This is a genomic window from Anaerobacillus sp. 63XJN7_4_ISO-PGPR-S23-413, from assembly GCF_056173725.1.
The window spans coordinates 689,339-747,009 of sequence record NZ_CM149688.1; the positions used below are offsets into that span (position 1 = coordinate 689,339).

Consider the following 57,671-nt stretch of genomic DNA (forward strand, 5'->3'; position numbering starts at 1 on the left):
GAAGTTCTTGCCGATACCAGACTAAGGCAGATGCGCTCGCAACAGTAGCGAGACTAACGGTTGAGCCAACAGATAAGTCAAAACCTCCAACAATTAATGTAAAGGTAACACCGAGTGCAACGAGTGTCACAATTGAAATGGAGCGAAGGATATCCGCAAAGTTACTGTAAGTAAGAAAGCGATCGTTAAGAATAGTGAAGATGAGAATAAGTCCAACGATGACGAGTAACGTACCATATTTGACGAAAAAGCTGATCACTTTATCCTTGAATGGTGAGGCGATCCCTCTTTGATTTTGTGTTTGTACGAGTTCAGCTGCTGATTTCAATCTTCCTACCTCCTGTAGCTGCTTGCATAATGGCTTCCTCTGTCATCTCTTCACCTGTGAGCGTGGCGGTAATTTCGCCATCGTACATGACAAGGATTCTATCTGATAGATCAAGAAGCTCTTCGATTTCGCTGGAAAAATATATAACCCCTTTCCCTTGATCGGCAAGCTCTTTTATTAGAGCTATCACTTCGGCTTTGGCTTTCACATCAATGCCTTTTGTTGGTTCATCAAAGAGAAATACTTTCTGATCATCGTATAACCATTTTCCGATAGCTGCTTTCTGTTGATTTCCCCCACTGAGATGATGGATCGGTTCTTTAGGTGAAGCTGCTTTAATGCCGAGCTGAGTTATTTGCCTGGATGAATAATTTTCCTCTTTTTTTCGATTAAGGAATCCTCTGAGTGAATGACGCCGTAGAGAAGGGAGCGTTAGGTTTTCTGATAATGAGAAATCGAGTAGAATACCCGATTTTCTTCGCTCTTCTGGTACAAGACAAATCCCGGCTTTAATCGCGTCAGCTGGAGAGCGAAAGCGGTATGTTTGGTTGTTAATGTGAACACATCCTCTTGTATGCTTTGTTGCTCCAAAGAGGGTTAATGCAGTTTCCGATTTTCCTGCACCTACAAGTCCTGCGACACCAATGATTTCTCCATGATTCAATAAGAAATTCACTGTTTTTCCAGTTTCGGGTATAAAGAGATTCTCAGCCCGCATTAAAGCATGACTCGTGCTCTTTGTTTGACGGGGTTCTTTTTTTCTAAGGGTTGATCCAACCATACTGGAAATGATCTCATCCGCTGAAACAGTTTTTGTTTCAGCGGAAAGATGAACTTTGCCGTCTCGTAAAATCGTAAAACGGTCGCTTATTTCTTCTATTTCTGGCATGCGGTGAGAAATGTAAATCATCCCCACGCCTTTCTTCTTCAGTTTGTTAATAAGATGAAATAATAGCTTTGTTTCCTCTACACTAAGTGGAGCAGTTGGTTCATCCAGGATCAAATATTGCGTCTCCTGTGCCATTGCTCGAGCAATTAAGATCATTTGTTTCTCTGACAGCGAGCATTCGCAAGCCAGTTTATCAGGTGTTAAAGTAATACCGAGAGAGTTAAGTAAATCTCTTGTTCGTTGCCGTTCTTTGTTAGAAGAATAGCGTTTGAAAGGAGATTTATTCATTGAGTCAGCCCAAATATTTTCAGAAACGGATAGGGTAGGAAACAAAGCCGTATCGACTTCTTGTACAACCATTCCGATGCCAGCTTTTTTTGCATCGGAAGGTGTATGAATCGGTAGAGGTTCTCCGTTAAGTAAAATAGAACCGCTGTCTCGTTCATAGTCTCCACAAACCATTTTCATAAGCGTGCTTTTACCAGCTCCATTCGTACCGAGCAGGGCGTGCACTTCGCCTGAACGAATCGTTAGGGAGACGTTTTTTAATACAGGGATATTTCCGAATGATTTAGAAATGTTTTGAATGTATAACTCACTCATTTGCTATCATCCTGTTGCGTTAATTTCTCCATCCACGGAGAAATAGCTGCGTCAGAAGAGCCCCAGTCATCGACGTAATTGCCTAATTCACTCATTGAAATGGTTTCGTCTGGTAAATCAGATTGTTTTACTAGATGCGGATCAAGTGAGAAAATCTCAGGCGTTTCTTTTCCAGCAATTTTCTGATAAGCAAAACGTACTTGAACACGTCCTACTTCCGCCGGATCAGTAGCGGCAGATGAAAGCCATGGGCTATTATCCTTTTGCATCATTTGGAGATCTTCGTCACTCATGTCGATGCCATAAACTTTGATTTCTTCTCGACCAGCTTGCTCAATGGCACGAGTAGCGCCTTTCGCAAATTCATCCCATGGGGCAAATACAGCATCAATATCTCCTTTGTTTGGATATTGCTTTAGAATAGTTTCCATTTGGGTTTGGGTATCAAGAGCTGTATTAGCACTCGCGGTCCCGAACTTAGCGATTTCATTGATTTCTGGATAGCGCTCCTGGAAGGCCTCATAAATCGCATTTCGTCGCTCCATGGGCGCAAATCCTCCTACCCACACATAGACAATATTTCCTTCACCATTTAAATCTTGAGCAAGCGTTTTTAATGTATTCCATGCAAGACTATAATCATCTTGATCAATAACTGTTACACCTGGCACGTTAATATCGCTATCAAACACAACGACAGGTATGCCTTTATCAACGGCTTTTTTCACTCCAGCTTCGAGTGCATCTGCTCGGCCATGATCAATTAAGATCGCATCGACTTTTTGGTTGATGGCTGTATCAAGGTGTGTAGCCATTTTGGAAAGGTCATTATCAGCATTATAAACTTGAACGCTTCCGCCAAATTTTTCAACCTGATCTTCAACTCCTTTTACGTACTGGGAAGAAAATGTACCGAGGGATGCTTGCATAATCGCTGCTATTTTGATAGGTTTTTGAACTTCTTTTGGAATGTCTGAAGAAACTTTAGACGTTTCTTCACCCGTGTTCGCAGTTGCCTCACTTGATTCCGTATTGCTTGCTTCTGGTGCACTTACGGCATCTTGCTCACTCGTACAAGCTGCAAGCACGACGAGAAGAAGAATGGATAAAATAAGTCCTAAGCGTTTCATGAATGTACCTCCGTGTTTTTAGCGTGTGGGAAAGCAAGATGAGCAAGGTTTTCAGCATACGGTGTTCGAACGATACCGTGCTCCGTAATGATTCCGTTAAGTAATTCATTTGGCGTCACATCAAAAGCAGGATTAAATACACCAATGTTTTCAGCTGCAACACGTTCACCTTTATAGTGCGTGACTTCTTTCGGGTCTCGCTCCTCAATCGGAATCGCTTCTCCGTCAGGGATCGAGTAGTCAATTGTTGAGATGGGTGCAGCAACATAAAAAGGAACGTTGTATGCTTTTGCGATATGGGCAAGGCCGAGCGTACCAATCTTATTAGCTGTATCACCATTTGCAGCAATCCGATCAGCACCAACAATTACTGCAGCGATTTTCTTTGTTTTTAATACGTGAGCTACCATACTGTCTGTAATAAGCGTAACGTCAATACCAGCACGCTCAAGCTCCCATGCGGTTAATCGAGCACCCTGTAGAACTGGTCTGGTTTCCGTCGCAATTGCAGAGATGGAGAGACCGTTTTCCTTTGCCAGATGGAGAGGCGCAAGAGCAGTCCCGTATTTTGCTGTTGCGATCCCACCTGCATTGCAGTGTGTGAGGATGGTATCCCCATCATTTAATAGCTTCAGACCATGTTCTCCAATACGCTGACAGACAAGTTCATCCTCTTTATGGATAGTAAGTGCTTCGTGCAGAATCGCTTCTTTCATTTTTTGAACTGTTGGTAAGGAAAAGCTAGCTCGGATGATGCGATCGATCGCCCAAGAGAGATTAACTGCAGTGGGACGAGAGGAGGCAAGATATTTTCCTTGGTTGACTAGCGCTGTCTTGAACGCTGTTGCTTCGTTTGTTTGAACATGCTGACTCCAAAGAACAAGACCATACGCTGCGGCGATTCCAATGGCTGGTGCTCCGCGGACGACAAGGGCAGAAATGCTATTCCAGACATCCTCGATTGCCGTTTGCTTAAGGTAGATCTCTTGTTGTGGAAGATGCCGTTGATCGAGGAGCAAGAGATGATCACCTTTCCACTGGAGTGATGAGATAACAGTCATTTAAATGACCTCCTTGATTGCTTTAATGTATTGTTCAATCGAAGTGATGCTTTTTCGGTCTAAAATAAGTTTTTTTCCAAGGGTAAGCGCCTTTTTTTCCACAGCGAGTTTTACTCTTGGATCACTGATCGTCTCGATCTCTTCTACATGAGCAAGTCCAATCGTTCTTCGGATGATTTTACAGCCGGAAAATCCAATGCTATCGACAAAAATAGATTGTAGAAGAGCGTCTAGGTATCCTCTCGAATAACGATTATCTTCTGAGAGATGGTCGTCCCATAATGATCGGAAAGTAGATTCAAATACGTTCCAAACCTCGGTAGTGACGCCAAATAAATAAGCGAGGTATCCTTCTTTCTCTTCTTCTGATCTATGGGCCTCCTGCGACAGGATACTAAGCGCAATATTGGCGATAAAAGCACCGACATCAAAACCAGCTGGCCCATAGAAAGCAAATTCTGGATCGATTATTTTGGTTGAGCTTTCCGTAACAAACAGGCTACCTGTATGTAAGTCCCCATGTATCAAAGCTTCTCCTTTTGTTAAAAAAGAGTGTTTGAGGGAGGCCACTTCAGTGAGGAAATCGTCATCTTCCCACAGCGATTCAACATCTGCTCGAAGCTCTTCTGTAAAGGCATTGCTTTCGGCATTGTAGAAAGGATCTGAAAATACGAGGGTTTCTGTTATGCCACATAAGTCTGGATTACTAAACCGTTTGGCAAGCTCTTTCTTATTTGCCGAACCAAGACCGTAGTCAGAAGTGAAAAAGAGCGTATGAGCGAGGTAGGTACCGACGTTTCTTGCAAGTTCAGGATATATACGTCCTTCAATAAGTCCTTTGCGTAAAATAGTGTGCGTTGATAAATCTTCCATAACCGTTGCGGCTTTTTCAGAGTCATGCAAATAAACGATTGGAGAAAAGTCAGGAACGAGCGAGTGAGCTTGCTTGAGCGCCTCGCTTTCAATTCTGGACCGATCAAGTGTAAGCGGCCAGGATTCGCCAACTACTTTGGCATAAGGCAAGGCTTGTTTGACGATCCAGGATTGTCCTGTTTTCTTGTGTTGAACATGAAAGACATAATTTAAATTGCCATCGCCAATTTCCTTTACATGAACAGGAGCGGTGCGATCCAAAAGCTCGTGATGCTCTAAAAATTGCACAACTGTTTCGCTTGTAAACGGTGTGTACCCTGAAGTGATCTGAATACCCATGTAAAATTCCCCTTTCAACTATTTATGGTTGTTGTATTGCATGAAGATCGGAATTTCGGCATAAAAAAAGCCTCTTTCCGAAGAAAGAGGCTTGAAGACAGAGATACTTCACACCTCTTATCTTCCAGAATGAATATCATCCTGTTGGAAGTAGCACCGTGCCATTTAAGTCATCGATTCATCTGGACTTTAAAATAGGTCGGTTGCTGGGCGTCATAGGGCCAAATCCCTCAGCCTGCTCTTGATAAGAGAAAGTTTATGAAATTATTTTACAATTTTTTCGCTTGAAATGTATGTTACATAGAAAGGAACATGTTTGTCAATAATATTTTGAATATTATTTATAAATATCTGGACGTCGATCTTCAAAGATAGGAATGCGACTCCGGATTGATGACATTTCCTCTTCGTCAATAGAACCTGTTAAAATAACTTCTTCTTCTCCTGCTTCTGCGATAATTGTTCCCCACGGATCAATTATCAATGAGTGTCCTCCAAACGTATTATCAGGATCTGCCCCGACACGATTACAAGCAATCACGTAGCACTGATTTTCAATCGCGCGACTGATAAGTAATGCTCGCCAATGATCGGTGCGTTGCTTTGGCCATTCTGCTGGTACGAACAATACTTGGGCACCTTCAACTGCATGAAGGCGAAGCCACTCAGGAAAGCGAATATCATAACAAATGAACCCGGCACATGGGAGTTCTTCAAGTGTAAAATGACTTTTTTCATTTCCAGAAACGAGGAATTTCTCTTCATTCATTAAACGAAACAGGTGCGCTTTGCTATACTCATGAACGAGCTGCCCATCTCGATTGAACACAAGCATGGTGTTCGTTACTTCGCCGTTATGATGCTTAGCGATGGAGCCCCCGACAATATTTACGTCGTTTTTTTTGGCGAGGCGAGATAGAAAAGCAATCGACTTTTCTGCATCAGTATCTCCAATTTCATCAAGACGAGATAAATCATAACCTGTGGACCACAATTCTGGTAAAACGATAATATCTAGTTTGTCACTCACCGCCTTAGAAACAAGCTCTTCAACTTTAGAGAAATTCTTTTCTGGATTGCCAAAAGCAATATCAAATTGCAACAGGGCAAGGTTTTTCATTGATTTGTCCTCCTTACATGTTTAGAAATTGACCTTTACATGGTTGTGTATCCAAGATAACATAACTTATTAGAATTTCTCGAAAATTTTAACAGGATGTGATTCCATTTGAAACAATTTCAAACTTCAGATGCACTTAAACGTTTACCAGAACAATTTTTTGCGAAGCTTGCTGGAAAAGTGAACCGTTATGTAGAGGCGGGATATGACATTATTAACCTTGGCCAAGGAAATCCTGACCAGCCGACGCCTGCACATATTATCGAGTCTTTGCAGCAGGCAGCTGAAAACCCTGCATACCACAAGTATCCGCCATTTAGGGGGCAGCCTTTTCTGAAACAAGCCGCGGCTGAATTCTATAAGCGAGAGTTTGGTGTTGAGCTTGATCCGGAGAAAGAGGTAGCCGTCCTCTTTGGTGGAAAAGCTGGCCTTGTAGAAGTCAGTCAATGTTTGTTAAATAAAAGTGACGTGGCGCTCGTGCCAGATCCTGGCTATCCTGATTATTGGTCTGGAGTTGCAATGGCTGAAGCGGATATGCAGATGATGCCGTTACTTGAACAAAATGATTTTCTGCCTGATTATAGCGCGATCCCAGAGAGTGCTCTTGCAAAAGCAAAGCTCATGTTTTTAAATTATCCAAACAATCCTACCGCTGCTGTAGCAACGAAAAGCTTTTTTGATGAAACGGTTAGGTTTGCGGATGCCAATGACATCTGTGTCGTTCATGATTTTGCTTATGGAGCGATCGGATTCGATGGAGAACGTCCTAAAAGCTTTTTGGAAACAGAAGGTGCTAAAGATGTGGGAATTGAGATTTATACTCTTTCCAAAACGTATAATATGGCAGGATGGCGTGTTGGGTTCGCTGTCGGAAACCCATCTGTAGTGGAAAGCATCAACCTGCTTCAGGATCATTTCTACGTTAGTTTGTTTAGTGCAGTGCAAGAAGCAGCTGCAGAAGCCTTACTAGGTTCACAGGAATGTGTTGAGAACCTTCGCCAAACGTACGAATCTAGACGGAATGTATTGATACAGGGGCTTCACGATATTGGCTGGGATGTAACTTCTCCTGCGGGGTCATTTTTTTCCTGGTTAAAAGTACCTGAATCATTTACTTCAGAGGGATTTGCGGACTACTTGCTTGAGAATGTTCAAATTGTAGTTGCGCCTGGGAACGGCTTTGGAGAGTATGGGGAAGGCTATGTGAGAGTAGGCTTATTAACTTCCGAAGAGAAACTCAGGGAGGCAGTTGAACGAATTAATTCTCTTAATCTCTTTTGATTCAGAAAAGTAAAAAAATAGATTGACAGGATTTCCTACGTCTGGCATAATTCGAATCAATTACTTAAACGAATAGTTGCATACTCTTATCCAGAGAGGTGGAGGGACGAGCCCTTTGAAGCCCGGCAACCGATTTTCAAGGTTACTTGAAGACACGGTGCTAATTCTCGCAGCAAAAGCTGGAAGATAAGAGGAAGAGCATGGTGATAACGACCTCTTCCTCGTGAAGGGGTCTTTTTTGTATGATCAAAGATTGAGGACTAGCGCGATGGAAAGGAATGAGCATGATGAGTCATCTTGTGGCAACTTACCTTGTTAAGAATGACCAACAATTATCTAAGCGCGCTGAAGCGATCGCCCTTGGATTAACGATTGGGACTTGGACCAATCTACCGTTATTAGAAAAAAAGCAGTTAAAGAAGCATAAGGGTGAAGTCGTTCACGTAGAGGAAAAAGGGGAAAAGGGCATCATCGCGATTGCTTACCCCACCATCAATTTCAGTGCGGATCTACCTGCGATTTTAACAACAGTCATCGGTAAGCTTTCACTTGATGGTGAAATTAAGCTGGTTGATTTAGAGTTCTCTGCAGGGTTACTAAATCAATTCCCAGGTCCAGCATATGGAATAGACGGTATTCGAAATCTTACAGAAGTATACGATCGACCGCTCGTTATGAGTATTTTCAAAGGAGTTATTGGAAAACCGTTAGGCGAATTGCAGGAACAAATGAAACAGCAGGCGCTTGGTCGAGTCGATTTTGTGAAGGACGATGAAATCCTTTTTGAAAATGAGTTAACCCCTCTTGAAAAGCGAGTACCCGCCTTACGAAAAATGCTGGATGAAACGGCTGAATTGACAGGAAAGCGAACGCGTTACGCAGTGAATTTAACAGGAAGAACGGCAAACCTCAGTAATCGAGCAAAGCTTGCTGTGGAATTAGGAGCAGATGCGCTTCTGTTTAATGTTTTTACATATGGACTAGATGCATTGCAATCACTTTCAGAGGACCCGGATATTCCGGTTCCAATCATGGCACACCCTGCATTCTCTGGTGCAATGGCTGCCTCAAGCACACATGGGGTAAGTTACTCCCTATTACTTGGAAAGTTGCTTCGAACTGCTGGGGCAGACTTTTCCCTTTTCCCTTCGCCTTATGGGAGTGTAGCGCTTGATCGAAGAGAGGCGCTCGCAACAGCAGAAGCCTTAACGAGAAATAATAAGCTGAAAAGAACATTCCCTGTTCCTTCAGCGGGCATTCATCCTGGACTAGTACCGTACCTTATAAAAGATTTCGGTATAGACAGTGTTATTAATGCGGGAGGCGGGGTGCACGGGCATCCCGGTGGAGCAGCTGCAGGCGGAAAAGCTTTCCGAGATGCCATTCAAGCTGTTTTAACAGAGCAACCTCTTGAACAGGCCTCTCAAAATAGTGAGGAACTTCATCAGGCTCTTACAAAGTGGGGGAGCGGGGAGGTAGTGCGATGAAGCAGCCGATTATTTTTTGCGATTTTGATGGCACCATTACGAAAAGTGATAATATCGTTTCCCTGATGAAACGATTTGCTCCGAAAGAGTGGGAGCAAATAAAAGATGATGTGCTCGCTCAAAATATTTCCATTCGTGAAGGGGTCGGAAGGATGTTTCACTTAATCCCTTCCAAATTGAAACAGGAATTACTCGATTATTTAGTAGCTACAACTGAAATCAGACAGGGTTTTAGCGAATTCGTAGACTACACGAGGCAAGAAGGGATCGAGCTCTATATCGTCAGTGGAGGGATCGATTTCTTTATTTACCCTCTTCTTAAGCCATACGGTATTCCAGAAGAAAATATCTTCTGTAATGGCAGTGATTTTACTACTGATACCATCTCAATAACTTGGCCGTATGCCTGTGGAGACGATTGTACGAAAGATTGCGGTTGTTGCAAGCCAGGTATATTAAATCGTTTTGATAAAAAGGCTAACCGAAAAATTGTGATTGGAGATTCTATTACCGATTTAGAAGCTTCAAAGCAAGCAGATTTTGTGTTTGCTAGAGACTTTTTAGCGGAGAAGTGTCAAGAACTTGGCATTCCAGCCGTTTTATTTGAAACGTTTGATGATATCGTCGAAAAGTTAACTGAAGAAAGGGGGAAGAATCATGTGCCAAGTGGAGAATCGATGGAACGAACTTGCTGATATTAAAGATGAATTAGCAGCAAGAGATTGGTTCCGTGGAACAAGTGGAAATCTTTCAATTAAGGTAAGTGATTCGCCGCTTCAATTTTTAGTAACGGCTAGTGGAAAGGATAAAAGAAAACGAACAAAAGAAGATTTCATTCTAGTGGATAGACAAGGGAAGCCGATTGAAGAGACTCTATTGAAACCATCAGCAGAGACCATTATTCATCAGGCGATCTATTCAAAGACAGATGCAGGCTGTTGCTTACACGTGCATACAGTTGAAAATAATGTTATATCTGAACTTTTTGCGGGAGAAGGAGAAGTTACGTTTCAAGGACTTGAGTTAGTTAAAGCTTTTGGTTTATGGGGACAGAATGACAAAGTGACAGTACCGATTATCGATAATTCAGCTGATCTTTCTCTACTAGCTCATGATGTGGTGCACGTGCTTAAGAATGACACGAAAGCCATTTTGATGCGAAACCATGGGATTACGGTATGGGGACGTAATGGTTTTGAAGCAAAAAAATATCTGGAAGCATTTGAATTCCTTTTTGAATATCATCTTAAGTTACGAAGCTTTCAAGCAATTGTAAGTTAATCAACAAAGTTTCATTAGCTTAACAAAAAAGGAGGAAGCATTAATGGCAGTAATTAAAATACGAAATACAAATGAAGTTATTGATGGTCAAGATCGAGTAGAGGCATTTCTTCAGAATGAAGGAGTGTTATATGAACACTGGGATGTTGAGAAGCTACCGACGTCTCTTAAGGGAAATTGTCATGTTACAGAGGAACAGAAAAATGAAATTCTGAGTGTATTTGATGATGACATTCGTTCTCTAGCTAAGCGAAATGGATATGGAAGCTGGGATGTGGTGGCACTTTCTGAACAAACGCCTGATCTTGATAAGATTCTGAAAAAGTTTGAACAGGTTCATGTGCATACTGAGGACGAAGTAAGAGCGATAACGGCGGGACATGGGATTTTTATCATTAAAGGTAGCGTGGGGTATTTTGATGTTGAGCTCGATCCGGGTGACGTGATTTCTGTACCGGTTGATACACCACACTTCTTTACATTAATGGATGATCGGCAAGTTGTAGCCGTTCGCCTTTTCATCGATCCATCAGGATGGGTAGCCCATCCATATGAAGAAAAAGAAAGTGTGAAGTGAAAAAGGGCCGTGAGCAATCACGGCCATCATTTTTGATGTTTCTTCAATACCTTTAGCTACAAAATCCAATTAATTCATTCAGGTCTTTCCAACCAAATCCGGTTTCTTTAAATGTCTTACCTGCAATTTCTGTTTCTTCCACGGCAATTTGAAGTGGATGAAAACTTTCGTAGAATTGAGAAGCTGGGTTTCCGTTCAGTACCCAAACAAGCATAGACTGATAAGATTCGCTTCTAAGATGTTTAGCTACCGAGCACAGGAGTTGTTTGCCAACTCCCTTTCCCTGTGCTTCTTCAAGAAGGTATATCGCATAAAGTTCTCCATCGAATTTGTAAGCAGCTGATCTGTTTTTTCCGCCATTCGCAAATCCTATTATTTCCCCTTCTTCGACTGCCACAAGGATAATACTTCCATTTTCAATTCCTTTCCGCCAACGAGCCTCGCGTATTTGAACGTCTAATGAATTCAAATAGTCTTCTGAGATAAGCGTACGGTAAGTCGTTCTCCAGCTGTTTACATGAACATTTGCTATCGCTAAAGCATCATCTACGACCGCTTTTCTGATTTCCATTGATTACCTCCATCTCAATTTGATTTTCCTATCAGACTCATTTCGAGAGAGAGGGAATGAATCCTGCTAGTCGAATATATGAAGTAAGTCATAGTTTAAAGGAAAAGTGAAATGAAAAAAATCATAATAGAAATAGATGGCAGTTATGTTCATGGTTTTGAATGGGGAGATAGGAGTCAGCCAACTGTCATTCTTCTTCACGGTTTAACGAACAATGCACTTGGTTTTAGTGAGATGGCAGAAGGTCTTAAGGATTACTTTCATTTAATCTCGATTGATCTACCAGGCCATGGTGAGACGCCTCCATTTAATGAAGATAAGAGTTATTCTTTTGAATTTCTAACAGAGTGGCTTCATAAGGTTGGTACATCATTAAGTGACGTACCAGTCTGGCTCATTGGGCATTCGTGGGGAGCTGCCCTGGCACTTCATTATAGTAGTCAATTCTCTAAAATGGTAAAAGGTATCGTGATGATTGATGGTGGTTATCTTCATTCTTCTGATGATCCGTCACTAACGCTTGAAGAACTTCTTGAACAAATGTCTCAATGGGTGGTAGAAAATCATTACATAAAATTGGAAGAATATGAACAAAAGAAGAAAATGGAAATCGGAAGGTGGAGCAAGTATTTAGAGCAAATGGTACATAGGGATATGGAGGAAAGGAAAAATGGCGTAGCCTTAAGGGCTAGTGGTAGTACAGTAAGAGCGATTATGAAGTCCCTCTATCAAGAACCATGCAAAGAAATTTTTCATATGGTAAATGTTCCTATCTATCTCCTAAGGGCAACACTTCCTGTAGCAGATGAAACTAATAGAAAGCATGCAGCAAACGTGATGCGGAATGAAGTGAAAGGGGAATGTAGGATTGATGCTATTCCACAGACAGGTCATGTTCTACATTGGCAAAAACCTAAAGAAGCTTTATATATGGTAGAGAGATGGTTAAAGGAGCATACAAAGCAAAAGGGCCATACGCAAGGCCCTGAATAACAGGGGGGTTAATTGCCAACCCCCTTTGGAAAAGTGAGCGTAATGATCGTGCCCTTCCCCTTATTACTTTCGATAGTTAAGTTCCCTTTATGTTTTTTTACTATACGTTTGCATATCGTAAGCCCAAGTCCTGTCCCGTTCTTTTTGGTAGTGAAAAACGGAGAGCCGAGTTTCTCAAGCTCTTCATCTGTGATTCCGCTACCATTATCAATGATTCTAATTTGTAATTTATCGTTACATTCTCGGGCTGAGATTGTAATTTCTCCTTCTTCACCGATAGCATCCATCGCATTTTTTATCAAATTAATAAAAACTTGTTTTAATTGATTACTTTCACAATAAATCTCTGGGAGAGAAGAGTGGTACTCTTTTGTTAGAATGATTGCTTTCATATTAGCCTGGCCACTTAGCAATTCAATGACTTCATCTAATATGAGATCGATTCGATTATAGTTAAAATTAATTTTTGTTGGTTTTGCAAGAATAAGAAATTCATCGATAATCTGTTCGATCCGATGAAATTCTGAATCCATCACCTGGGCATAGCGATCAATGTCTTGATCAGAGTTTTTGAACTGTATTAATTTTAAGAAACCCTTTAAAGAAGTGAGCGGGTTTCGAAGCTCGTGTGCGATCCCAGCTGCAAGTTGTCCAACAATCGATAGCTTTTCGGATTGAGCGAGGTGCTCTTCATTCATTCTTTTCTCGGTAATATCTTTCGCAATTCCAATGATCCTCGAAACATTCCCCTCTTCTACAAGTGGCACTAGTGTAATATCAAATAGCTTGTATCCCTGTTTTGGGAAAGAATAACCTTCTTCAAATTGAATGGTTTTCTTACGAATCATGGCTTCTTGGAATCTTTTAATCGCTTGTATTCCTTGGTCAACCCCTAGAAAGTCTTCGATTCTCCGCCCAGATATGGCTTCTTTGGAAGTCTCATAACTTGCTAGATAAGCTTCATTTACAGCTTCGATTTCATAATGGTGAACATCGATCACACGAATTTGGAAAATAAGATCTGAAATATGGTGAAAAATAATATCTAAATTCGGCTCTTGTAGCTCGCTTCCATTTTTCATAGAAATCCCCCATAATCAGCATTTTAACTTAGTACTAATTGGATATTTCTACAAGATATGCGTATCCCCTTCAAATTATGATCGATATTTGTAATAGATTGGAAATTTTTGGCGTTCGAAGTGGTTGATAAGGTAGGAGAATATAGTAATAATAATGGAACCAATCCTAATGAAAGCGCATTGCAATTCAATTGTACTTACTATAGAGTTAGAAGAAGTATTTTGAGCGCATCACATTTAGCAAGGGAGGACGGCTTAAAAGATGACCAAAAGAGACTCTGTCTTTTTCCTTAGTCTGTTCTTGTTCTTTTTTCATGGAGCAAATACAATCATCATTAGTTATATGCCAGTATATTTTCAACAAAGTGGTATGTCTGAGAGTAAAATTGGATCTATCCTAGCGATCGGACCACTTGCAGCCATAATGGCTCAACCGTTTTGGGGTTACATAAGCGATAAATTCGGAACAATTAAAAAGGTTCTACTCGTAACGTTAGTTGGCGTTGCCATCATTAGCATTTTTCTTCTAACGAACCATAACTATGTGTTTATTCTCATCTCCGCTGCGGCGTTCTATGTTTTTATGTCCCCAACAGGGGCTCTTGGTGATAGTCTGGCTGTTAAAACAGCAGCTAGCGTGAATAGAAACTTTGGAAGTATTCGAACCTGGGGTTCAATTGGTTTTGCAGTTTCAACTTTAGTAGTTGGTCAGTTTTTTGCTTTTTTTGGTATAGCTTTTATTTTGGTTCCTTTTATGCTCATGATTTTGCTTGCTTTTTTTACAGCTATGAGAGTATCAGATGTCAAAACACATAATAAACCTGTGACTGTATGGGATGCCATACGGATTGGAAAGAATCCTCGCTTCCTACTCTTTTTGATTACAATCATGTTTTTAACCATTCCGCATCGAGCAAATGACAGTTTCATAGGGATTTATATCACGGATCTTGGTGGAAATGAATCTCAAATAGGACTAGCCTGGTTCGTTGCAGTTGCTAGTGAAGCTCTCATATTTGCGACAAGTCATTTTTGGTTTAGGCGTTTTAATGAAGTGGTCTTTATCTTAATAGCAGGTTTGATCTATGCTGTCAGATGGATAGGGTTAGCTTACGTTGGAGGACCTCAAGCAGCGATACTTCTTCAAGTTTTTCACGGCGTAACGTTTGGTGTATTTTACGTTGCGGCCTTTCAATACGTGACCAAATTAGTTCCAGAGCATTTACAGGCGACAGGCCATTTGTTATTTATTTCGGTGTTTTTTGGTTTGTCTGGCATACTAGGTTCATTGCTTGGAGGAATGATTTTTGAAGAAACTTCTGGTGCTACTTTGTACAGTGTGATGGGGTACGTGACCTTAATTGGTTGTCTTGCATTACTTTTCTATCGTGTAATCGATAAGAGAAAATTCAAAAGAGACGAAAGTTATGCATAGAATAGAAGAGATTCTGTCCTATTTGAATTATCCAGTTATTTCATACCCGAATCGTAACTATATAAAACAGTTAGATTAATAGTGATGTAATTCACATAATGTTTTTAGAAGCTCCCTTACAATAAAGGTGTGTTAAGAATAAATAGTGGGGAGTGAGAGAGATGTTTGTTCATTTTCTAAGAGAAAATAAAGCAGCTGCTGGTATACTTTTTTTTATTCGAATATATCTTGGTTATCAATGGGTGACATCTGGTTGGACAAAAATCACTAATGGTTTTGATGCAAATGGCTTCTTACAGGGGGCGGTAGCCAACGCTAGTGGTGAGCATCCTGCAGTTCAAGGGTGGTGGGCTACATTCTTAGAAACGACAGCAATTCCAAATGTCGATTTCTTTAATGTTTTAATTCCTTGGGGCGAATTCTTTGTTGGGCTAGGATTACTACTTGGAACATTTACAATACTTGCCGCTCTTATGGGAGTGATCATGAATTTTGCCTTCCTGTTTAGTGGCACAACAAGTACAAATCCAATGATGGTCATTCTTGGAATATTATTGCTCATTGCTGGTTACAATGCAGCTAAGTTCGGGCTTGATCGTTGGATTGTTCCTTATTTAAAGAAGAATATTAAAACACACCAAAGTAAGCCCATATTCCATCACTAAAGCGAAAGGTTCCGCATAAGAGCGGAGCCTTTTAAATTTCTATAAGTACGAATCAAACTATTATAAGAAGGTTAGATGAAAAATTGATACTCATCTCACTCTTTGCATGTCGAATATTACAATCTTTATTTGTTACCCGATTAGTAAAAAGCCTTCTTCGGAAAATAAATTACATTTAGTTAAAAAAAGACTGACATCTGTAATAAATTGTAAAGAGGGGGGAGCGAGTGTAACGACGAAAATGGTCTAGTGATAAATAAGTGGGAGGCTAGACTATGATCGGTATTTTCAAAGAAAATGAAGAACGTTATTTAAACTGGTATCGTGCTAATCCAGAAGGATATGTATTTAATCATTTTAAAGGGAGCGATCCTGATTATAATAAAATTCATATCGCCACATGTCGAACGTTATGGCGACAAAAAGACGCGGGTGTGCGAACGAAAGTTGAAAAGATTTGTTCAGGTAATCTTGATGAACTTATACAAATGACTGCGAATGTCAGAGACAAAAAAGGTTTTTCTTTTTGCAAAATTTGCATGACCGACCATGTGATTAAAAATGATCTATCAGTTAATTAATCATTTTTCTAGACAATGGAAGATAATGATAGAATGATACGTAATAGAAGATGGAATTAGAGAGGGATATAAAATGGGATCTGAAGAGATTGTTATAAAAGGTAAAGTTGTAGATGATGAAACTAGATGCCAACATTACTATAGTAAACGGGATATTATTGCGATTAAATTCAAATGTTGTGGTACATATTATCCATGTATCTATTGTCATGAAGAAACAACGGATCATTCTGTTATAAAGTGGCCCAAACACGAAGTTGATGAAAAAGCTGTACTTTGTGGGAATTGCAAGTCAGAACTAACGATACAACAGTACATTTCTTCAAACTCAATTTGTCCATACTGTCAGTCTCTCTTTAATGATGGATGTAAGCTTCACCAACATCTTTACTTTGAGCAGATCGACGCTAAATGATTTTCTTTACTTGTGGGTAATCTGGATGTATTATTATTTCAATCATATTGAGAAATCCTTTATTGTGTCGATAGCATAGGGATTAAGAATAACATCAGGCTGTGGTAAAAAAAGAATTTTAATGAGCTATATCTTCGTGTCAAACACAGTTGTCCTGTGTTTTTTCTTTTTGTTTACTTCTATATAAATGAATCGTTTTAACGCTTTTGATGTGGAAAGTATATTTCGAGGGGTTTGCGAGGCTGTTCTTAAAGAAGAAAGAGGGGTATGTCTTGAAATACAAAAAGGTTTTACTGCATCCGCCTAGAGCTTTGTTGCTTCTATTTCTATTTGTTAGTACGATCGGAACGTTTCTTCTAAAGCTACCACAGGCAACCACTACTTCAGTTAGCTGGCTTGATGCCTGGTTTACGGCTATATCTGCTATCACTGTTACTGGTCTAGTAGTAGTGGATACGGGCAGTGTGTATACTATTTTTGGTCAGCTTGTTATCATGTTACTCATTCAAATTGGCGGGCTTGGCATTATGTCATTTGCAGTTGTGATCTTTCTATTAATAGGGAAAAAAATAGGGGTTTCTCAAAGGCTCTTAATTACTCAGGCATTAAATCAAAAAGGAATGGGAGGCATTGTTAAGCTCGTTCGAAGTCTACTTTTATTTTCGATCATAATAGAAATGATTGGAGCCATTATTCTTTCGGCGAGGTGGATACCTGAATACGGAGTAGGAAGCGGAATTTACGCAGCAATTTTCCATTCTATTTCAGCTTATAATAATGCTGGCTTCTCGATTTGGTCAGACAGTCTTTCTTCATATGTTGGAGATCCGGTTATCAATATTGTTATTACTCTCTTGTTTATCTTAGGTGGAATTGGCTTCACGGTTTTAATCGATCTTAAGAATAAGAAGCATTTTCGTGAATGGGCCCTTCATACGAAATTGATGGTAATAGGGAGTATCATCATAAATGCACTTGCTTTTATCGTGATTATCACGCTCGAGTGGAATAACACTTCTACAATTGGGCAACTAAATGGTCCAGGAAAAGGATGGGCTGCATTATTTCAGGCTGTAACTCCTCGAACAGCAGGTTTTAATACGGTAGATATCGGTAGTATGGAAGAAGCTTCTCTCTTTTTTATTATATGTCTTATGTTCATAGGGGCTGGAAGTGCTTCTACTGGAGGTGGAATTAAGCTTACTACCTTCATCGCTATGCTCCTTTCAGTTAATACCTTTTTAAAAGGTAAAAACGAAGTAACCATTTTTCATAAAACGCTCGCTTTCTCTATCATTATTAAAGCTCTTGCAATAACTGTGATTTCAACAGGGGTTGTTATACTCGGAGTTTTTATTCTTGAACTAACGCAGGAATCTCCTTTTTTAGTTAATTTATTTGAAGTTGTATCCGCATTTGGAACAGTAGGACTTTCAATGGGATTAACAGGCAGCCTAGATGGAATAGGAAAAGTAACAATTATTGTCATCATGATGGTTGGTAAACTTGGTCCCCTGACGCTTGCCTTCATCTTTGCTTCTAAGAAGACTTCTAAAATAAGATACCCTGAAGAAGAAGTACTTACAGGATAAAACTGCCCCCTTCCATTGATGAGGAAGGGGGGATGAAAATTAATTCCCATAAATGGTTGACGCCATTGTTATCACATGGTAAGATGTTTCTTGTCACTTCGAAAAACAAACAACATCTTACATACAAATTACATACAAAAATGTTTTAAAAAAAGACATTGACTTATATGAATGTTGCTGGTAAGATAGAAGTTGTCACTCGGGAGAATAACACCGAGATTAATAGAATTAAATCGATCTTTGAAAACTGAACGAAACGCCATGTAAGTAGTTGTTTCTACGGAAACAAAACATTGTTTTAAAGCTAGATTAAGCTTTCTATCGGAGAGTTTGATCCTGGCTCAGGACGAACGCTGGCGGCGTGCCTAATACATGCAAGTCGAGCGAAGAGATGGGAGCTTGCTCCCTGATCTTAGCGGCGGACGGGTGAGTAACACGTGGGCAACCTGCCCTGCAGACTGGGATAACTCCGGGAAACCGGAGCTAATACCGGGTAATACATCGCACCGCATGATGCAATGTTGAAAGTTGGCTTTCGAGCTAACACTGTAGGATGGGCCCGCGGCGCATTAGCTAGTTGGTAAGGTAATGGCTTACCAAGGCGACGATGCGTAGCCGACCTGAGAGGGTGATCGGCCACACTGGGACTGAGACACGGCCCAGACTCCTACGGGAGGCAGCAGTAGGGAATCTTCCGCAATGGACGAAAGTCTGACGGAGCAACGCCGCGTGAGTGACGAAGGCCTTCGGGTCGTAAAGCTCTGTTGTTAGGGAAGAACAAGTACCGTTCGAATAGGGCGGTACCTTGACGGTACCTAACCAGAAAGCCACGGCTAACTACGTGCCAGCAGCCGCGGTAATACGTAGGTGGCAAGCGTTGTCCGGAATTATTGGGCGTAAAGCGCGCGCAGGCGGTCTTTTAAGTCTGATGTGAAAGCCCACGGCTCAACCGTGGAGGGTCATTGGAAACTGGAGGACTTGAGTGCAGAAGAGGAGAGTGGAATTCCACGTGTAGCGGTGAAATGCGTAGATATGTGGAGGAACACCAGTGGCGAAGGCGGCTCTCTGGTCTGTAACTGACGCTGAGGCGCGAAAGCGTGGGGAGCAAACAGGATTAGATACCCTGGTAGTCCACGCCGTAAACGATGAGTGCTAGGTGTTGGGGGGTTCCACCCTCAGTGCTGAAGTTAACACATTAAGCACTCCGCCTGGGGAGTACGACCGCAAGGTTGAAACTCAAAGGAATTGACGGGGGCCCGCACAAGCAGTGGAGCATGTGGTTTAATTCGAAGCAACGCGAAGAACCTTACCAGGTCTTGACATCCTCTGACAATCCTGGAGACAGGATGTTCCCCTTCGGGGGACAGAGTGACAGGTGGTGCATGGTTGTCGTCAGCTCGTGTCGTGAGATGTTGGGTTAAGTCCCGCAACGAGCGCAACCCTTGATCTTAGTTGCCAGCATTCAGTTGGGCACTCTAAGGTGACTGCCGGTGACAAACCGGAGGAAGGTGGGGATGACGTCAAATCATCATGCCCCTTATGACCTGGGCTACACACGTGCTACAATGGACGGTACAAAGGGCAGCAACACCGCGAGGTGAAGCGAATCCCATAAAGCCGTTCTCAGTTCGGATTGCAGGCTGCAACTCGCCTGCATGAAGCCGGAATTGCTAGTAATCGCGGATCAGCATGCCGCGGTGAATACGTTCCCGGGCCTTGTACACACCGCCCGTCACACCACGAGAGTTTGTAACACCCGAAGTCGGTGGGGTAACCTTTATGGAGCCAGCCGCCGAAGGTGGGACAAATGATTGGGGTGAAGTCGTAACAAGGTAGCCGTATCGGAAGGTGCGGCTGGATCACCTCCTTTCTATGGAGAATTACGAAGGTAACTTACGTTACCAACCTTACATGAGCGTTTCGTTTAGTTTTGAAAGAATGATTTATTCTTTCAAAACAGGTGAAGTGATGAAGCTTAGGCGGATTCAAGTAGTAGCCTTGTTCCTTGAAAACTAGATAGCACAAACAACGACATCCAATAATTATTTTTTATGCAATAACTTAGTAATAACTGATGCGTTATGGCAGTAATGCCTAACAAATCGAAGGTTAAGCTACTAAGGGCGCACGGTGGATGCCTTGGCACTAGAAGCCTAAGAAGGACGGGACGAACACCGATATGCTTCGGGGAGCTGTAAGTACGCTTTGATCCGGAGATTTCCGAATGGGGGAACCCACCATCTTTAATAGGATGGTATCCATTTCTGAATACATAGGGAATGGAAGGCAGACCCGGGGAACTGAAACATCTCATTACCCGGAGGAAGAGAAAGCAAACGCGATTTCCTGAGTAGCGGCGAGCGAAACGGAATCAGCCCAAACCTGAGGGCTTGCCCTCTGGGGTTGTAGGACGTCTCTTTGGAGTTACAAAGGCACGGATAGACGAAGCGACCTGGAAAGGTCCATCAGAGAAGGTAACAATCCTGTAGTCAAAATCCGATGCCCTCCGAGACGGATCCTGAGTACGGCGGGACACGTGAAACCCCGTCGGAATCCGGGAGGACCATCTCCCAAGGCTAAATACTCTCTAGTGACCGATAGTGAACCAGTACCGTGAGGGAAAGGTGAAAAGCACCCCGGAAGGGGAGTGAAAAAGAACCTGAAACCGTGTGCCTACAACTAGTTGGAGCCCGTTAATGGGTGACAGCGTGCCTTTTGTAGAATGAACCGGCGAGTTACGATCCCGTGCAAGGTTAAGCTGAGAAGGCGGAGCCGCAGCGAAAGCGAGTCTGAATAGGGCGAAATAGTACGTGGTCGTAGACCCGAAACCAGGTGATCTACCCATGTCCAGGGTGAAGTTCAGGTAACACTGAATGGAGGCCCGAACCCACGCATGTTGAAAAATGCGGGGATGAGGTGTGGGTAGCGGTGAAATGCCAATCGAACCTGGAGATAGCTGGTTCTCTCCGAAATAGCTTTAGGGCTAGCCTCGCGGCAAGAATCTTGGAGGTAGAGCACTGATTGGACTAGGGGTCCTTACCGGATTACCGAATCCAGTCAAACTCCGAATGCCAACGATTTATCCGCGGGAGTCAGACTGCGAGTGATAAGATCCGTAGTCGAGAGGGAAACAGCCCAGACCACCAGCTAAGGTCCCAAAGTATACGTTAAGTGGAAAAGGATGTGGCGTTGCTTAGACAACCAGGATGTTGGCTTAGAAGCAGCCATCATTTAAAGAGTGCGTAATAGCTCACTGGTCGAGTGACGCTGCGCCGAAAATGTACCGGGGCTAAACGTATCACCGAAGCTGTGGATTGTCTTACGACAATGGTAGGAGAGCGTTCTAAGGGCTGTGAAGTCAGACCGAAAGGACTGGTGGAGCGCTTAGAAGTGAGAATGCCGGTATGAGTAGCGAAAGACAAGTGAGAATCTTGTCCGTCGAAAGCCCAAGGTTTCCTGAGGAAGGCTCGTCCGCTCAGGGTTAGTCGGGACCTAAGCCGAGGCCGAAAGGCGTAGGCGATGGATAACAGGTTGATATTCCTGTACCACCTCCTTTCCGTTTGAACGACGGGGGGACGCAGAAAGATAGGGAGAGCGCGCTGCTGGAAATGCGCGTCCAAGCGATTAGGCTGGTGAATAGGCAAATCCGTTCACCATGAAGGCTGAGTCGTGATGGCGAGGGAAATTTAGTACCGAAGTCCTTGATTCTACGCTGCCAAGAAAAGCCTCTAGTGAGGAAAAAGGTGCCCGTACCGCAAACCGACACAGGTAGGCGAGGAGAGAATCCTAAGACGATCGGGAGAACTCTCGTTAAGGAACTCGGCAAAATGACCCCGTAACTTCGGGAGAAGGGGTGCTTCCTCGGGTTTATAGCCCAGGGGAGCCGCAGTGAAAAGATCCAAGCGACTGTTTAGCAAAAACACAGGTCTCTGCAAAGCCGTAAGGCGAAGTATAGGGGCTGACACCTGCCCGGTGCTGGAAGGTTAAGAGGAGGGGTTATCCCTTACGGGAGAAGCTCTGAATCGAAGCCCCAGTAAACGGCGGCCGTAACTATAACGGTCCTAAGGTAGCGAAATTCCTTGTCGGGTAAGTTCCGACCCGCACGAAAGGTGCAACGACTTGGATACTGTCTCAACGAGAGACCCGGTGAAATTATAGTACCTGTGAAGATGCAGGTTACCCGCGACAGGACGGAAAGACCCCATGGAGCTTTACTGTAGCCTGATATTGGATTTTGGTACAGCTTGTACAGGATAGGTAGGAGCCATAGAAGTCGGACCGCCAGGTTCGATGGAGGCGTCGGTGGGATACTACCCTGGCTGTACTGACATTCTAACCCAGCACCGTGATCCGGTGCGGAGACAGTGTCAGGTGGGCAGTTTGACTGGGGCGGTCGCCTCCTAAAGTGTAACGGAGGCGCCCAAAGGTTCCCTCAGAATGGTTGGAAATCATTCGCAGAGTGTAAAGGCACAAGGGAGCTTGACTGCGAGACCTACAAGTCGAGCAGGGACGAAAGTCGGGCTTAGTGATCCGGTGGTTCCGCATGGAAGGGCCATCGCTCAACGGATAAAAGCTACCCTGGGGATAACAGGCTTATCTCCCCCAAGAGTCCACATCGACGGGGAGGTTTGGCACCTCGATGTCGGCTCATCGCATCCTGGGGCTGAAGTAGGTCCCAAGGGTTGGGCTGTTCGCCCATTAAAGCGGTACGCGAGCTGGGTTCAGAACGTCGTGAGACAGTTCGGTCCCTATCCGTCGCGGGCGCAGGAAATTTGAGAGGAGCTGTCCTTAGTACGAGAGGACCGGGATGGACACACCGCTGGTGTACCAGTTGTTCCGCCAGGAGCATAGCTGGGTAGCTACGTGTGGAAGGGATAAGTGCTGAAAGCATCTAAGCATGAAGCCCCCCTCGAGATGAGATTTCCCACAGCATGAAGCTGGTAAGATCCCTTAGAGATGATGAGGTAGATAGGTTCGGGGTGGAAGCGTGGCAACACGTGGAGCTGACGAATACTAATCGATCGAGGGCTTAACCTAAAATATTGGAAAGTTGTGCGTGCTATCTAGTTTTCAGGGAACACCTGAAATAAGGAAGTTCGATTAAGTGCCACCACGTCCTGTGGTGAACACCGAACGGCTAACATCCTGTTAGTCTAGTGATGATGGCGAAGAGGTCACACCCGTTCCCATGCCGAACACGGAAGTTAAGCTCTTCAGCGCCGATGGTAGTTGGGGGATCTCCCCCTGCAAGAGTAGGACGTCGCTGGGCAACATAAGAGAAGCGAGAGACCTGAGGGTCTCTCGCTTTTTTGTATTCAAAAAGTGTAGTAAGCTCGTAAGAGAAAAAAGCTGCAGGAAAGACAATCAAAGACTTCTTCGAAAGCTTCGTAGGGGTGGGAGAAGCAAGAAATTCGAGGAAGCAAGTGATGTCAGACCGGAGTGGATATTCGAGAGATCCATGAGGATCTGGCATCGCGCAGCTGACGAAGAAGTTCGCCGCTTATCGCGCCCCGTATGAGAACACGGAAGTTAAGCTCGAGCGCCGATGGTAGTTGGGGGATCTCCCCCTGCAAGAGTAGGACGTCGCTGGGCAATGAAGAGAAGCGAGAGACCTGAGGGTTTCTCGCTTTTTTATATGTTTTTTTACGTTCGAGGAATTAATCTCAAATGCGCGGAATTATTACGGAAAAGCGCGGGAAAAATCCGGATTTCGCGGAATTATATAAAATATCGCGGAATTAATGGGTAATGATAAGCTTCTTGGTATTATAAAATTGATAGAGATTTCTTAAAAGATCAGGTGAATTGTATAAAATAATGCTTTAAAATCGAGGGGAAGAACTAGAATCTACTATTAATGGAGTGAACCCTTTTGGAACAGCTTCTTTTCAATCTTAATCATTGTAATAACAATTTGGTTAATGATTAAAGTGTTACATATCGCGTTTAAGAGATTCGAATAAATTATTCATTTGTCTTATAGGTAGACCACTTATTTAGCTACAATATCGTTAGTTGGCATCTATAGCACATTCAAACTGTATGCCTCCCTTTCTTCGAACTAAAATGATAGTAGAGGTGAATGTGATGAGTGAAATCGTTATCGTTTGGTTTAGACGGGATTTTCGTTTAAACGACCAAACTGCTCTTGAAAAGGCTATCGCCTATTGTGAAGAAAATGATGCTAACTGGGTAGGGATTTTCCAGCTTGATCCCCATTTTACGAATACAATCGATCTCCACCATGATTATTTCTTTCGGACGGTGGCTGAATTTCAAGAACGCTGTAAAAATGAGAAACTTCCCTTTCAAATTAGCTACGGAACTCCAAAAGACGTATTTGATAAGGTAACGGCTCGTTTAAATGTAACGGCCATTTTCTTTAATGAAGATGAAGCAGGTTACGGAGCGAGGCGCGATCATGAAGTGAGTAACTTGCTGAAAGAGAAGGGCATTAAAGTATTTTCTTATAAAGATTACTACCTTCATGGTTCTAAAGAAGTTAGGAAACATGATGATACGATGTATAAGGTATTTACGCCCTATTATAAGCAATGGCGGACGCTAAGAAAGCCACCAGTCATTCAAAATGATTTTAAGAAGGTTAAGAAGTATGCTCATTCGTTAGATCATACACTTGATCCCGAATCTGAAGCCGAATTTGAAATCATACTAAATAAGTGTGAAGCAAATTGGCAAGCGATTGGTGAAAAGAGTGCAAATCAACGGGCGAAGCGTTTTGTGAAAGAAAGAATCAAGGATTATGATAATCATCGAGATGTTCCTTCATTTGTGGGGACGAGTAAGTTATCACCGTATTTAAAGACAGGTACTCTCTCTGTCCGAACCCTTTTTCATATGGTAGCGGAATATGATCATAAAGGGGCAGAAACGTTTATTCAGGAACTTTCTTGGCGTGATTTTTATGGAATGGTTCATTCAGAGTTTCCTGAATTTCGAGATCGTGAATTTCAGTCCAAATATCGAAGCATTCCGTGGAATGACAATGAAGAAAAATTCCAGAAGTGGAAAGAGGGTAAAACAGGCTTTCCAATCGTTGATGCTGGAATGAGGCAACTAAATCAGGAAGGATGGATGCATAATCGACTTCGTATGATTACGGCTTCATTTCTTACAAAAGATTACCTTATCGATTGGAGACTTGGTGAGCGTTACTTTGAGGAAAAGCTGATTGATTATGATGAGTCTTCCAATACTGGAGGATGGCAGTGGGCTTCTTCGACTGGTACAGATGCTGTCCCTTATTTTCGCATCTTCAATCCGACGACTCAGGCAGAACGATTTGATCCGGATGGTGTTTATATTAAGAAATACGTTGAAGAGTTAAAAGGTGTGCCTAAGAAGTATATCCATCAACCATCAAAAATGACTGAAGAAGAGCAAAAGGAAAATAACTGTGTCATTGGGGAAGATTACCCACTTCCAACTGTGGATCATAAAGTACAGCGCCAAAAGGTGCTAAGTGTTTATAAAGAAAGAACGTGATAAAAAGGTCAGGTGCTATATACGCGCCTGATCTTTTTTTGATGGATAAGAGGACAAGAAATGCGCATGCTAATTGGAAGAGAATGCTAAGTGCGGAGCTGATTCATGTGAAATGGTTTAAGAAAGGCGCTTCTGAAAAGCCATCTACGTTAGAGGAAATGATAAAAGACCTTAAACAATCGATCGATTTTGTAGCATATGAAAATAAAGCGAGCGATCAGCCTTATCGGTTAATCTATTTTGCATCGCTTGTTGATTCTGAACAGCTCCACCGTGACATATTGCCAGTAATTAAAGAATGTAAGTCAAAATCACTTGAAGACTTAAAAGGTATTCTTCCAATCGAAAATATTGAGATTTCATCAGAGCTATCAGTCATCCAAGAACGGTTGTTAGAAGGTTATCTTGCCATCCAACTTTCACGAGGTCAAAAGGTTCTCCTTGTAAACATTAGTCTTCGCAAATCAAGAGATTTATCTGCTCCTGAAATTGAATTTAGTGTGATGGGACCGAAAGAAGGTCTAGTCGAAGATCTTCATACAAATATGAATTTAATTCGTAGAAGAATCCCTCATCCCAGGTTGAGAATGAAAGAGATTACCGTTGGAACGATAAGTAAAACGAAGGTTGTCGTTGCCTTTATTGAGGGTGTGGCTAGTGAACAGAATATTAATACCGTTATGCAGCGTCTCGAAGATCTCGATTTTGATATTATTTCTGACTCTTCCTTTATTGGTCAGATGTTAGAAGACAATTCTCTGTCTGTTTTTCCGCAAATGATTGATACGGAACGAACGGATCGTATTACAGGACATATGAATTTTGGTGCATTTGCGATCTTAACAGAAGGCTCTTCTAATGCTCTAATTGGTCCAATTAATTTTGGGCAATTGTTAGTTTCCTTTGAAGATTACTATCTTGGATGGAATATTGCTTCCTTTTTTCGTGTCGTCCGCATGATTGCCATTCTAGCGTCGATTATCGCTACTCCTTTGTACGTTGCAGTTTTAACGTATCATTATGAATTATTTCCTTCTAAGTTATTAGCAACGTTAATTTCATCAAGAAGTGACATCCCTTTCTCTCCTGTTATTGAAGTGTTTTTTCTTGAAGTGACAATCGATTTGTTACGAGAGGCGGGGGCAAGGATGCCGACGAAGGTTGGGCAAACACTCGGTATTGTAGGAGGTATTGTTATTGGAACGGCTGCTGTTGAGGCTTCTTTAACTAGTAATATTCTGTTGATTTTGGTTGCCTTATCAGCTCTTGCTTCTTTTACAACACCAGTTTATCGCATGACTAATACGATTCGTTTTTTACGCTATCCTTTAATTGTGTTCGCACAATTTCTTGGCTTAATCGGAGTAGCGCTGTTTGGACTATTTATTCTAACGCATATGATCAGGTTAACATCATTTGGAAACCCATATCTCGCGCCGCTTTATCCTCCGAGGGTAAAAGATTGGTACGATTCTTTCTTTCGTTTACCTTATGTCATGCAAAAAAACAGATTTCAATTTTTTCGAGGGAAACAGACGAAGCGATTTGAGGATAAGAAAAAACGCCAAAAGCATCATTTGGATTTCGATGAGCAGTAGAGGGTGAGTTGCATGGAACAGAGCAAGCGAAATGATCTTCTTATATCTCCCTTCCTGATCATGTTTATTATTCACAGTAATCAGGTGGGAGTTGGAATACTAGGCTTTCCTCGCTATATCGCGGCCTATGCAGGAAATGATGCCTGGATTGTCGTTATTATTACAGGTGTTATTTTTCACGTGTTTATATGGATGATGTATCGTGTTCTTAGTGATGGTTCTTATGACATTATTGATCTTCATCATAAGTGGTTCGGAAAGTGGATAGGAGCGTTTTTTAACATTGCACTAATGATGTATTTATTGCTAGGGACGATTGTTATTCTTCGTACGTTTATAGAAGTCATTCAGGCCTGGATGTTTCCTGAATTAGCCACTTGGATACCTGTCGGAATGTATTTGTTGTTAACGTATTATGTGCTTGCTGGAGGTTTTCGAACTGTAGCAGGCATCTGTTTCTTTGGAGTGGTTATTCCAGTGTGGCTAGTATTTACGGCAACGGCTCCATTGAAATTTTCTACATTTAGCAACATATTCCCTATCTTGGATCATTCGTTGCAGGAATTTGCTCTTGGAACAAGGCAGATGACGCTAAGCTATGTTGGCATAGACATCTTATTACTTGCTTATCCATTCTTAAAAAATCCGAAGAGCTCTCGTATATGGGCACACATGGGCGTTTTATTAACGACATTGATTTACACGATGGTTATGGTAATTTCTCTTGCATTTTATAGCGAGGGGCAACTTCAGCAGTCTATTTGGTCTACACTAATTGCATGGAAGGTTGTCGAGTTGCCATTTGTAGAGCGATTTGAGTATCTTGGGATAACATTCTGGTGCTTCGTTGTTTTTCCTAATATTTGCTTAACGATGTGGGGGGCAAGTCGAGTTGGAAAAAAGGTGTTTCATATAAAACAAAAGTACTTTGTTCTGGTTTTGATTGCATTTGTTTTTACAGCATGTGTGATGGTTACGAATCGTGATCAGGTGGACTATCTGAATACGATAACTTCTATTATAGGAACCTACGTTTATTACTTTTATATTCCATTTATTTTCTTATACAGCATGATTTGGAGGAGAGTGAAGAGGCGAACATGAAATATTTCAGCTTAATAGTTCTTTGTATGCTTCTGACAGGTTGTGTAGCAGAGGAAATAATTGATGAAGTTCCCATTCTATTTATCGTTGGCTATGACAACGGCGAAAAAGGGAAAATCAAAGGAACGATTTCTCTCCAAACATTTGATCCAAATCAAGAAGTTGAGACAAGGTCATTTGAAGCGGAGGCATATACAAGTAAAGGACTTCGCAATCAATTAAGTGGTTTACCTAAGCCAATTTCGATAGGGAAGATGGCGGTATTGTTATTTAGTGAAGATATGGCTGAAGAGGGAATCATAGATGTGTTAGATAGTTTTCTAAGAGACCCAGCAGCTGGTCGTCTCATTTACGTTGGTGTAGTAGAAGGAAGTGCAGGCGAACTCATAAAAAATGAATTTCAATATTTACAGGGAATCGGCCCATTTCTACAGAATCTAATTAAACAATCGATTGAGTATGGAAATATGCCCCAAAATAATATTCACTTGTTTGATTACAAATATTATGGCGATGGGATGGATCCAGTTGTTCCTATACTTAAGAAAGAAAAGACTGAAGTGAAAATAACTGGTCTCGCTTTGTTTGAAGATGAAAAGATGGTTGGGAAACTGAACTTGGATGAAATGTTTATGTTCGCATTAATTAATAAAAGTTACAGCGCTGGTTTATATGAGTTGGAGCTTCCAGATGGAGAATATGCAAACCTACAAAAGATCAAATCAAAAGTGAAGTATAAGGTGAAAAATGGGAATACCAATCCTTCAGTAAACATAACAATTAAGTTAAATGGAAATGTTGTAGAGTACACAGGGGATAAGTTGAGTAAAGAGACAAAAGAAGAAATTGCAGAGACGCTTGAACGTAACGTGCAAGCTCAAGGTAATGAGATGGTTAAGAAATTTCAAGAATTAGGAATAGATCCTTTCTCAATCGGTGATCATGCTCGTAGTCAGACTAGAGATTTTGATTTTAAAAAATGGTATGACCGTTATCCTCATGTTCCTGTAACGATTGATGTTAAAGTGAATATTGGAGAATCAGGAATCATTGATTGAGGAAAGGTGTGAAGGGCTCATGAGCAATTACACACAATATAGGAATAAAAAAACTCGTTTTAAAAATCGATTCGATTTTTAAAACGAGTTTTTTATGTACCTTTACTTAGATAATATGGTAGAGGAGTGGTAGTAAATGATTTTACTCGATGGTTATCAGTTATCATTAAATGATCTTAGAAAACTTTTATATAACGGTGCGCGTGCTAGTTGTTCGAAAGAGAGTCTAAAGCGTGTTGATCAAAACAGAAAAGCAGTGGAAACGATTGTTGCAAACGGGGAGACAGTGTACGGTATTACAACAGGATTTGGCAAGTTAAGTGATGTTCATATTCAAATTTCAGATGTTGATCAGCTTCAGTTGAACCTTATTTATTCCCATGCATGTGGTATCGGTGAACCCTTTCCACCCCTTGTATCAAAAGCTATGCTTTTGCTGCGAGCGAATGCTTTACTGAAAGGATTTTCAGGGATTAGGCGTGAAGTGATTGAACGATTATTGCTATATGCCAACGAAGAAATTCTACCCGTTGTACCGCAGCAAGGATCACTTGGAGCAAGCGGTGACCTGGCCCCTTTAGCTCATCTTGTTCTTCCGTTATTAGGTGAAGGAGAGGTATTCTACCGGGGAAAGCGAGAGAACGCGACTGTTCCAATGAAAGAGAAAGGAATCGAACCGATTAAATTAACCGCTAAGGAAGGTCTTGCGCTTATTAATGGAACACAGGCGATGACGGCGATGGGCGCTGTCACTTATCTTGAAGCAGAAAAACTCGCCTACGAAGCGGATGGGATCTCATCTCTTACATTAGAAGCCTTGAGAGCTATTACAGACGCCTTCGATGAGGACATTCATTTGGTCAGAGGTTACCCTGAACAAGTGGATGTGGCTAGAAGGTTAAGAAAGCTATTAAAAGGGAGTCAGTTAACAACGAGGCAAGGAGAGATAAGGGTTCAGGATGCTTATTCCCTCAGATGTATTCCTCAAGTACATGGTGCCTCCTGGCAAGCCCTTGCTTATGTAAAAGAAAAACTTGAAATTGAAATGAACGCCGCCACGGACAACCCACTTATTTTTGATGGGGGAGCGAAAGTACTATCTGGAGGAAATTTTCATGGACAGCCCGTTGCCCTTGCAATGGATTTTCTTTCGATTGCGATGGCTGAATTTGGGAGTATTGCAGAACGTCGTATTGAACGTCTCGTGAACCCGCAATTGAATGATCTTCCTGCATTCTTAAGTCCCAAACCAGGGTTACAATCAGGGGCAATGATTATGCAATACGCAGCAGCATCTCTTGTCTCAGAAAACAAAACCCTTGCCCATCCGGCTTCAGTTGATTCCATTCCATCCTCAGCCAATCAGGAGGATCATGTTAGTATGGGAACGATTGGTTCTCGTCACGCTGCCCAAATTACAACAAATGTGAGAAGAATTCTAGCGATTGAAGCGATTTGTGCAATGCAAGGAATTACCTATCGAGATTCCACGAAGCTTGCACCAGAAACGAAAAAAATATATGAGGCAGGAAGAGGCATTGTTCGAGAAATAGACTGCGATCGCATTTTTTCATATGATATCGAACGATTGACCGATTGGTTAAAGGAAAATGGGGATATCGAGAAAATTGTGGTAGGTGTGTAGGAACATCCTTCCGTGCAAATAACAAAATGAAATAAAAGTAGAAGAATGATATAGTAGATGAAATAGATGGAAAGCAGGGGGCAATACAGTGAATGAAAAAGAAATCGAAATCCTAGAAATTTTAGAGGATAATGCACGCGTACCAATGGATGTTTTAGCTGATATGGTTGAATTATCAGTTGAAGAAGTAGAGAAAATCATTAAGAAACTTGAAGAACAGGATATTATTTTAAGCTATTCATCCGTCATTAATTGGGATAAAACTTCTGGCAAAGACGGTGTTGCAGCCATGATTGATGTGAAGGTAACCCCAAAAAGAGATGTTGGCTTTGATGAGATTGCTGAGCGTATTTATCGTTTTCCGGAAGTGAAAGCGGTGTACTTAATGTCAGGAGCGTTTGATTTGTCTGTTCAGATCGAAGGGAAAACGATGAAGGAAGTTGCTTTCTTTGTTTCTAACAAGCTTTCAACACTTGATTCAGTTTTGTCGACAACAACGCATTTCTTACTTAAAAAATATAAACACGACGGTGTAATTTTTGAACCGGAACAGAAGGATAAGCGGATTGTGGTGTCACCATGAAGGAAGTTCAACAGCAGTATATTTCTAAAACAGCTTCTCAATTAAAACCTTCAGGTATCCGAAAATTCTTTGATCTTGCTTCCCAAATGGATAATGTTATTTCACTTGGTGTTGGTGAGCCAGATTTTGTTACACCGTGGAATGTATGTGAAGCGGGCTACGCTTCACTTGAAAGCGGCTATACAGCTTATACGGCAAATGCAGGTCTGCTAGAGCTAAGGGAAGAAATTTCGTCTTACTTAGATGAACAATTTTCACTGAGCTATTCAGCTGAATCACAAATCATATTAACTGTTGGAGCAAGTCAGGCGATTGATCTGGCTTTTCGAGCAGTGATTGATCCGGGTGATGAGGTTATTATTGTCGAGCCAGGTTTTGTTGCATATTCACCAGCTGTAACGCTCGCAGGTGGGACACCTGTCTCTTTGGAAACAAAGGCAGAGGACGAGTTTAAAATAACGCGTGAGTCGCTTGAAAAAGTGATTACGAAGCGAACAAAAGCGATCCTTCTGTGTTTCCCGAGTAATCCTACTGGTGCCACAATGTCTGAAGCAGAATTGAAGAACGTAACGGACATCATTGAAGAACATGACCTACTCGTACTTTCGGATGAGATCTATGCGGAATTAACGTATGATGAAACGCATTATAGCATTGCCCGAGCTGATGGCATGAAAGAGCGTACAATTCTTATTTCAGGTTTCTCGAAGGCATTTGCTATGACAGGCTGGAGACTTGGTTACGTGGCTGGTCCTGAAGAAATCATTGCGGCGATGTTGAAAATTCATCAGTATACAATGATGTGTGCGCCGACAATCGCTCAGCACGGGGCACTCGAAGCTTTGAAAAGTGGAAGAGACGATCTTGAGAGAATGAAGAAAAGCTATCGTCAGCGAAGAAACTTTCTTGTTAAAGCATTTAACAACATCGGACTTTCCTGTCATATGCCAGGTGGTGCATTCTACGCATTTCCATCCGTACAGGCAACTGGGATGACATCAGATGAATTTGCTGAAAAGTTATTAGAAGAAGAGCAAGTCGCTGTTGTGCCAGGGCATGTTTTTGGTGCTGGTGGAGAAGGCTATGTGCGCTGTTCTTACGCAACGTCAATCGATTCTTTGCAGGAAGCTGTAAAGCGAATCGAACGGTTTGTTAACCGTCACAATTCAAAGGGATAATTAGGAACGCCGTCCTCAGTGAGGACGGCGTTATGTATTAATAGGAAGTTGGATCCTCTTTGCTTGTTGAAATACTTGAAGACGTTTGTTTGGAAAGTAACTGTCTGAGCAATTCATTCTGCTCTTGATCAGCAGCGTTCTTTCTTTTCATATAGCTCATCGCTTTAAATAGGAATACGATCGTTAATACAACGATAAATAAAATAATGACCATATATAGAAAACCAAATAATTCAAAAAGCATGCCAAATCCATCCATGCCACCACTATTAGACATCATCAAATCAACTCCTCATCTGATGTTGATTTTACCACTATTTTCTAAATTTTAAACGCGGTATTTTCCTTCAATAGAAGAGCTTTAGCATACGTCTCCTTTTCTAATATGACGTGTTATGATATTATTATAAAGTTGGAGAGTTCGTAATTCCCTCCTCTCGTAAAACAAAACTAGGGACCGTGAAAAGTGTAGCCCAGTTCTCTGAATGGAGATGGGGTTTTTCATGCGTCTCCCTTACTGAATAAAGAAGGGGGCTTTTTTTATGTCTTTTATGATTCCAAAGAAAGTTGAAGTACTTGGAGAAGATATTCAGAAAAGCGAATTAAAGTATCATCATAAACGAGTAGCGGTAACAAAAGAATTTACATTTGATGCTGCGCATCATTTGCACTGCTACGAAGGTAAGTGCAAAAGCATGCATGGCCATACGTATAAAGTCGTCATCACAATCAGTGGATTTGTAAATGAGATTGGCATTTCAGTTGATTTTGGTGAAATTAAAACCCTATTTAAAGAAGTGATTGATTCGAAGTTGGATCATCATTATTTAAATGAAGTGCTTCCGAACATGAACACGACCGCTGAAAATATGATTGTTTGGATGTGGGAGCAGTTAGATCAAGCTCTGACTGAGCGCAATATGAAAGATCTTGGTCAGCGCATTGAAGAACTAGTTCTCTATGAAACACCAACAAGCTACGCAACGCTAAAGCGGGAATGGATGGAAGAAAATGAGTAAATGGGTGCTACCGGAACAATCCGAATATATGAAGTGGGAACTACCGATGGTGGAGGTATTTGAGACAGTAGAAGGAGAGGGAACGCGCGCTGGTTTTCCAACAGTATTTGTACGCGTCTTTCACTGTAACTTGCGCTGTAGCTGGTGTGACACGCCTTATAGCTATGCACCGGATAAAGCAGAATACACAGGTTCAATTGCCTCGATTATCGATCAAATCAAACAATATAATAGCCGTCACATCTGTTTTACAGGAGGAGAGCCGTTAATTCATCGTGAGAAATCAATGGCGCTTATTCAAGCGATGGTAGATCTTCCGCATATTGAAGACATTCATATCGAAACGAACGGAGCGATTGATCTTACGCCATATGAAGCGGTTCGAAAAGACGATGAAGCCTGGCAGGAGAAAGTTCGTTTTGTGATGGACTATAAGCTGCCTGATTCTGGTGAACAGCATCGCATGCTTCATGAGAACTTTGATCTTCTTGATACACAAGATGAAATTAAGTTCGTGATCGGCTCTGATGAAGATTTCACAGTAGCGACTGAAGTTGTCTCACAAAATCATCATAAAGGTCAGGTATTGTATAGTCCAGTGTGGGAAACGATGCCTCCACACAAACTTGTTGAAAAAATTCTAGAAGCAGGACTAAGCAAAGTGAAGCTAAGTATGCAGCTTCATAAGATTATTTGGGATCCTAATAGAAGAGGTGTGTAACGTGAATAAAAAAGCAGTGATTGTATTGAGCGGTGGTTTAGATAGTACAACATGCATGGGAATCGCGAAGGAAAAAGGCTATGAGCTTTATCCGATTACATTCCACTACGGCCAAAAGCATAACCGAGAAGTAGAGCAGGCGAAGAAAGTAGCGGAATATTACAATGCACCCGATCATCGCATAGTGAACATTAGTTTTCTAAATCAAATTGGGGGCAGTGCCCTTACAGATGATTCCATTGATGTACCAACAGATATGGATGAAGATGAAATTCCAGTTACTTACGTACCAGCTCGTAATATGATCTTTCTTTCTCTTGCCTCTGCTTACGCAGAAGTGATTGGAGCTGAAGCGATCTACATCGGTGTATCTGCCGTTGACTATAGTGGATACCCGGATTGCCGACCAGAGTTTATTGAAAGTATGAATGAAACGGTTAATCTAGCTACAAAAGCTGGAGCAACAGGTAGTGAAATGAAGATTGATACGCCGTTAATTAACTTGACGAAAGCAGATACGGTTAGTGAAGGCTTACGTTTAAGCGTTCCTTATGAACTAACGACATCTTGCTACAATGGTGAAGAAGAAGCATGTGGCGAGTGTGATAGCTGTCGTCTGCGTCTGAAAGGCTTTGAAGAAGCTGGAGCGGTAGATCCGATACCTTATAAAGTGTAATAAAAAGCTGCCGGAGGATACTCCGACAGCTTTTTATGTTTTGGACAATAAACTTCCAACGGAGGAGTGGCTCGACATATAGCGCGGGTGACAGGCACCCGCGCCGACCGCCGAATCCGCACCCCTGCTTACTCAGGCATTTCCCCGCTATAAACAGAAGATGGGCGGATGATTCGGTTATTGTCATTTTGCTCGTACACGTGTGCGATCCAACCTGCCGTTCTGGCTCCTGTAAATGTTGGGGTAAACAGTTCTGTTGGTAGCTTGATCGCTCTTAAGATGGCCGCTGCATAGTACTCCACATTCGCATAAAGTTTTCTGTCAGGTTTGTACTCCTGGAGAAGGCGTACGGCCGTGTCTTCTACTTCGTGTGCAAGTTTAAACTCAGCATCGTCATAGAAGTCTGAAGTAATCTCGCTTAAAGCGGCGGCACGGGGGTCACGCGTTTTATAAACCCGATGTCCAAAGCCCATTAGCTTCTCACGATTTTCAAGTTTACGTCGCAATACTTTCTCAGCATCGCCGTCGCGCTTAATTTCTTCTAATAAATCAATAACCCCAGTTGGCGCTCCGCCATGAAGAGGTCCTTTCATAGCGCCAATAGCCCCTGTAATAGCTGATGCGAGATCACTTTCAGTTGATGAAATCACCCTAGCTGTAAAGGTAGAAGCGTTTAATCCATGCTCCATCGTTAAAATGAAGTAGGCAGTTAACGCTTTAATGTGATTTTCCTGAGGACGTTCTCCTGTCAACATATATAAATAGTTCCCAACGTGAGACAACGTTACGTCTGGCTCGATCTGAGATAATCCATTTTGAGTGCGGTAGCGATAGGCAATAATAGTTGGAACGATACTCAGTAGGTGAATTCCCTGTTCCTGTGTCGCTGGGAACTGATATGAGTGATCTCCCATGGAAGATAAGACCGTTCGAATAACGCTCATCATCTCCATTTTTTCAGGTAAACGATTTATGATTTCCTTCTGATTTGGTGATAAGTGTCTTGCTTCACCAAGTGCGGAGGTGAAAGCAGCTAGCTGTTTTTCAGTAGGAAATGAACCATTCCATAGGAAGTAGGCGGCTTCTTCGAATGATTTTTCTTTCGCAATTTCTTTTGCCCAGTGTCCTCGATAGACAAGCAAACCGTTCTCTCCGTCTACAAGGCTGATATTGGAATCAGCCGCAATGATTCCTTCTAATCCGGCATGAATCATAAACTCAACTCCATTTCATTCGTCTTGTATCTAGTGTATCGATTCGATATGATTATGACTAATAAATAATTACTGAATAATTAATAGAGAAACGCTATCAATAAGGGTGATAAGAATGAATCTAAACTGGTTGAAAACATTTGTCACAGCTGCTTCGTATGAAAATTTCAGGGAAACATCTGAAAAACTCTATCTTGCTCAACCTACTGTTACGGTTCACATTCAACAACTTGAAAAGCAGATTGGCAGTAAGCTATTTATGAAGAGCGGTAGAAGAGTGATGCTCTCTGAAGCAGGAAGACAATTTCTTCCGCATGCGAGGGAGTTAGTTGAGCAGTATGAGACAAGCTTACGTCATATGAACGGGTGGAGGCAGGGGTACCATCGAAAGTTGACGATTGCTGTATCCCCTTTAATTGCTGCTACGGTTCTACCTAACGTCCTTCAGCAATTTATGAAAGCTTATCCATCGATTGAGGTCGTTGTAAAAGTAAGTGAGTCTAATGAAATTGGAGAGATGATCACCAAGAATGATGCAGATTTTGGTCTTTCAAGAATGAAATCTTTGCAGGCATATGTGAAAAATGAACAAATTGGAGCCGATCCGATTGTTTTAGTTGTGCCACACGATGGGGGAGATGCGGAAACGAGTCTGCCTTTATCTTTAAGTGAGTTTTGTTTGAGATCAACGTTACTCACGCATAATCATCCTGATTATTGGGAAGATCTTTTAGTTGAGCTACGTTCTAAATATGACGGTGTTCGAACGATGGTGGTATCGCAAGTACACATTACAAAGCGATTTATTGAGGAAGGGCTTGGGTTCTCTTTTTTACCATGGTCATCTGTTCGGCGTGAGGTATTTGAAGGGAGAATTCTTCAAGTGGATACTGAGGAAATCAAACTGCCTGAGGTTCACACATACATGGTCTATCAACATCTTTCGGAGGAAACAGAAATATTTAAACAATTTATTGAGAAAAGCATGAATTAAGCCCGATCAGCGTCCTGATCGGGCTATACTCTTATTTTCCGAGTGTGAAATAAGAGTGTGGGATGGTTGCGTGTCATAGATCCTAACGGCTAGCTTACACGCTTGAGTAGTATGTGCGAAGTAAAAGAAAATATACACATTTAGTAAGTAGTTAGTCCCCAAACTTTCCAACCCCTTTCCTCTTTAGAAGCAAAAAGGTGCATGCGTACGGGGAGCTGAGAAGATTTCTTTGTTACGAGGACATCAATGAGGTAAGTGTGGTTTGCGACTTTTTTTTCACAGGTTTTAACGGCTGGCGCGTAATAGGGTGACTTCTTTTTTAAAGGTGACATGCTAATGATCTGCCATGAATTTGTATCGGGAGTATTGGCCATTAAGCCTGAAAGAATCGTTGTAGCTTTCATTGTAAGGCCTTTTTTTGATGCCGATTGATCTAGTGATGTTGGACACTTTCCTTGAATGAGCTGAATCGGACCAGCTGCATAAGCATGAATTGGAAAAAGAAGAAGTAAGAAAAGGAGACAGCTTACTGTACGTTTCATCAATTTATACCACCTTTCACCTTTACCGTGCCCGCTTAGTGAAAAATTATTCGTAATAATCGAATGCATGTTCGGTTTGTGGTACACTAATGGAAGAAGGAGGGATCGCCATTGCAACCTTCAATTCAGAAGCGAACATCTCGGTCTATTTTAACAAAAGGTAGTGGATTTCTTAATGGATATAGTCACACTCTGAACCCTTACGCTGGATGTGCCTTCGGATGTTCGTATTGCTATGTAAGAAGAATGCCGATTGCCCTTTTTAGGGAAGAGGATTGGGGAGAATGGGTAGATATTAAAGAAAACGCTGTGGATCTTGTGAAAAAAGAGATTCCGAAAGCTCGGAAAAAAGGAGAAGTATCGATTTTTATGTCTTCTTCGACAGATCCTTATCAGCCTATTGAATTTAAGACTAATTTAACAAGAGGATTACTTGAAGCTATGGTAGAAGAAATGCCTGATTTTCTATTTCTTCAAACCCGCTCACCACTCGTCACTAGAGATATTGATTTGTTAAAAAAATTCGGCAAAAAGGTTCTGGTCAGTATGACAGTAGAAACAGACCTTGATTCAGTGCGCAAAATTTTTGCGCCATCAGCTCCGCCAATTGCTGCAAGATTAAAGGCGCTACAAACGTTACGAGCAAACGGTATTCCTGTACAAGCGGCAGTCGCACCACTTCTCCCGTGTTCTGAACATTTCCCTAAGAAGTTAGCTGAAGTAACGGATCGCCTCACGCTTGATGACTTTTTCATGGGTGATGGGAGCGGTGGTAAAAGAACAGAGCAGCTTGGCATTCGCAAGCTCTTTGAAGATGCGGGTCTAGAAGATTGGTATCAACGTAAAGCCTATTTGAAAATAAAGAAGCGATTACAGGCCTTTTTTCCTGATAGCGCCATTTATATTTCTCAAGAAGGTTTTTCACCTCCGGAAGAGGGATCGTATTAATATAAAACAACAAATAGGCTAGAGAATGTATCTCTAGCCTATTTGTTGTCTAACTTATTTTAATTTTTCAGCCTTACCACTTAAAATTTTCAATTGGTCATTTTCATAACCAACCTGGTAAGTGACGTTATAAAGAGAAGTAGTTGTCTTCTTATCCTCGGTTCGTTCTTGTGCTTTAATAGTAGCTGTTACCTTTACTTGATCATTCGTTTGATTTAAACTTCCGGTCATATTTGAAACTTCCACGTCAAGGGTATGGATATAGCCACTTCGAAAATCTTCATACAGCATTTCACTCTGCCAGCGACTGCCAAGTAAGGAGTAGCCAGTGACATAGTCTTGAGTAGATAAGCTTTCATAGAAATATCCAATAAGATAGGTAGCATTATTTTTAAAATCTTCTCCTGTGAGTCCTTGTGGTGTTGATACTTCTTCCTTACTTTCATCATCTACCGTTATTTCTACTGGGTCATCAGACCAATTTTTAATTTGCTCAATAACGTTGGGGAGCGGAATGCTAAAGCCGATTGCCCCTGAGTCTGTTCCTGCGGAATTAATGGCGATTGCCTCTCCTGTATTTGCATCAATAAGGGGACCTCCGCTGTTACCTTTTGTAATTGGGGCAGAGATTTGATAGATATGCTCATAGCGATAGGGCTCTAAGATGAATTCTCGATCGAGACCACTGACAATCCCTGTTGTAACGGTGTTCTGAAGTCCGAGTGGGCTACCAAGAGCAATGATATCGTCCCCAACTTCCGCCATGCGCTCTTCTGCAACAGGTAGGGGATCATTTCCCTCTAGTCCTGGAACGCGAATTACCGCAACATCTATCGTATTACCCATACCAATGATTTGAGCTTCGAATTGTTTAGCATCAGAGGTTTTAACGATAATCTTTTGAGCGCCTTCGACAACATGAGCGTTCGTAATGACGTCTCCGTTCGCATTGTAGAGGAAGCCTGATCCTGAAGAAGTGCCATCTTTTAAGGCGACTTCAATTTGCACAACGCTTTTTTGTGTCTCATGAATGACGGATTTTAAGTCTGAAGCATTCTTTTGGTTCTCTGGAGCATTTGTTTTCTCTCCTAGAGAAGATGTCGCTTCAACGGTTGTATTCGAATAGTAATCATGTAAAAAATAAAAACCTGCGCCGCCCCCAATCAGAATAAAGAGGGAGCTTGCAAGGGATAGTAGCAAAGCCAATTTCTTAGACATCCGTCTTGAATACTCCTTTCTGCTAATCCAAGTACCATGTGAAATGATCAATTTCGACTGTGAATTGATCAAGATCCTTCACGTCTTCACCTACATCGTAGATCATAAAGTCAAATTTACCTGTATCGTCAGGATAAAGTTTGTCGGGGTTAATATAAACCTCCCCTTTATCAAACTCTTTTCCATCTCCGTCCAATACTTTATAAGAAGCCCCGATCGAATTGACGGGAACAGTGGCTTTGCTTGTGACCGTACCTGTTACTTTTAATTCATTGTAATCTGTCACCTTTGTTTCTAATTCATTGAGCTCAATCGCGCTTGTACGATTCATTTCTTCTTCTTTTGCTGCAGCAACCATAGCATGTTCAATTCGCTTTTGTTGCTCCTCCTCAAACGAATTTCGTCTCTTTTCAATTACGGTTTGGAGGTTTGATAGCTTTTCGTTACCTTTATTGATTTCTAAGCCTTGTTCTACTGAGTTTAATGCTTCCGTAAAGTGGTTCTCTTCCAAATAACCATTTGCTTCATTAATTGAAAAGTCGACAATTTGATTTCGAATTTGTCCGGCTATGTCTTGGGCTTCATCCACTTGTAAACTTTCAGCCCTTGTTAACACAGGTTTCAATTCATCAATGGATTCTTTCCCTTTCATATCATACTTTAATTCGGCAACCATCACAGTTGTCCGAACCGTTCCGATGTCTTCTTGTAAAGTAGAGAAAAGATCACCTTTATAGGATGCTGAGGTTTGCTCAGCTTCTTTAATCAAATCTAAGGCTTTACTGTAATTATCTTTTTTTCTTGCGGTTTCCGCCTGTTTTAAAGTCTCTTCAACGTTTAATGCGATCGTTACAATATTTTCGTTTTTTTTGGCACCGGGGAAACGAGGTCGGTTTTGTTGAGCCTCATTAAATTCTTTTTGTGCTGCTTCGAGCTTGCCGTTTTTAGCTAATTCCTCTCCCTTTTCAAAAGAGCGAATCGCTGCCTTTGACGTTGATTCTTCATAAAAATAATATCCGGCAAGTGTGCTAGAAAGAAGAAAAAACACCATCACTGGTAACCAACGCCACAGAATGGATAGGCTATGCTTAGATTTATTTTGAGTGACTAGTTCTTTTCCACAAGAGAAGCAAAATTGCTCATCATCGCCTCTTTTTTTTCCACAATGTGGACAGTACATCCTTATTCCACCTGCTTTCAATCTCAATTGCTAGTTATATTTTGACACATTTCCCTTGTAAGGGAAATATTTTTCAGTAGGTTGTTGGGGAATTGAAATATAAAGCAATTTTCGCTCAAATCGAGTAAGAGCTTACTTATAAAATAGCCTATAAAGAGGGGGAGGGATTGATTCAAAAGACATATTTCTTCTTGTTATGATTAAAAGTGAATAGATTGTACTAGTTCAAAGGACATCAAATCATGAAAAAGAAGTTACTTCGTTCGATTGTACCGGTATTGAAGGACCTGTTCACACCTATACCCCTTTGATAAGATGATCCTAAGACCCCCTTTCAAATATTCCGTTACCAGGAAGACCGGCATTTGCCGGTCCTTTTTTTTGCCCCGATATATGTGTAGCATTCATTTTCACTATGGTGGATCAATAACTCATCACTTTCTTTTTTTAGATAATCCTAGAATAAGAATGAAATGAAAAAATCTTCTTTTTTTGAAACCTCATGAGGTAGTTGCTCGTCTAATTAGTTGAAAACCCTTATTCCCTTAGATGTAGCCACTACGATATTTACCTAGTGGCTGCTTTTTTTTGTGATCGTTGCATAAGATAGGAATTGTTGATATAATAACTAACGAGTGGTAGGCAAATGCCTGCGTTTTTTATTTGTTAACAACTAACGATCGGTAGGTAATGTTATATGAAAAAAGAATCGACTCAGGATCGAATTAAAGAGGTGGCCCTCATTCTATTTGCACGTAATGGATTTGAAGGGACATCCCTTTCGGATATTGCTAAAGGAGTAGGCATAAAAAAACCTTCCTTATATGCGCATTATAAAAGTAAAGAAGATTTATTTTTAGGTGTGATTCATAAAGTATCAGTTGATTACAATGCGTTTTTTGTAAAGACGGCTGAACGATTGAGCAATCAATCACCTGAGAACCAATTATATGACCTTCTTCGTGAAAATACTGAGTATTTACGGAATGATGAAATGGGACTTATTTTCAAAAGAATGATGCTATTTCCACCAGAGTCGTTACGGAAGGAAATCGCTCAAATGTTTGAAAAAACGGAGAATGTGATGAAGAGAGTGATTAAGTCTATTCTCGAGCAGATGCTCCCAAATGAGGAATGGGAACGAGTTTTTGATGCTTATTTATGTTTACTTGACGGTATGTTTGAACAAATTTTCTACTATTCACCTGAAGAACATAATAAACGGTTAGAAAATTCCTGGACTCTATTTATTAGAGGCGTTCATAGTAAGGAGGAGAAATAAGATGGCATGGATCTATCTTGTGATCGGTGGTCTGATGGAAGTATTATGGGCTATTGGATTAAAATATTCAGATGGCTTTACGAAACCACTTATAAGCTTGTTAACGATCGTTGGTATTGCAACAAGCTTTTACTTTTTCGCTAGAGCATTAAAATATTTACCTGTAGGTACAGCATACGCCATATTTACAGGATTAGGCGCAGCAGGGACAGCTGTGATTGGAATGATGTTCTTAAATGAATCGATTAGTTTCATAAAACTATTTTTTATCTTATTGCTTATTTCTTCTATTATCGGTTTGAAGTTAAATGCAAAGGAAGCTTAGGAGGGAAGCAAAATGGCATGGATTGCATTGTTAATCGCTGGTCTAGGTGAAGTTGGCGGTGTTATTAGCTTGAAGTTATCAGAAGGGTTTACAAAATTAAAGCCTTCTATTTTTACAATTCTTTTCGGAAGCATGAGCTTTTTTATGTTGTCTTTATCATTAAAAGCTCTACCGGTAGGCACAGCCTATGCGATATGGACTGGCATAGGATCAGCGGGCAGTGTATTGATCGGTATGTATTGGTTTAAAGAACCCAAAAATAGAATGCAATTAGTGTTAATATCTTGTGTTGTCATTTCTGTCATTGGTCTTCGCGTAGCAGAAGGTTGATTTTGTCAGAGCATTCAGATAGAATGAAAGTATTAATTTAAGGAGGTGAGGAAGGGATGTCTAACGCTTTTGTACGTACGGAATTTATGGATTATGTATCAATTTGCCGTGCGATTTTTCATGAAGTAGCTGCCGAGGGGACAGGTGTGTCCAAAAACAGCAACTTCATAAGAAACAAAGCGTAAGGCTCTCTTACCCTGCTTCAGGCGGAATGTATAAAATTACTGGAAAGAGAGCGGCAAATTTGTCGCTCTTTTTTATTTGCTTTAAGTATCTTAAGGTTTTAGTAGACTTAAAGTGAAATGATGCCAGATTCAACCACAGGTGAGGTGTATCCTTATCTGTGGTTTTTTGTATGCTTATCTGAATGAAAGGACTGATTATAATGATCGTTACAGCACAATCAATTAGTAAGATGCTTGGTGGAACTCTTATTTTTGAAGATATATCTTTTGAGATAAATGCGAAGGAACGTGTAGGTATTGTTGGAAGGAATGGTTGTGGAAAGACGACTCTTTTTCAATTGTTAGCAGGTGTTGAGCAGGTAGATGATGGAATGATTTATTATAAAAAAGGGGCAGAGATCGGATACTTAGCCCAAATTCCAAATTATCCAGGGGTACTGGTAGAAGATGTCTTAAGAAAAGCTTTTAGTGATCTTGTAGAAATGCAAGAACGAATGAATGTACTTGAATCTCAAATGGCGAATGGGCAAGAAACCGAACGTGAACTTAAAGAATATGGGCAATTACTTGAGAGTTTTACTCGTAGGGGAGGATATGAAATAGATTCATCTATTCAAAGTGTCGCGAATGGACTTGGTATTCAGCATTTGTTGAATGCATCATTCGATCGTTTGAGTGGAGGAGAAAAGACAAAAATAAGTCTGGGGTTACTGTTATTAAAAGAACCAGATTTGCTCTTACTTGATGAACCAACAAATCACCTTGATGTGGAAGCGGTTGAGTGGCTTGAAAGTTTTTTAAAGCAATATAGTGGAACGGTCTTAATGATCTCACACGATCGGTATTTTCTTAATGAAGTGGTTACGAAAATAATGGATCTTGAAGATGGTGAGTTAACCGTCTATCACGGATCTTATAGTGAGTTTGTAAAGAAAAAAGAAGAGTTGTTGCTCACAGAGTTTGCTGCCTATCAGGAACAGCAAAAGAAGATCAAAAAAATGAGAGAAGCGATCAAACGTTTAAGAGAATGGGCTAATCAAGCTAATCCTCCGAATGCCGCCCTTCATAAGCGTGCAAGAAATATGGAACGTGCTCTAGAGCGTATGGACAAATTGAGACGTCCGGTTTTAGATCGGAAGAAAATTAGCCTGGACTTTGACGTGAAGGAGCGCAGTGGAGAAGATGTTCTCACTTTCGAAAATGTTACAGCGGGTTATAAACAAAACGTATTATTTACTGAAGTTGATTTGCACGTAAGGTACGGTGAGCGGGTCGCTATTGTTGGGAGAAACGGAAGTGGAAAGACAACGCTTCTAAATGTTCTGCTCGGAAATGTAGATCCTTCAATTGGACAAGTAAAGGTAGGCGGAAGTGTGAAAATCGGTTACCTTTCTCAACATGTCCTAGAAGATCGTGGAGAAGAACGTGTCATTGATGTCTACCGTGAATCAGCAAAAGTATCAGAAGGAGACGCTAGACATGAATTAGCTCGATTTTTATTTTACGGATATGACGTTTTTGCTAAGATTTCTTCCTTGAGTGGTGGCGAGAAGATGCGTTTACGTCTTGCTGAATTGATGAGTAAGGATCTAAATTTATTAGTTCTTGATGAGCCAACAAATCATCTTGATATTGACTCCAGAGAGGTATTAGAGGATGCGATTGAGCGCTTCTCTGGGACGATCGTTTGTGTCTCGCATGATCGCTATTTTCTGAATAAGTGTTTTCCAGTGACATTTTGGATTGAAAATCAACACCTTTACCAGCATTTGTATAGTTATTCAGAAGCTAAGATAAAGCACGAGGAAATGATTGATGGTTGGAGGTCAAGGAAGAGTATAGTCCCGTCACCTCCCATTCAGAAGGTGGAAAATAAAACGAAATCGAATTCAATAGAATGTGAGCTTGAGGAAATTGAGTCCCTGATTGATCAAATCGATCAGAAGCTTAATGAAATGAAGGAACTTACAGAGCTTCAAGCCTTATTTGATGAAAAAGAGAAGCTGAGCATCAAACGAGAATCATACTATGACATCTTACTGGAGGAAGAATCATGACAGAGAGAAATGTAATGAATAAGGTATATTTCCCCCTTACAATCGATAGTCTTGAAAAAGATTTGAGAGAGCTTGGGGTAAAGGACGGAATGACATTAATCGTTCATACATCTTTAAGCTCTTTAGGATGGGTATGCGGGGGTGCAGAAGCTCTTATATTAGCATTGATAAGAGCTGTTGGAGAAGAAGGAACGATTGTCATGCCAGCGCAGTCAGCGAGTAATTCAGAGCCAGCAGACTGGATGAATCCGCCAGTTCCAGAAGAGTGGTGGCCTATTATTCGAGAGAATATGCCAGCATTTTGCTGTGATACCACTCCTACGCGTGGCATGGGAGTGGTAGCGGAGTTGTTTAGAGCATTCCCAGGTGTCGTGCGCAGTTATCATCCGATGTACTCGTTTGCTGCCTGGGGCAAACATAAATATTTCATTACAAATGACCATTTAATCAAGAGTGGCTTTGGAGAGGAATCACCTCTTGGAAAGATATATAAGCTTGATGGAAAAATTCTTATGCTTGGAGTAGGTCATGATAGTAACACTTCATTTCACCTTTCTGAACACGCTTCAACCAAGAAGGAACGCTCAGAAAAGTCTGCAGCAATAATCGAAAATGGTGAGCGAGTATGGAAAACATATACAGAGATTGATTATGATTCAGATTGCTTTGATCAAATTGGGTTTCAATTTGAAAAGAAAGAACACTTTAGAAGAATGAAGATAGGTGCTGCCATATGCAAACTTTTTAATCAACGAGATCTCGTTGATTTTGGACGTAGGTGGTACGAAGAACGTTCTAATTGAACAAAGGAGGAGAAGATAACGTCATTTGTTATCTTCTTTTTTTGAATTAAAGAATAGTTGCAGGAAAACGGCTATTTTTAAAGAAGATATGTAAGTATTCATATCCCTCAAAAGACCCGCTGCACGAATATCATATTTTAGAAGGAGAAGCTATGAATCATAACGAGAATACAGCTATCTATAGACGTTCGGGCCCTCCTCCTGAGAATGAAACTAAGGAACAGAGGGATGATAAATTAGCAGGATTAGTTAAGTACTACGAAAGTTCTACTACAGCACTAGTGGTTCAAAAAGAAGAAAAGTGGCTTTATTTAAATGATGCGGCCGTTCATCTTCTCGGGTTTGATCACTTTAGTGAACTCGAAGGTAAGTCAATTTGGGAGACGGTTCATCCAGAAAATAGAGAGGTTGTTTCAAAGCGGATCGAAGCTTCTATTAATGGTGTTAACCCTGGAGTTCTCGTTCAAAGATGGTTGAAAAAGGACGGGTCCTATATCTCTGTTGAAGTTACTGGGATTCCTGTGGAGAATTTTCTTGGGCAAACGACAGCGATTATTAAAAAGGTTGATTATGATCGTGCCAATGTACAAAATACTCTTGAAAACTATCAACTCATTACAGAGAATATGAATGAAATTATAAGCTTACTTGATCCGAAAGGAAATCTACTATACGTTTCACCTTCATATAGAGCATACGCAAGAGAAGGAATTGAAGATGAAATTGGACGTAGTTCAATTCGATATGTGCATGAAGAAGACAAGGAACGTGTAAGAAAAGAATTTTTTAAATTAGTCAAATATCGACAGCCCCTTATCATTCAATACCGCATGCAACGTAAGGATGGAATATATCGTTACATTGAATCACAGGGGACATGTATTTCTGATGAAAATGAGCGATCTTATGTTGTCGTTTCAAGAGATGTTACGGAGAGGCATGAGGCCGAAATGCTGCTTCATTGGAATGAAAAAAAGCATCGTATGATTCTAGAACATAGCAATGATTTAATTTGTATGATGAATAATGAAGGAACATCTGTTTATGCATCACCTTCTTATAAGGAAGTATTAGGATATGAACAGAATGAAGTTGTAGGAAAAGATATTTTGACATTTATCCATCCTGATGATTTTGAAAAGTGTCAGAGAGCCATTCAGAAATTAACTGAAACCAAACAGCCTATTACGACTATTTATCGTAAACTGCATGCTTCTGGACATGATATTATACTTGAAGCAAAAGGAATGGCCGTTATTGATGAAGAGGGAAACGTCAATCATTTCGTGTTTATTTCAAGAGATATCACTGAAAAGATTCAACTTCAACAATATCGCGAAAATATTGAGAAGCTTGCATTGATAGGAGATGTAGCAGCAGGATTTGCCCATGAAATTCGGAATCCTCTTACTTCCATAAAGGGGTTTGTAAAGCTTCTAGCAAGGCAGGAGGAAAGTGACCGTACGTATCACCAAATCATTGAAGATGAGCTTACCAATATCGAAGAGGTTGTGAATGGCTTTATTTCTCTTGGTAAGCCTGAGGCTTCTGAGGTAGCTGAAGTAAGTTTGCTGAAGCTAATAAAAAACGCGATTACAGTCCTTACGCCACAAGCTTCATCAAAAAACATAAGAATTAATATAAGTAGTCAGCTCAAGTCAATTGTTATTCGATGTCAGAGAAACCAAATGAAACAGGTATTTATCAATATTCTTAAAAATTCGGTTGAAGCCATTGAGCAAGATGGACAAATTGATGTGATTCTTGAAGAAAATCAGAATGGGGTCATCATTGAGATTCATGATAATGGCATGGGAATTGACGAAGAACGTCTCGAGCGGATCGGGGTCCCTTTCTATACCAATAAAGAAAAAGGAATTGGGCTTGGGATGACCGTTAGTAATAAAATCATAACCGAGCATAGAGGACGACTTAAAATTGAGAGTAAGCCAGGACAGGGTACAAAGGTATTAATTCAACTACCGAAAGAGTGATCCATTCATTCGTGCAAAGCCCCTCTATTCTTTCAAAGGATAGAGGGGCTTTGACTCTGTCTGACTATGTTTTACTTGTTTAAACGAACTGGGATAGAATAAAACTATCTCATTAAGATAGGGAAAGAAGGGGTGAGTATGGCAAACAAAATAGGCATCGATGCTGGTGGGACATTAATTAAAACTGTGCATCTTGAGAATGAAAAATACTGCTATCAGACTTTTTCAACGAGTGATATAAGTGATGTTGTGTCATGGGTGAAAAGCCATGAGGAAGCAAAGTTAATGATTACTGGTGGGAAGCAAATGGCTCTTGCTAAGCTTGTGGATAATGAAGTCGAAATGGTTCCGGAATTTGAAGCGACTACATCAGGCATCCGAGCGCTAGTGGATCAAGCAAAGCTTCATTTACCTGATAACTATTTAGTAGTGAACGTTGGAACTGGTACATCAATTCATTCTGTTAATGGCCAGAGTGCTGAAAGACTTGGAGGAACTGGAGTAGGCGGTGGAATGCTCATGGGACTTGCTTACTTATTGACAGCGCGAACAGATTTTCAAGAGATTACTCGACTAGCAGAAAAAGGCGATCGAAATGGTATCGATTTAAAGGTGAAGGATATTTATGGAGATGCCTCCCCCATTGGCGGTGATTTAACTGCCAGTAATTTTGGTTTCATTGAGCGGATGAAGCAGCAAGAAGTAAAGGATGAAGATGTGCTGGCAAGTTTAATTGGAATGATTTCTGAATCGATTTTAATGATGGCTATCCCATTTGCGAAAACCATTTCTACGTCAAACATTGTATTTATCGGTTCTACTTTTCAATCGAATCCATTATTTAGACAGCAGCTTGAACGTTTTGAGGAATTATTTGATATCAAAGCTTACTTTCCACATCTGGGGCAGTTCAGTGGAGCGGTCGGAGCATTATTATATCGTTAAACAGGGTTCATATAGAATCATGAGATAGGAAATGAAAAAGGGGCAGGAAGCCCCTTTTTTTAATACTCATAGACTTTCATGGTATGTTCATTTGAACAGATGCGATTTCGTCCACTTCTCTTTGCGTGATAAAGGGCTTCATCTGCTTCTCGATAAAGCTGAGCAGGAGATGGAACAGTTTCGGGAAAAGTACTTGCACCGAGTGAAGCGGTGATATGAATACTTACATCCTTATTGATTGCAAAAGAATTTTCCTCAATCATGGATCTGACCCGTTCTCCAATCTCCAAAGCCTCACTATTAGTGCAATCCCCTAATAAGATGGTAAATTCTTCTCCACCATTTCGAGATACAACATCGTTTAATCTAGCAGCACTTCTTAGTGTCTTACCAAACTGTTTTAATACGATATCTCCAGCTGCGTGGCCATATGTATCATTCACTTTTTTAAAATGATCGATATCAATGACTAGAAGTGACAATGGCTTGTTATCGTCCGTAGCTGCTTCTTGTATCGCGCGATTTAACGCTTCATCAAAGCTTCTTACGTTGTTTAACCCGGTAAGGGGATCGATAGTAGCACTCTTTTTGTATTCTTTAAACAGATGATTTATTTTTCGTAAATGCTCTGTTGTGTAAATCGCCATTACTCCTGTCACAGTTGATGTAATCCAGAAGAGAACGTTGATTTCACTAAATAAGCTTTTTATATCAAGTAGCAAGTAGACGATTAAGATACTGAAGACGAGATTGGAATAAAGGAGCATCCAGAGAGCTTTGATGAAAATCCCAATCTTCCATTCTCTAAAGATAAGGTAACCGATATAAAGAGAAGTTAGCAAACCAAGTGAAACAAAGGAAGAAAGATTTATTCCAATGATAAAGCGCGTTATTTGGATCACAATAAGAGCAATAACTCCAGGAACTGGACCTCCATATAAGGTGACTAGTAAAAGAGGGATATGTCTTAGATCGACAATGGTCGTTGCATCAACTTGAATGCTATATATCATCAGGAAAACCCCGATTATTCCTGCATACAAACCACTAAGGGATTTTCTTTTCAAAGAAGATGTTCGTGATAGATTTTCTTCTCTAAAAAATTGATAATAAATAAAAAGTAGAGCTAGTATAATCATCATATTTACAAAAAAGTCATGTATTAACTGCATTCGACTACACCTCGAATTTCTGGTGATTTCTTTCGACTTTATTTTACCATTTTCAATAAATAACCGGTTCAATATTTCCTCAAGATCTTTTACGCAATGATCGGAAAGTATCGTCGAATGAAAAAAGAAACGTTTTAAAACCAACTCATCCCACTGTGCTTCTTAGCACAGTGGTTTTTTTGGGGAAACAAAATTATTTGTTATGATAAAGAATGGATAAAGAAGGGATGATAGAAAATGCCATGGATTAAACCAGCTAAACAGTCAGATCTAAAGGATCTTGAAATCTACAAAGATCTTGAACACCCTGTTCCTGTTTTTAATCGACTTATTGCGAAAAGTCCTGACGTTTTTTCAGCGTTTATGCCTTTAGCAGCAGCTGTTAAAGCAGGCGTATTGAATGAATTTGAAACGGAAGCAGTTGTCGTTTTTGTTTCTCATTTGAATGGTTGTGAGTTTTGTTATACGGGGCACGGAAACTTATTAAAAGAAATCAGTGGAGATGAGTCTATTCTTGCAGAGCTTGAAAGATATGAAAGCTCAAATGCTTTTGAAAGTCATATAAAAAGTATTCTAAGCTATGCCGAGAAACTTGTTACGAACCCGAAGAGTCTGGAGAAAGCGGATCTTGAGAAATTAAAAGAACATGGATACACTGAAAAAGAAATCGTTGAGATTAATCAACTTATTGCATATACGTCTTATACTAATCAGACTTCGATTGGCCTTGGGTTATAAAGAGGACTTCGCTGACTTCGGTTGGGCGTAGGCTTCGCCTACACCGTATTATTGTATATTTAAGAAATAAAATAGGAGCCTCCTGGATAAGTGGAGGCTCCTTTTTGACACTTACTTCGTTTTATAAAAATCTAATACACCTTGATAAATGCCCTCAGCAAGTTCTTCACGATAGGATTGTGTAAGAAGAAGTTTATATTCTTCATTATTTGTTAAGAACCCAACTTCTACAAGTACACTTGCCATTCTAGATTCGCGAATAACGGAGAAACTCTGATTTTTGACACCACGATTTCTTGCTTCTGTTACTTCGATCAAACGTTTTTGGATGCTTTCTGCTAAGGCTTTGCTTTCTGCAGAGCTATATTTGTCATACCAATATGTTTCAATGCCGTGAGCAGCTTCACTTGCTGCATTAGTATGCACGCTAATAAATGCGTCGGCATTCAAATTATTAGCGATATTCGAACGTTCTCTCAGTTCTAAGAACGAATCATCTCTTCTCGTCATGACGACGTTCGCTCCAGCTGACTTAAGTTTCTTCTCTAAATAAAGAGCTACATCCAGATTGATGTCTTTTTCAAGGAGCTTCCCATTGCTTGCGCCCGGGTCATGGTCACCGTGGCCAGCATCCACAACGATCGTTAAGTTGTTTAAAGAGTTACTACTTTTGGGTATCAAGTAAGCACTGTGCACGTAAGCTACTTGTCCCTGATACTTAATTTTAGCCCAATCGCCTGAATAACCATAAATATCAACTTCAGCGTTACGTGGCAATGCACCGATTCTTGTTCCATTCATTTCTGGGGAAGTTCGAACATTCAAGCTTGAAGCTGTAACAATTCCTGTTTCTAAAACAACTTCTTCAACTTTCTCTTTCATTTTATAAGAATCTACGATACTAGAAGGAATAGCTGCTTCTCCGCCTAACACCATCAAGGAAGAAGCGTTTTGATAAAGATAAGTTTGAACGTCTGGAATTGGTCTCGTATTGTGAGCTAATACAACTGGTGCTTTAAATTTCTCTGCTAAGGAAGCGGCAGCTACAGCATCTGGATAATCTTCTTTATCTTGTTGCACCGAAGTTCCTCTTGCTAAAATATAAGAAGAGTTTGATGTGAAGAAGGCTTTATTGACTGCAATGTTTGTTAGGAAACGATCGTCACCAGCAAGGCGAACAACCTTCTTACCTTGCTGTTCTAATTTCTTTATAACAGCGTCTGAAAGAACAGCATTTCCTCCAATTACATAAACAGTCTTAATATTTGTAGGAAGCGATGGCGCTTTTGTCTCTGTTGTTAAATAGATTGGATAATTTTTCATAGCAGCTACGCTTGATGCTGATAGGGAGTCTGCTACTTGATTTCCATTTACCACAATAGCTGTAGATGAGTGATCAAGGCCTGATGCTTTATTAATAGCGTTGGCCGTCTCGTAACGGTTTGATCCCTCAACTCTCGCTACTGTATATGTCCTTTTTAATTCATTTTCAATCCCCTGACTAATGGCAGTTGTTCCTCCAAGGATATAAACCTTTTTCGCGCCAAGACGAGCGAGTTCATCCGATACTTTGTCATCAAGTTTAGATGAGCCTGTTAATAATATCGGTGCTTGTTTTACTCCCGCAAGTCCTGAACTTGCTAAAGCATCAAATGGCATATCTGAACGAGTGAGGATAACAGCCTTTTCAGCTGATGCAAGCTTACCTGGTGATATCTTCTTAGAAATTTCAAGAGCAGTATCAATTCTGTTTGCACCACTGATACGTTCGATTTCACCACTTGCAGATGTTTTTTCTGGAAAACTCATTCCTGTAAAAATTAAAATAACGGCCATAATAAACGTAAGAATTTTACTCCGCACGATGTGTATTCCCCCATATTCTATGTTTCTATTTTTCTTATGTACGCAGTGACGTCACAACAACGGACGAAATGGCCCCCCTTCAAAATATTATCAAATGGAAAGTATTTCTTAACTATTTCTAATATCGGTCTGGAATATGAGACATTATAGGGTCCTTTTGTACTAAAAAAGGATAAAAATCGACTAATTTTCTAAAAGTCCTCAACAAAATTCGATTTTTTAAAGGCCATTCATTTTATAAATGGCTAAAAAAAGAATTTGACATCGCTTACATAATTCTTTAAAATAATGGCAACTAAAGACGAAGGGAATGGTTAAGAAGCGATGAAGAACTAATCTTATTTATTCAGATCTAATTTCAAATTGTGAAATTGATTTTCTGGAGAATAGGATTAGTCTGCCCTTTTTAATCACTTGTGCTGGCGAAAACATGCTTCTTTGTGATGCATTTTTTCGGTGGTATGGGAAATTGGAACGACAGGCCTCTCCAGGTAATGGGGAGGTTTTTTTCTCCTCAAAGCATTGAACTGAAAATTTGGGGGAGATACTGTGAACGTTATTTCGATAAGAGGATTGAAAAAAAGCTTTAATGAGAACTTGTTATTTAATCAAGTGAACCTTGATATTCATAAGGGAGAGCGCATTGGAATTGTTGGACCGAACGGTGCTGGTAAAACAACTTTAGCAAGAATAATCGTAAAAGAGATCGAGCCAGATGAAGGGAGAATTACTCTCAAAGATGATATCGGCTATCTGAAGCAGTCGGTTGACCAGACAGGGATGGTTGAGCAATATGGGCTGGAAGTCGATTCTTCTGACTTTAAAAGGGAAAAGGAGTTAGGATTACGCCCTATTCCAACTAGTGAAGGAGCGGAACATTTAAGCGGTGGGGAAAAGTTAAAACTAGCGCTCACAAAGATTTGGTCGACTCATCCGGATTTATTAATACTAGATGAACCAACAAACCACCTAGATGGAAAAGGCGTAAGTTGGTTAATTCGAGAGCTTCACTCTTTTAAGGGTGCTGTTCTTGTTATATCTCATGATCGTTATTTTCTCGATCAAGCGGTTGGCAGAATCCTTGAAGTTGAAGGTGGTAACATATGCGACTATCAAGGAAATTACACGGCATATCGAGCCGAAAAGCAAAGAAGATACGAAGACCAGCTCCATCATTATGACGAGCAGCAAAAAGACATAAAGCGAATAGAAGGTCAGCTTGCAGGATTAACGAATTGGTCTGAAAAAGCACACGGTGAGTCAACAAAACAGGAAGGGTATAAGGAACATTACCGCATGAAAGCAAAGAAAATGGATCGTCAGGTGAAGTCGAAACAGAAGAGACTCGAGAAGGAACTGCAGAAAAATAAAGTGGAAGAACCTGATCAGGAGAAAGAAGTACGCTTTCAATTTCAGGCGAATGATACACGTGGTAAACGGGTATTAGAAGCGACTAATGTCGGAAAACGTTTTGAAGAACGATGGTTATTTCAAAAAAGTTCTTTCTACATGAAGTCTGGGGAACGAGTGGGGATTGTTGGTGAAAATGGTTGTGGGAAAACCACCTTATTGCGAATGCTGCTTGGAATGGAGGCGCTTAGCGAGGGAGAACTGTGGAGTAGTCCAACGCTTCAGATTGGCTATCTGTCACAGGATGTGCATGATCTTCCTGAAGAAAAAACGCCGCTTGAAGTTTTAAACGTAGCAACTAAGGAAGAGATCTTTCGGGCAAAATCGATTTTTGCTTCGATGGGAATGGGGAGAGATCGAATCCATGCCACCATTAATCAACTCAGTCTTGGAGAGAGAACAAAGCTGAAACTGACACGTATGTTGATGAACAAATATGATCTTCTGATACTCGATGAGCCTACAAACCATTTAGATTTGCCTTCACGTGAGCAATTGGAAGATACACTTCGAGAGTTTCCGGGAACTCTTCTCATTGTTTCGCATGATGTTTATTTTATGGAGAAAATGTGTGATCAGCTTCTTGTATTTGAGAATCAACAGATTAAAAGGGTTGAGAGGAATTTAGCGGAATATCGAAAAAGAGTGCAAGAAAAAAGCTCTTCTGTTTCTTCAAAAAAGGAAGAAGAACAAAAGATGCTTCTTGATAACGAAATATCTGCGCTGATTAGTAAGATTAGTCTTTTATTACCTGGTGATCCTGAAATAGCTGAGATTGATCAAAAATTGGCCATATTACTTGAGAAGAAAAGGTCATTTTAGACGTCTTCTACTGCAAAAAAACGTTCTACCGAATATAAGTCTGCTTTCGGATGATTGCGAAGAAGAACATATCCTTCACGCTGTGCCTCTTCGAAATTATCATATTCATCTTCTGAATGAAAGATCGCTCTTCGTCTTTCATTATAGAGGGTAATGGAGTAGTATTCTTTTATTTCCATTCGGATCTCTCCTTTTTTCCTTTGTTTCTACTAGTTTTATGCAAATCTCTCATTGTTTATACTAGACTTATAGAAAAAAATGAGATTCTGTCTCTTTGGTTATACTAAGGAGGCAGAAGGGAGCTGATGATCATTCAAGTTGGAACAATTAGTGAGTTGATGCGTCATCCTGTGAAGTCGATGACAGGAGAACGCGTTACTCAGACAATGGTGATGAACTACGGCCTTTATGGCGATCGAAGTCATGTGATATTAGATGAGAAAGAATCGTTTTTTACGATTACACAATTTCCACCACTCGTGCGTTACCAAGCATCATTCAGTGCGCCGGAATCACTTGATGCTTATCCAGAACCGGTCATTACTACACCAGAAGGAGAAACGTATAAGTGGTCTGATTTGACCTGGCTACGTGAAATAGAAGAAGAATCTTCAAAGCAGCTAACGAAGAAAGTTTATCATCCGGAAAATGTTCCAATAGGGCCGATTGAAGAAGAGCACATTTTGATTGTGACGGATGCTTCTCTTGATGCGTTATCATCTTCCTGGGGTAAAAAAACAGATGAAAGACGCTTTCGACCAAACCTTAAAATCTCTTTGTTGGAGAAAACGCCATTTGTAGAAGAAACGTGGGAAGGAAAAGTTCTACAAATCGGAAAAGAAGTGATGCTTGAAATCGTAAAACCCTGTGAGCGATGTATGATTATCACCGTTGATCCTGAGACTGGAGGAAAACATCCGGACCTCTTGAAGAAGGTTGCCAAAGAACATGGTAATTTATTTGGGATGTATGCGAAAGTGATTCAAACGGGAAAAATTAATACGAATGATGAAGTGTGGCTAGTCGATCAGAAAGAAGGATAATATTTCAATTAACGAATTGGCGTTTTTACGTTATAGATCATAATGATACGGGTACAAGCATGAATGAAGCCCCGTCCTTGGATGGGATGCTTTGTTTTCCACACAGGAGGGGTCCCATCCACGGGGTGGGGTCCCATTTTTGTGTTTTCCGATTTAAGCCTTTCATCAATGTGGACTCATGAGAAAGGTTATGACATATCCTGTCAGAAAATTCTGTGGTAAACTATGAACTGGTACATAAAAGCATCTTAAGGGGGAAGTTGATGAGTACGTTTTATGTTGAAAAGTATGATTTTAAAAATCCTTCTATTCTTGAAGAAGAGTTTAAAACGCTCCTCAATCAGTCGATTCATTCTGCTGATGAATTAGAAAAATGGGTGATGAGCTTATCTTTATTAATGGATGGTGTGGCAGAAGGACTTGCCGGACACTATATTGATTTCCAGTGCCATAGCAGCAGTGAAGAAGCAAAAAAGACAATCGAGCACGATCAAGAATACATAGAACCTATGGTAAAGCGATATGAGGGGCTTTTTGATGAAAAGTTTCAGGAGTCGCCTTACAAGTCGCAGCTGAACCAAGAGTATTATAAACAATTTCTTCTTCGGAAAGAAAATGCAATGACGCTTTTTAATGAGGAAAATATTAACTTAGAAGTTGAAGAAGATCGCATTGTTAATCGTTATTTTGAGCATACAGGTAGTCTCTCATTTCATTGGGATGGCGAAGAAAAAACACTTAGCGAAATGTTTTTAATGATGCAGGATGGGGATCGCGAAGTTCGCAAAAGCGCTATGGAAGAAATCTTCACGACGCTCTTAACGAAAAAAGACGACTTACAGGAAATTATGGACGAGCTGATTCAGCTCCGTCAGAAAAAAGCTGAGAATGTGAATCTCGATAATTACAGAGATTATATGTTTAAGAAATACGAGCGGTTCGATTACACGCCAGAGGATTGTAAATCTCTAGCCGAAGCAGTTCGAAAGCACGTTGTTCCTCTAAAAGAAAAGCTGCAAAAAAAGCATCAGCAAGAGCTTGGTATTGAGGAGTATAAACCATGGGATACGAGGGCTGTTCCGAAAGATAAGCAGCCGCTTCGTCCCTTTAATAAAATCGAAGAGCTAATCAAAGGCACATCTGATATTTTCGATAAGCTTTCTCCGCGCTTCTCTTATCTTTTAAACGAGATGAATGAAAAAGGTGCACTTG

52 protein-coding genes, 3 rRNA genes and 2 riboswitches (2 of these 57 running past the window's edge) are annotated in these 57,671 nt (G+C 40.8%); of the genes, 39 read left to right on the forward strand and 16 right to left on the reverse strand.

The features are described from left to right. The 6 genes from AC0VYO_RS03815 to AC0VYO_RS03840 form a co-directional block, all read right to left on the reverse strand. Positions 1–256 carry the 5' portion of an ABC transporter permease gene (locus AC0VYO_RS03815; RefSeq protein WP_475369037.1) on the reverse strand. Its footprint begins 719 nt before the window's first position, so only the first 256 of its 975 coding nucleotides appear in the window; the start codon lies at positions 254–256; the stop codon falls past the left edge of the window. 55 nt (positions 257–311) lie between these two features. Then, positions 312–1,820 (reverse strand): sugar ABC transporter ATP-binding protein, encoded by a 1,509-nt coding sequence (locus AC0VYO_RS03820; protein WP_475366588.1) that lies wholly within the window; start codon positions 1,818–1,820, stop codon positions 312–314. Then, positions 1,817–2,950, reverse strand: a complete 1,134-nt coding sequence (locus AC0VYO_RS03825) for a sugar ABC transporter substrate-binding protein (RefSeq protein ID WP_475368420.1) — start codon at positions 2,948–2,950, stop codon at positions 1,817–1,819. Before AC0VYO_RS03825 ends, AC0VYO_RS03820 begins: the two co-directional genes overlap by 4 nt. Continuing rightward, positions 2,947–4,011, reverse strand: coding sequence for an S-methyl-5-thioribose-1-phosphate isomerase (mtnA, locus tag AC0VYO_RS03830; protein WP_475368421.1), 1,065 nt, complete (start codon positions 4,009–4,011; stop codon positions 2,947–2,949). Before mtnA ends, AC0VYO_RS03825 begins: the two co-directional genes overlap by 4 nt. Next, positions 4,012–5,223 carry an S-methyl-5-thioribose kinase gene (gene mtnK, locus AC0VYO_RS03835; RefSeq protein ID WP_475366591.1) on the reverse strand — a complete coding sequence of 404 codons (1,212 nt, stop codon included), beginning with the start codon at positions 5,221–5,223 and terminating at the stop codon, positions 4,012–4,014. 114 nt (positions 5,224–5,337) lie between these two features. After that, a riboswitch (SAM riboswitch) is annotated at positions 5,338–5,474 on the reverse strand. 86 nt (positions 5,475–5,560) lie between these two features. Next, the gene (locus AC0VYO_RS03840; protein WP_475368422.1) at positions 5,561–6,343 is read right to left on the reverse strand and encodes a carbon-nitrogen family hydrolase; all 783 of its coding nucleotides are present in this window, start codon (positions 6,341–6,343) and stop codon (positions 5,561–5,563) included. A 108-nt stretch (positions 6,344–6,451) separates the two neighbouring features. Here AC0VYO_RS03840 and AC0VYO_RS03845 point away from each other — a divergent pair, with 108 nt between their 5' ends. From AC0VYO_RS03845 to AC0VYO_RS03865, 5 genes are all read left to right on the forward strand, one after another. Beyond that, positions 6,452–7,624 carry an aminotransferase class I/II-fold pyridoxal phosphate-dependent enzyme gene (locus AC0VYO_RS03845; protein WP_475368423.1) on the forward strand — a complete coding sequence of 391 codons (1,173 nt, stop codon included), beginning with the start codon at positions 6,452–6,454 and terminating at the stop codon, positions 7,622–7,624. Positions 7,625–7,707: 83 nt separating this feature from the next. Beyond that, a riboswitch (SAM riboswitch) is annotated at positions 7,708–7,817 on the forward strand. Positions 7,818–7,911: 94 nt separating this feature from the next. Then, complete coding sequence (locus AC0VYO_RS03850) at positions 7,912–9,111, forward strand: 2,3-diketo-5-methylthiopentyl-1-phosphate enolase (RefSeq protein ID WP_475368424.1); 1,200 nt, start codon at positions 7,912–7,914, stop codon at positions 9,109–9,111. Next, positions 9,108–9,806: a 2-hydroxy-3-keto-5-methylthiopentenyl-1-phosphate phosphatase gene (locus AC0VYO_RS03855; protein ID WP_475366595.1), complete on the forward strand. Its 699-nt coding sequence runs from the start codon at positions 9,108–9,110 to the stop codon at positions 9,804–9,806. Before AC0VYO_RS03850 ends, AC0VYO_RS03855 begins: the two co-directional genes overlap by 4 nt. Next, positions 9,769–10,392, forward strand: coding sequence for a methylthioribulose 1-phosphate dehydratase (locus tag AC0VYO_RS03860; protein ID WP_475368425.1), 624 nt, complete (start codon positions 9,769–9,771; stop codon positions 10,390–10,392). The genes AC0VYO_RS03855 and AC0VYO_RS03860 overlap by 38 nt, the downstream gene beginning before the upstream one ends. Positions 10,393–10,435: 43 nt before the next feature. Next, the gene (locus tag AC0VYO_RS03865; RefSeq protein WP_475368426.1) at positions 10,436–10,969 is read left to right on the forward strand and encodes an acireductone dioxygenase; all 534 of its coding nucleotides are present in this window, start codon (positions 10,436–10,438) and stop codon (positions 10,967–10,969) included. A 52-nt stretch (positions 10,970–11,021) separates the two neighbouring features. Here the strand turns inward: AC0VYO_RS03865 and AC0VYO_RS03870 are convergent, their stop codons facing one another. Then, positions 11,022–11,540 (reverse strand): N-acetyltransferase family protein, encoded by a 519-nt coding sequence (locus AC0VYO_RS03870; protein ID WP_475368427.1) that lies wholly within the window; start codon positions 11,538–11,540, stop codon positions 11,022–11,024. 111 nt (positions 11,541–11,651) lie between these two features. On the opposite strand from AC0VYO_RS03870, the gene AC0VYO_RS03875 reads away from it, so the two are divergent. Then, on the forward strand, positions 11,652–12,533 hold the full coding sequence (locus AC0VYO_RS03875; RefSeq protein WP_475368428.1) for an alpha/beta fold hydrolase: 882 nt from the start codon (positions 11,652–11,654) through the stop codon (positions 12,531–12,533). Between the two features lie 8 nt (positions 12,534–12,541). On the opposite strand, the gene AC0VYO_RS03880 is transcribed toward AC0VYO_RS03875, so the two are convergent. Beyond that, the gene (locus AC0VYO_RS03880) at positions 12,542–13,615 is read right to left on the reverse strand and encodes an ATP-binding protein (protein ID WP_475368429.1); all 1,074 of its coding nucleotides are present in this window, start codon (positions 13,613–13,615) and stop codon (positions 12,542–12,544) included. Positions 13,616–13,877: 262 nt separating this feature from the next. Here AC0VYO_RS03880 and AC0VYO_RS03885 point away from each other — a divergent pair, with 262 nt between their 5' ends. From AC0VYO_RS03885 to AC0VYO_RS03960, 16 genes are all read left to right on the forward strand, one after another. After that, positions 13,878–15,050, forward strand: a complete 1,173-nt coding sequence (locus AC0VYO_RS03885) for an MFS transporter (protein ID WP_475368430.1) — start codon at positions 13,878–13,880, stop codon at positions 15,048–15,050. 161 nt (positions 15,051–15,211) lie between these two features. After that, positions 15,212–15,715, forward strand: coding sequence for a DoxX family protein (locus AC0VYO_RS03890; protein ID WP_475368431.1), 504 nt, complete (start codon positions 15,212–15,214; stop codon positions 15,713–15,715). Between the two features lie 275 nt (positions 15,716–15,990). Continuing rightward, complete coding sequence (locus AC0VYO_RS03895) at positions 15,991–16,296, forward strand: hypothetical protein (protein WP_475366601.1); 306 nt, start codon at positions 15,991–15,993, stop codon at positions 16,294–16,296. 73 nt (positions 16,297–16,369) lie between these two features. Then, complete coding sequence (locus tag AC0VYO_RS03900; RefSeq protein ID WP_475366602.1) at positions 16,370–16,711, forward strand: CHY zinc finger protein; 342 nt, start codon at positions 16,370–16,372, stop codon at positions 16,709–16,711. 272 nt (positions 16,712–16,983) lie between these two features. Continuing rightward, entirely contained in the window at positions 16,984–18,303 is a 1,320-nt protein-coding gene (locus AC0VYO_RS03905) for a TrkH family potassium uptake protein (protein ID WP_283152936.1), read from the forward strand. Positions 18,304–18,621: 318 nt separating this feature from the next. Further along, positions 18,622–20,173: ribosomal RNA gene (locus tag AC0VYO_RS03910) — 16S ribosomal RNA — on the forward strand. Positions 20,174–20,175: 2 nt separating this feature from the next. Beyond that, on the forward strand, positions 20,176–20,319 hold the full coding sequence (locus tag AC0VYO_RS03915) for a hypothetical protein (RefSeq protein ID WP_194220318.1): 144 nt from the start codon (positions 20,176–20,178) through the stop codon (positions 20,317–20,319). A gap of 91 nt (positions 20,320–20,410) precedes the next feature. Continuing rightward, positions 20,411–23,340: ribosomal RNA gene (locus AC0VYO_RS03920) — 23S ribosomal RNA — on the forward strand. A gap of 115 nt (positions 23,341–23,455) precedes the next feature. Next, positions 23,456–23,572: ribosomal RNA gene (gene rrf / locus AC0VYO_RS03925) — 5S ribosomal RNA — on the forward strand. Together the 16S, 23S and 5S rRNA genes form the textbook arrangement of a ribosomal RNA operon. Positions 23,573–24,390: 818 nt before the next feature. Next, positions 24,391–25,809, forward strand: a complete 1,419-nt coding sequence (locus tag AC0VYO_RS03930; RefSeq protein ID WP_475368432.1) for a cryptochrome/photolyase family protein — start codon at positions 24,391–24,393, stop codon at positions 25,807–25,809. A gap of 41 nt (positions 25,810–25,850) precedes the next feature. Continuing rightward, entirely contained in the window at positions 25,851–27,407 is a 1,557-nt protein-coding gene (locus AC0VYO_RS03935; RefSeq protein WP_475368433.1) for a spore germination protein, read from the forward strand. A gap of 12 nt (positions 27,408–27,419) precedes the next feature. Continuing rightward, positions 27,420–28,511 carry a GerAB/ArcD/ProY family transporter gene (locus AC0VYO_RS03940; RefSeq protein WP_430243882.1) on the forward strand — a complete coding sequence of 364 codons (1,092 nt, stop codon included), beginning with the start codon at positions 27,420–27,422 and terminating at the stop codon, positions 28,509–28,511. Further along, positions 28,508–29,569 (forward strand): Ger(x)C family spore germination protein, encoded by a 1,062-nt coding sequence (locus AC0VYO_RS03945; RefSeq protein ID WP_475368434.1) that lies wholly within the window; start codon positions 28,508–28,510, stop codon positions 29,567–29,569. The genes AC0VYO_RS03940 and AC0VYO_RS03945 overlap by 4 nt, the downstream gene beginning before the upstream one ends. 136 nt (positions 29,570–29,705) lie before the next feature. Next, positions 29,706–31,214 carry a histidine ammonia-lyase gene (hutH, locus tag AC0VYO_RS03950; protein WP_475368435.1) on the forward strand — a complete coding sequence of 503 codons (1,509 nt, stop codon included), beginning with the start codon at positions 29,706–29,708 and terminating at the stop codon, positions 31,212–31,214. Positions 31,215–31,302: 88 nt separating this feature from the next. Beyond that, positions 31,303–31,797, forward strand: a complete 495-nt coding sequence (locus tag AC0VYO_RS03955; protein ID WP_430243877.1) for an Lrp/AsnC family transcriptional regulator — start codon at positions 31,303–31,305, stop codon at positions 31,795–31,797. Beyond that, on the forward strand, positions 31,794–32,975 hold the full coding sequence (locus tag AC0VYO_RS03960) for an aminotransferase (RefSeq protein WP_475368436.1): 1,182 nt from the start codon (positions 31,794–31,796) through the stop codon (positions 32,973–32,975). Before AC0VYO_RS03955 ends, AC0VYO_RS03960 begins: the two co-directional genes overlap by 4 nt. Before the next feature lie 37 nt (positions 32,976–33,012). On the opposite strand, the gene AC0VYO_RS03965 is transcribed toward AC0VYO_RS03960, so the two are convergent. Next, positions 33,013–33,255, reverse strand: coding sequence for a hypothetical protein (locus AC0VYO_RS03965; RefSeq protein ID WP_430243874.1), 243 nt, complete (start codon positions 33,253–33,255; stop codon positions 33,013–33,015). A gap of 262 nt (positions 33,256–33,517) precedes the next feature. On the opposite strand from AC0VYO_RS03965, the gene queD reads away from it, so the two are divergent. The 3 genes from queD to queC are packed head-to-tail and all read left to right on the forward strand — an operon-like array spanning position 33,518 to position 35,391. After that, positions 33,518–33,994, forward strand: coding sequence for a 6-carboxytetrahydropterin synthase QueD (gene queD, locus AC0VYO_RS03970; protein WP_226616375.1), 477 nt, complete (start codon positions 33,518–33,520; stop codon positions 33,992–33,994). Further along, a complete protein-coding gene (locus AC0VYO_RS03975; RefSeq protein ID WP_430243870.1) occupies positions 33,987–34,715 on the forward strand; it encodes a 7-carboxy-7-deazaguanine synthase QueE in 729 nt (242 codons plus the stop codon). The genes queD and AC0VYO_RS03975 overlap by 8 nt, the downstream gene beginning before the upstream one ends. Before the next feature lies 1 nt (position 34,716). Next, complete coding sequence (gene queC, locus AC0VYO_RS03980; protein WP_194220329.1) at positions 34,717–35,391, forward strand: 7-cyano-7-deazaguanine synthase QueC; 675 nt, start codon at positions 34,717–34,719, stop codon at positions 35,389–35,391. Positions 35,392–35,519: 128 nt separating this feature from the next. Here the strand turns inward: queC and AC0VYO_RS03985 are convergent, their stop codons facing one another. Then, positions 35,520–36,605: a citrate synthase gene (locus AC0VYO_RS03985; RefSeq protein WP_475368437.1), complete on the reverse strand. Its 1,086-nt coding sequence runs from the start codon at positions 36,603–36,605 to the stop codon at positions 35,520–35,522. A 115-nt stretch (positions 36,606–36,720) separates the two neighbouring features. On the opposite strand from AC0VYO_RS03985, the gene AC0VYO_RS03990 reads away from it, so the two are divergent. Continuing rightward, the gene (locus AC0VYO_RS03990) at positions 36,721–37,599 is read left to right on the forward strand and encodes a LysR family transcriptional regulator (RefSeq protein ID WP_194220331.1); all 879 of its coding nucleotides are present in this window, start codon (positions 36,721–36,723) and stop codon (positions 37,597–37,599) included. Between the two features lie 140 nt (positions 37,600–37,739). Here AC0VYO_RS03990 and AC0VYO_RS03995 read toward each other — a convergent pair whose 3' ends face one another. Beyond that, positions 37,740–38,141 carry a hypothetical protein gene (locus AC0VYO_RS03995; protein WP_475368438.1) on the reverse strand — a complete coding sequence of 134 codons (402 nt, stop codon included), beginning with the start codon at positions 38,139–38,141 and terminating at the stop codon, positions 37,740–37,742. 111 nt (positions 38,142–38,252) lie between these two features. Between AC0VYO_RS03995 and AC0VYO_RS04000 the strand changes: the two genes are divergently transcribed. Further along, complete coding sequence (locus tag AC0VYO_RS04000) at positions 38,253–39,089, forward strand: SPL family radical SAM protein (protein WP_475368439.1); 837 nt, start codon at positions 38,253–38,255, stop codon at positions 39,087–39,089. Positions 39,090–39,143: 54 nt separating this feature from the next. On the opposite strand, the gene AC0VYO_RS04005 is transcribed toward AC0VYO_RS04000, so the two are convergent. Together AC0VYO_RS04005 and AC0VYO_RS04010 are read right to left on the reverse strand one after the other, a co-directional pair. Next, a complete protein-coding gene (locus AC0VYO_RS04005; RefSeq protein ID WP_475368440.1) occupies positions 39,144–40,307 on the reverse strand; it encodes a S1C family serine protease in 1,164 nt (387 codons plus the stop codon). 22 nt (positions 40,308–40,329) lie between these two features. Continuing rightward, positions 40,330–41,487 carry a zinc-ribbon domain-containing protein gene (locus AC0VYO_RS04010; RefSeq protein ID WP_475368441.1) on the reverse strand — a complete coding sequence of 386 codons (1,158 nt, stop codon included), beginning with the start codon at positions 41,485–41,487 and terminating at the stop codon, positions 40,330–40,332. A gap of 697 nt (positions 41,488–42,184) precedes the next feature. On the opposite strand from AC0VYO_RS04010, the gene AC0VYO_RS04015 reads away from it, so the two are divergent. The 8 genes from AC0VYO_RS04015 (at position 42,185) to coaW (ending at position 49,408) form a co-directional block, all read left to right on the forward strand. Continuing rightward, entirely contained in the window at positions 42,185–42,769 is a 585-nt protein-coding gene (locus AC0VYO_RS04015; protein WP_475368442.1) for a TetR/AcrR family transcriptional regulator, read from the forward strand. 1 nt (position 42,770) lies between these two features. Continuing rightward, positions 42,771–43,094: a DMT family transporter gene (locus AC0VYO_RS04020; RefSeq protein WP_194220337.1), complete on the forward strand. Its 324-nt coding sequence runs from the start codon at positions 42,771–42,773 to the stop codon at positions 43,092–43,094. A 12-nt stretch (positions 43,095–43,106) separates the two neighbouring features. Continuing rightward, positions 43,107–43,424, forward strand: a complete 318-nt coding sequence (locus AC0VYO_RS04025) for a DMT family transporter (RefSeq protein ID WP_194220338.1) — start codon at positions 43,107–43,109, stop codon at positions 43,422–43,424. 56 nt (positions 43,425–43,480) lie between these two features. Continuing rightward, on the forward strand, positions 43,481–43,609 hold the full coding sequence (locus tag AC0VYO_RS04030; protein WP_430243857.1) for an RAxF-45 family protein: 129 nt from the start codon (positions 43,481–43,483) through the stop codon (positions 43,607–43,609). A 182-nt stretch (positions 43,610–43,791) separates the two neighbouring features. Then, positions 43,792–45,666, forward strand: coding sequence for a ribosomal protection-like ABC-F family protein (gene abc-f, locus AC0VYO_RS04035; protein WP_475368443.1), 1,875 nt, complete (start codon positions 43,792–43,794; stop codon positions 45,664–45,666). Next, on the forward strand, positions 45,663–46,469 hold the full coding sequence (locus AC0VYO_RS04040) for an AAC(3) family N-acetyltransferase (RefSeq protein WP_475366617.1): 807 nt from the start codon (positions 45,663–45,665) through the stop codon (positions 46,467–46,469). The genes abc-f (AC0VYO_RS04035) and AC0VYO_RS04040 overlap by 4 nt, the downstream gene beginning before the upstream one ends. 152 nt (positions 46,470–46,621) lie before the next feature. Further along, positions 46,622–48,463, forward strand: coding sequence for a PAS domain S-box protein (locus AC0VYO_RS04045; protein WP_475368444.1), 1,842 nt, complete (start codon positions 46,622–46,624; stop codon positions 48,461–48,463). 138 nt (positions 48,464–48,601) lie between these two features. Then, positions 48,602–49,408 carry a type II pantothenate kinase gene (gene coaW, locus AC0VYO_RS04050; protein WP_475366619.1) on the forward strand — a complete coding sequence of 269 codons (807 nt, stop codon included), beginning with the start codon at positions 48,602–48,604 and terminating at the stop codon, positions 49,406–49,408. A 59-nt stretch (positions 49,409–49,467) separates the two neighbouring features. Here coaW and AC0VYO_RS04055 read toward each other — a convergent pair whose 3' ends face one another. Beyond that, a complete protein-coding gene (locus AC0VYO_RS04055; RefSeq protein ID WP_475368445.1) occupies positions 49,468–50,580 on the reverse strand; it encodes a GGDEF domain-containing protein in 1,113 nt (370 codons plus the stop codon). A 237-nt stretch (positions 50,581–50,817) separates the two neighbouring features. Between AC0VYO_RS04055 and AC0VYO_RS04060 the strand changes: the two genes are divergently transcribed. Continuing rightward, on the forward strand, positions 50,818–51,318 hold the full coding sequence (locus AC0VYO_RS04060) for a carboxymuconolactone decarboxylase family protein (RefSeq protein ID WP_475366624.1): 501 nt from the start codon (positions 50,818–50,820) through the stop codon (positions 51,316–51,318). 111 nt (positions 51,319–51,429) lie between these two features. Here AC0VYO_RS04060 and AC0VYO_RS04065 read toward each other — a convergent pair whose 3' ends face one another. Further along, positions 51,430–53,181, reverse strand: a complete 1,752-nt coding sequence (locus AC0VYO_RS04065; protein ID WP_475368446.1) for an N-acetylmuramoyl-L-alanine amidase — start codon at positions 53,179–53,181, stop codon at positions 51,430–51,432. 552 nt (positions 53,182–53,733) lie between these two features. Here AC0VYO_RS04065 and abc-f (AC0VYO_RS04070) point away from each other — a divergent pair. Further along, positions 53,734–55,416: a ribosomal protection-like ABC-F family protein gene (gene abc-f, locus AC0VYO_RS04070; RefSeq protein ID WP_475366626.1), complete on the forward strand. Its 1,683-nt coding sequence runs from the start codon at positions 53,734–53,736 to the stop codon at positions 55,414–55,416. On the opposite strand, the gene AC0VYO_RS04075 is transcribed toward abc-f (AC0VYO_RS04070), so the two are convergent. Then, positions 55,413–55,595, reverse strand: coding sequence for a hypothetical protein (locus AC0VYO_RS04075; RefSeq protein ID WP_098442379.1), 183 nt, complete (start codon positions 55,593–55,595; stop codon positions 55,413–55,415). The genes abc-f (AC0VYO_RS04070) and AC0VYO_RS04075 overlap by 4 nt on opposite strands. A 132-nt stretch (positions 55,596–55,727) precedes the next feature. Here AC0VYO_RS04075 and AC0VYO_RS04080 point away from each other — a divergent pair, with 132 nt between their 5' ends. Together AC0VYO_RS04080 and AC0VYO_RS04085 are read left to right on the forward strand one after the other, a co-directional pair. After that, complete coding sequence (locus AC0VYO_RS04080) at positions 55,728–56,459, forward strand: MOSC domain-containing protein (RefSeq protein ID WP_475369038.1); 732 nt, start codon at positions 55,728–55,730, stop codon at positions 56,457–56,459. Positions 56,460–56,722: 263 nt separating this feature from the next. After that, positions 56,723–57,671, forward strand: partial view of a M3 family oligoendopeptidase gene (locus AC0VYO_RS04085; RefSeq protein ID WP_475366627.1) — the 5' portion only. The gene runs 743 nt beyond the window's last position; the window shows 949 of its 1,692 coding nt (coding positions 1–949); its start codon is at positions 56,723–56,725; the stop codon falls past the right edge of the window.

Coding starts and splice junctions, on each gene's coding strand:
- AC0VYO_RS04005 (WP_475368440.1), bottom strand. CDS start 40,307: ATGTCTAAGAAATTGGCTTTGCTACTATCCCTTGCAAGCTCCCTCTTT.
- mtnK (WP_475366591.1), bottom strand. CDS start 5,223: ATGGGTATTCAGATCACTTCAGGGTACACACCGTTTACAAGCGAAACA.
- AC0VYO_RS03820 (WP_475366588.1), bottom strand. CDS start 1,820: ATGAGTGAGTTATACATTCAAAACATTTCTAAATCATTCGGAAATATC.
- AC0VYO_RS03875 (WP_475368428.1), top strand. CDS start 11,652: ATGAAAAAAATCATAATAGAAATAGATGGCAGTTATGTTCATGGTTTT.
- AC0VYO_RS04020 (WP_194220337.1), top strand. CDS start 42,771: ATGGCATGGATCTATCTTGTGATCGGTGGTCTGATGGAAGTATTATGG.
- AC0VYO_RS04055 (WP_475368445.1), bottom strand. CDS start 50,580: ATGCAGTTAATACATGACTTTTTTGTAAATATGATGATTATACTAGCT.
- AC0VYO_RS04030 (WP_430243857.1), top strand. CDS start 43,481: ATGTCTAACGCTTTTGTACGTACGGAATTTATGGATTATGTATCAATT.
- AC0VYO_RS03865 (WP_475368426.1), top strand. CDS start 10,436: ATGGCAGTAATTAAAATACGAAATACAAATGAAGTTATTGATGGTCAA.
- AC0VYO_RS03960 (WP_475368436.1), top strand. CDS start 31,794: ATGAAGGAAGTTCAACAGCAGTATATTTCTAAAACAGCTTCTCAATTA.
- AC0VYO_RS03985 (WP_475368437.1), bottom strand. CDS start 36,605: ATGATTCATGCCGGATTAGAAGGAATCATTGCGGCTGATTCCAATATC.
- AC0VYO_RS03850 (WP_475368424.1), top strand. CDS start 7,912: ATGAGTCATCTTGTGGCAACTTACCTTGTTAAGAATGACCAACAATTA.
- AC0VYO_RS04045 (WP_475368444.1), top strand. CDS start 46,622: ATGAATCATAACGAGAATACAGCTATCTATAGACGTTCGGGCCCTCCT.
- AC0VYO_RS03945 (WP_475368434.1), top strand. CDS start 28,508: ATGAAATATTTCAGCTTAATAGTTCTTTGTATGCTTCTGACAGGTTGT.
- abc-f (WP_475368443.1), top strand. CDS start 43,792: ATGAAAGGACTGATTATAATGATCGTTACAGCACAATCAATTAGTAAG.
- AC0VYO_RS03855 (WP_475366595.1), top strand. CDS start 9,108: ATGAAGCAGCCGATTATTTTTTGCGATTTTGATGGCACCATTACGAAA.
- AC0VYO_RS04060 (WP_475366624.1), top strand. CDS start 50,818: ATGCCATGGATTAAACCAGCTAAACAGTCAGATCTAAAGGATCTTGAA.
- AC0VYO_RS03975 (WP_430243870.1), top strand. CDS start 33,987: ATGAGTAAATGGGTGCTACCGGAACAATCCGAATATATGAAGTGGGAA.
- AC0VYO_RS03930 (WP_475368432.1), top strand. CDS start 24,391: ATGAGTGAAATCGTTATCGTTTGGTTTAGACGGGATTTTCGTTTAAAC.
- AC0VYO_RS03900 (WP_475366602.1), top strand. CDS start 16,370: ATGGGATCTGAAGAGATTGTTATAAAAGGTAAAGTTGTAGATGATGAA.
- AC0VYO_RS03825 (WP_475368420.1), bottom strand. CDS start 2,950: ATGAAACGCTTAGGACTTATTTTATCCATTCTTCTTCTCGTCGTGCTT.
- AC0VYO_RS03995 (WP_475368438.1), bottom strand. CDS start 38,141: ATGAAACGTACAGTAAGCTGTCTCCTTTTCTTACTTCTTCTTTTTCCA.
- coaW (WP_475366619.1), top strand. CDS start 48,602: ATGGCAAACAAAATAGGCATCGATGCTGGTGGGACATTAATTAAAACT.
- AC0VYO_RS03890 (WP_475368431.1), top strand. CDS start 15,212: ATGTTTGTTCATTTTCTAAGAGAAAATAAAGCAGCTGCTGGTATACTT.
- AC0VYO_RS04015 (WP_475368442.1), top strand. CDS start 42,185: ATGAAAAAAGAATCGACTCAGGATCGAATTAAAGAGGTGGCCCTCATT.
- AC0VYO_RS03860 (WP_475368425.1), top strand. CDS start 9,769: ATGTGCCAAGTGGAGAATCGATGGAACGAACTTGCTGATATTAAAGAT.
- AC0VYO_RS03840 (WP_475368422.1), bottom strand. CDS start 6,343: ATGAAAAACCTTGCCCTGTTGCAATTTGATATTGCTTTTGGCAATCCA.
- queD (WP_226616375.1), top strand. CDS start 33,518: ATGTCTTTTATGATTCCAAAGAAAGTTGAAGTACTTGGAGAAGATATT.
- mtnA (WP_475368421.1), bottom strand. CDS start 4,011: ATGACTGTTATCTCATCACTCCAGTGGAAAGGTGATCATCTCTTGCTC.
- AC0VYO_RS04075 (WP_098442379.1), bottom strand. CDS start 55,595: ATGGAAATAAAAGAATACTACTCCATTACCCTCTATAATGAAAGACGA.
- AC0VYO_RS03885 (WP_475368430.1), top strand. CDS start 13,878: ATGACCAAAAGAGACTCTGTCTTTTTCCTTAGTCTGTTCTTGTTCTTT.
- AC0VYO_RS03990 (WP_194220331.1), top strand. CDS start 36,721: ATGAATCTAAACTGGTTGAAAACATTTGTCACAGCTGCTTCGTATGAA.
- AC0VYO_RS03880 (WP_475368429.1), bottom strand. CDS start 13,615: ATGAAAAATGGAAGCGAGCTACAAGAGCCGAATTTAGATATTATTTTT.
- hutH (WP_475368435.1), top strand. CDS start 29,706: ATGATTTTACTCGATGGTTATCAGTTATCATTAAATGATCTTAGAAAA.
- AC0VYO_RS04025 (WP_194220338.1), top strand. CDS start 43,107: ATGGCATGGATTGCATTGTTAATCGCTGGTCTAGGTGAAGTTGGCGGT.
- AC0VYO_RS03965 (WP_430243874.1), bottom strand. CDS start 33,255: ATGATGTCTAATAGTGGTGGCATGGATGGATTTGGCATGCTTTTTGAA.
- AC0VYO_RS04010 (WP_475368441.1), bottom strand. CDS start 41,487: ATGTACTGTCCACATTGTGGAAAAAAAAGAGGCGATGATGAGCAATTT.
- AC0VYO_RS04040 (WP_475366617.1), top strand. CDS start 45,663: ATGACAGAGAGAAATGTAATGAATAAGGTATATTTCCCCCTTACAATC.
- AC0VYO_RS03940 (WP_430243882.1), top strand. CDS start 27,420: ATGGAACAGAGCAAGCGAAATGATCTTCTTATATCTCCCTTCCTGATC.
- AC0VYO_RS03870 (WP_475368427.1), bottom strand. CDS start 11,540: ATGGAAATCAGAAAAGCGGTCGTAGATGATGCTTTAGCGATAGCAAAT.
- AC0VYO_RS03935 (WP_475368433.1), top strand. CDS start 25,851: ATGGATAAGAGGACAAGAAATGCGCATGCTAATTGGAAGAGAATGCTA.
- AC0VYO_RS03895 (WP_475366601.1), top strand. CDS start 15,991: ATGATCGGTATTTTCAAAGAAAATGAAGAACGTTATTTAAACTGGTAT.
- AC0VYO_RS03915 (WP_194220318.1), top strand. CDS start 20,176: ATGGAGAATTACGAAGGTAACTTACGTTACCAACCTTACATGAGCGTT.